Raw genomic sequence first — 42,087 nt, 5'->3', positions numbered from 1 at the left:
GGTCGATGTCGGTGACGATCAGCTTGGCGCCGGCTTCATGCAAACGGCGCGCATAGTCGTAGCCGACGTTGCCCAGGCCTTGCACGGCAACGGTCAGGCCCTGCAGCGAATCGCGGCCCAAGTAGTGCTTGACGGCCGCCTGCGCGCCGACGAAGCAGCCCAGCGCGGTGAACGGCGACGGATCGCCGCTGGCGCCCAGGCCTGCAACATATTTTGTCTTGGTGGCGATATGCGCCATGTCGGCCGGGCTGGTGCCGACGTCTTCCGCCGTGACGTAGCGGCCGCCCAGGCGTTCCAGGGCTTCGCCCATGGCTTCGAACAATGCTGGTGTCTTGGCAGTCTTGGGATTGCCGATGATGACGCTCTTGCCGCCGCCGATAGGCAGGCCGGCAACCGCGTTCTTGTATGTCATGCCGCGCGACAGGCGCAGGACGTCGTTGACGGCCACTGCTTCGCTGGCGTAGTCCCACATGCGGCAACCGCCCATGGCCGGGCCGAGGTTGGTGTTGTGGACTGCGATGATGCCTCTGAGGCCGGATTTTTCTTCGGAAACGAAGACCACTTGTTCGTGGTTGTCGAAATTCAATTCATTGAAAATGAAGGTACTCATGCTTTTGGCTCCGTACGGATAGCATTGGCGCGTCCGGGTAGGGCGGGCTATGGTTTTCCGTTGTTCTTTAGGGTTAAGGTCGGTATTACGGGTGCCTGCGGCAGGTTGGCGCCGGCAGACGGGTAAGGCCGTGATTGTGTCACGCAGGCGTGAGTGTAATTTATCGCTATGTGAAACTCAATTGAGTTCGTTGGACGGGGCTAAGATTGTACTCAAAATATTGCATAAATGATATTTCGATTGTGTAAAAGGTGCAGGATATGGCTGGGCTTCGCCTTGCGTCGTCCTACAAGAGCATTTTGATCAATCAATATTGCAAATTATAGCAATATGCTATAATTCAAACACTTCATGCATATCATCTCCAGGAAGTCGATTGAAGTTTTTTGCTTGAAGCACCCGTCGGCCAGGCCATCCTTGCTGGCGTGGTACAGATTGGTGAGCACATCCGGTTTTGCGAATTTTACGGAAATCAGGCAGGCGTTCAATGCGGCGGACTACGTTTGTCCGTTTACGATATTCGACATCGGCGGCAATAATTTCCGCGTGATCAGTGCGATTCATTACAACCGGCAAAAGTTGTATATCAGGGAAGTGCTTACCCATGCCGAATATGATCGCTGGAACAAGAATTTCAGGAGAAAGAGATTATGAATGCAGTCACCCTCGATGCCTCGGCCATTGCGCCTGTCTGGAAAACATTCCAGGATGCGCTGCCGGTAAGAATCGGCATCATCCGCGACGACGCACAATATGATCAGATGGTCGGTTTCATGAATGGCTTGCTGGATGTGGTGGGGGATGACGAAGAGCACGAGCTCATGGAATTTCTTGATCTGGTCAGTCAGCTGGTCAGCGACTATGAAAGTACGCGCTACGTCATGCCCGGCGCCAAGCCTCATGAGGTGCTGCGTTTCATCATGGAGCAGCATGGCTTGAAGCAGACTGACCTGGCCGCTGAAATCGGCGGCCAGTCCGTGGTCAGCGATATCCTCGGCGGCAAGCGCGAAATCAATGCGCGCCAGGCGCGTGCACTGGCCGCGCGCTTTGGGGTATCCCCCGCGGTTTTCCTATAAGCGCGAATTATTCGTTTTCACCGCGCGCAGCCGCTTCCCGCAGCTTGTCTTTCTTGCTCTTGCGCTTGCCTTTGATGCCACCGTTGGCGGCATCGGCCGGCGCTGGCGGTACCGTCGCCACATCGACCGGTTCAAAACCGGCAATCTGTTCGCGCTCGCATTCTAAATGATGGCGTTTTTCGATCAGGTGAAAGTGCGCCTCGGTATCGGCGCTGACGAAACTGATGGCGATGCCGCTCTTGCCGGCGCGGCCGGTGCGGCCGATGCGGTGGGTGTAGTCCACCGCCGAGCGCGGCAGGTCGTAGTTCAGCACCACCGGCAGCTGCGCGATGTCGATGCCGCGCGCGGCGACGTCGGTGGCGACCAGCACCTGCAGCTTGCTGGCCTTGAAATCGGCCAGCACCTCATCGCGCGCACCCTGGCTGAACTCGCCGTGGAAGGCGGCAGCCTTGATGCCGGCGCGCTGCAGTTTTTCGGCGATATGCTCCGCCGAATATTTGGTGGCGACGAACACCAGCACCCGTCCCCATTGGTTTTCTTTCAGCAGATGCCGCAGCAGCTGCGTGCGGCGGCCGGCGTCGACCATGATTGCGCGCTGTTCGATATCCGGCTGGTTCTGCGCCAGCGCCGGCACCGCAATGCGCACCGGCTGGTGCAGCATGCGGCCGGCCAGCGCATGTACCGCGGGCGGGAAGGTGGCCGAGAAAAACAGGCTTTGGCGCCGCGCCGGCAACAGCGCCAGGATGCGGCTGATTTCGTCGCTGAAGCCCATGTCCAGCAGGCGGTCGGCTTCGTCCAGCACCAGCGACGCCACATCCGACAGTTTCAAGGCGTTATGCTCGATCAGGTCGAGCAGGCGGCCCGGAGTCGCCACCACCAGGTCGGCGCCGCCGCGCAGGTCCATCATCTGCGGATTGATCGAGACGCCGCCGAACAAGGCGGCGATCTTCAGCGCTTGCGGACAGGCTTGCGCCAGCGTGCGGATGGAAGCCGCGGTTTGCTGCGCCAGTTCCCGGGTCGGCACCAGGATCAGCACGCGCAGCTTGCGCGGGGTGCTGGCGCCGTGCTGCAGGAATTGCAGCAGCGGCAGCGCAAACGCGGCGGTCTTGCCGGAACCGGTCTGCGCTGCCGCCAGGACATCGGCGCCGCCCAATATTGCCGGAATGGCGGCGACCTGAACCGGAGTTGGCGTGGCATACCCGCGCTCGGCAACGGCGTGCAGGATGACAGGGGACAGGCCCAGAGAGGAAAATGACATGGCAACGGGCCGTAAAGCGTGTAGGGTCGTCATCTTACCATTTGCGCCAAACGAACAATCCACCGCATTTAATTGGGGTCAGAGTCGAATTATTGCAATTTATTTAACTCTGACCCTAATTAAATTAAGGGGTGGCTGTCGGGTTCAGGGCAGCGGCGCCAGCAACAGCTGCAGATCCTCGCTGCTGAATTTGGTTGCCAGTGCGGTATCGCTGCCCAAAACGCCTTCCGCCAGCGCGCTCTTGCGCGCCTGCAGATCGATGATGCGTTCTTCGATGCTGCCTTCCACCACGATCTTGTACACAAACACGGTCTGTTCCTGACCGATGCGGTGGGCTCGCGCTGTGGCTTGTTCCTGCACTGCAGGATTCCACCAGGGATCCATGTGGATCACGGTATCGGCGGCCGTCAGGTTGAGGCCGACGCCGCCGGCCTTCAGGCTGATCAGCAGCAGCGGTACGGTCTTGCTCTGGAATTCCGCCACCAGCGCGCCGCGCTGCGCCGGCGGCGTCTTGCCGGTCAGGGCCAGCCAGGGCAGTTGCAGCTGATCGAGTTCGACGGCGATCAGGTCCAGCATTTCAGTGAATTGCGAAAACACCAGGATGCGGCGGCCTTCCGCCACCAGCGCCGGCAACATGTCGCGCAGCAGTTCCAGCTTGGCGCGCCCCATGTCCGGCGCATGCTGCATGTGTTTCAACAGGAAGGGATCGCAGCACACCTGCCGCAGCTTGAGCAGCGCATCAAGGATGGTGATCTGGCCGCCGGCAAAGCCCTTGCGCTTGAGCACGCCGCGTATCTGTTCGTCGGCCGCCACGCGCACACTTTCGTAGAGATCGCGCTGCGGTCCCTGCAATTGCACGCGCTTGACGGTTTCGCTGAGCGGCGGCAGTTCGCTCGCGACTTCATCCTTGCGCCGGCGCAGGATGAAGGGCCGCACTCGCTGCGCCAGCAATTGCGCGCGCGCGGTCTGGCCGCCGATTTCGATCGGCTTGCGCCACAGGCGCATGAAACTGCGCATGTCGCCGAGAAAGCCGGGCATCAGGAAATCGAACTGGGTCCACAATTCGCCCAGGTGGTTTTCCAGCGGCGTGCCGGTGATGCACAGGCGGTGCCGCGCACGCAGGCGGCGCACGGCGCCTGCGCTGCGGGCGGTAGCATTCTTGACGGTTTGCGCTTCGTCCAGGATCAGCAGATGGAAGGCTTGCGTTTCCAGCGCCGCGCGGTCGCGCCACAGCAGCGGATAGGTGGTGAGGACCAGATCGTATTCGGCCATGCGGGAAAAATCGCGCTGGCGCTCGGGGCCTTGCAGGGCCAGCACGCGCAAATCGGGTGCCATGCGCCGCGCTTCCGCCTGCCAGTTGAAGATCAGCGAGGTCGGCAGTACCGCCAGCGCCGGCAGGTCGAGACGGCCGGCCTGTTTTTCAATCAGCAGATGGGCCAGCGCCTGCGCGGTTTTTCCCAGTCCCATGTCGTCGGCCAGGATGCCGGCCAGATTCTGCGCGCGCAGGTATTGCAGCCAGGCGACGCCGTGCAGCTGATAGGGACGCAGGGTGACGCCCAGTCCCGCCGGCGCTGCCACCGGCTGCGGCGTGCCGGCGCCGCGCAGCCGCTGCGCCAGCACGCGCAAGCCGGCATCGCCCTGCAGCTGCCAGCCGCCGTGGACGCCGGCGCGCTGTGCCTGCGTGTCGAGCAGGCTCTGGCGCATGGCCTCCAGCCTGTAGGCGTCCCAGGATGAGAGCAGCAGCGGGCCTTCCTTGCGCAGCGGATCGCTCAGCAATTCCAGCATGCTGCCGACGATCGCCTTGAGCGGCGCCGCCAGCGCATCTATCCGTTTGCCGCCGGGTGCGCGCAATGTGATCAGGGCGTGGTCGTCGATCAGGGCCATCTTGGCGGCGTCCAGCCAGCGGCCGTCGCGTTGCAGCAGATGCGCCAGCAGCGGCGCCAGGTCGATCATCTCGCCGTCGATTTCGATGCCCAGGGTCAGCAGCCAGGAACCTTCGCCGGCCGGCAGGCCGAGGGCGGTCACGGTTTGTTCGCGGCCGCGCATGCGGGCGGCGACCTCCTTGCTCAGGATTTCGCCGGTGGCGGGGCTGATCGTGAGATGCCAGGCGTCGACCGGCACGCTCTCGTGGGCAAAGCCGGGCAGCACCACGATGGACCAGCCTTTAGCCTGCAGGTCGGGCAGCTGCTCGGCCCAGAAATCGCCAAAGAAATCTTCCTGCACCAGCGTCCACAGCGAAGCCAGTTGTGTGGCGGCCGCTTGCTCGGCCTGCTCGTTGCGCCACTGCAGGGTGTCGCTTGGCAGCGGATACAAGCCCAGGTCCCAGACCAGATCGAGTGCATCGGCTTCGGCGCCGAGATCGCGCACCAGCAGGCGCTGGCCCTTGTCGTTTTCAACGGTCTGCGACGATGCCGGGCGACGGTTCAGCAGCGTAGTGGGCGCTGCGGTTTCCCAGTAGAAGCCGTCGTCGGTGGCATAGGTCCAGGTGATTTGCGCCACAGTGACATTCGGACCGCGCGGTCCGAACGGGCCGGAAGGGCGCATGCCCAGCAAGCCGTCGCCGCGGCCCAGGGTTTGCAAGCTCAGGCGTGGACGGAAGCGGCCGGCAACGCTCATCGCGCCGCGAAGGATAGCTGCAACCGGCCTAATTCGCCGTACTGGATGGCGATTTCCTGCGCTATCGGCAGGTCGAAACTGCCAGCGTACGAGCCGGTAATCACGGCCTGGCCTGCCAGCAAGCCTTGGCCGCGGCTGCGCAAGAATTCGGCCAGCCAGTACAGCGGCGCGCGCGGATCGACGGCAGGATGGCGGCCTTGCAGCAGCCTGACATCTTCTGCGCCGGCGCGGACGCTGAGCGCCAGTTCGCCGGCATTGCGCGACTGTTCCATATCTGCCCGCGGGCCGAGATACAGCCCCTGGTTGAGCAAGCCGTCCGCCAGGTTTTCAAAAAAATCCGCCTGGGCCGGATCACGGTAGCGGCTGTCTATCAGTTCCAGCGCCAGGTGCGTGCCGGCGATGGCGGCGTCGACCTCGGCTGGCTGGTAGGGAGTGGCGCGCGGCGGCAGGTCGCGCGCGAGGACAAAGGCCAGTTCCGGTTCGACCCGCACCTGGCCCTCGCGCGCCCATGCCAGGCAGGAGCTGCCGCGCTGGACGCTGGCGGTGTAGATAGGCGCCAGCACCGGCCGTCCCTCCGATGGCAAACCGCATTTCCAGGCGGCGACGGCTTCGCCCAGCTGCCGCGTCACGCCTGCCTGTATTGTCAGCGCGGTATCGGCATCCTGCGGCCGCAAGTTCGGCGGCAAGCGCTCGCCAGGCTGGCCGCTGCGGCGGCGTTCGGCCAGGATGGCAGCGGCAAGGGAAGATGGAGACGTCATGGTTTAAGGCCGGACCCAGTAATGATATTGATATTGCGTCGTAAACCCGAGCTTGCGATAGAGCGAGACCGCGGCATGGTTACTCTCATGCACCTGCAGATAGGCGCTGCTTGCGCCTTGCGCCTGGCCCCAGTGCAGCAACGCCGTCAGCAGTCTGGTGGCAGCGCCGCCGCGGCGTGCCGCCGGCGCCACCACGATGTCGAACAGGCCGACCATGCCGTTTTCCGCCACTGCCAGACCGTAGGCGACTGCCTGGCCTGCGACCGTTAATGTGGCGAACGCGGTCGGCATTGTGATCGCGGCGAGAATGCGCTCGTGGGCCGGCCGGGCAAGCGCCGACAAGTCGTTCGCCTGCGCAAATCCCTCACTCCAGTCCGCGCTCGCAGTCGCCTCTATCAGCACGTCATGCGCCGGCCAGTCTCCTGCCGCTAGCGGTGCAGTCATGACCTGGGTCGGATCGATCATCTGATAACCGGCCTGTGCAAGCAGCTGTCCGGCGTCCGCCGGCGCCAGCGGCGTGATGCGGAAGATCGGCGCCAGCTGGTGGCGCGTATAGAAATTTTCGACGACGGCCAGGGTTTCCGCGAACGCCACGCTTGGGCGCAAAGGATTGGCAGAGTTGGCGCGCTTGGTGTAACCCTCAGCCAGGCGCAGCTGCCAGCCGCCGCTGAGGGCCGTTTTGAGCGCCGGCCAGGCATTCAGGGCGCGTTCTTCGAGTGAGCGGACAAGCTCCAGGTCTGGCGGCGAAATAGTCATCTGGCTGGGCGGCGTAAATTGATGGAAAACTATTTTACCTGCCCCGGCCGGCACGGTCGAATCGCCTGCCGCCAGGCCGCGCTTGCCGCGATATGTTGCTGTGGATATTGTTTTTTCGGGCGATTGCAGGTAACTTAGCAATATGCAACAGAGTTGCATATGATATTCGGAATGCGCGCCTACCTGGACGCGCCGTCTGTCCACACAAGGATCTGTACACTATGTTCTTTCTTCGGCAACGCGCCCCTACCCTGGGCGCTTTTATATTGACTCTGATGACCACCGCTTCCACTCTCGCCGCATCCTCTCCGACACCGCCGGTCGCCGCCAAGCAAGCCTGGCAGGAAAGCCGCCATGGCGAAATCGTCACCGACGACTACCACTGGCTGCGTGAAAAGACCAATCCCAAGGTGATCGCCTACCTGAAGGCCGAGAATGCCTATACCCAGGCCATGACCAAGGACCTGGCGCCGCTGGAGAAGACCCTGTACGGCGAAATGAAGGGCCGCATGAAGGAGACTGACCTCTCGGTGCCGACCCGGCGCGGCAAGTTCTACTACTACAGCCGCACCGAGGCCGGCCAGCAGTATCCGATCATTTGCCGCCGCCTGGCCAAGACAGATGCTGATTTTTCCTACGATGCCGAGGCGCCGGAAGAAGTGCTGCTGGATGAAAACCAGCTGGCCAAAGGCAAGAAGTTTTTCCAGGTCGAGAGCTTCGCCATCAGTCTCGACCATCGCTACCTGGCCTACTCGACCGATACCACCGGCTACCGCCAGTACCAGCTGCACGTCAAGGACCTGAGCAGCGGCAAGCTGCTGGCCGATAGCGTCGAACGCGTCACCAGCGTGGCCTGGGCAGCCGACAACCAGACCCTGTTCATGGTGCAGGAAGACGCCACCACCAAGCGCTCCGACCTGCTGCTGCGCCTCAAGCTGGGCAGCAAGCCGGCCGAGGTCTATCGCGAAACCAACGAGCAGTTCAATATCGGCGTCGGCAATACCAGCGACCGCAAGTTCATCGAACTCGAGGCGCAAAGCACCGACACCACCGAAGTCAGCCTGCTGGCGGCAGACCAGCCGCAAGGCAGTTTCCGCTCGGTGCTGGGACGTGAAAGCGGCCATCGCTACCATGTCGATCACCGCGACGGCGAGTTGTTCATCCTGACCAACAAGGACGCCAAGAATTTCCGCCTGGTGACGGCGCCGCTGGCGACGCCCGACCAGGCGCATTGGAAAGAGCTGATCGCGCACGATCCCAATGTCTTGCTGGAAGGTATAGAACTGTTCCGCGATTTCCTGGTGGTCAGCGAGAAATCCGATGCCCAGGAACGTTCACGCATCTATGACTTCGCCAGCCGCAGCTGGAAAACCGTGCAGTTCGATGAGGCGGTGTATACCTCCCATGCGGGCGGCACGCCGGAATTCACCTCCAGCCAGTACCGCCTGATGTACCAGTCGCCGGTGACGCCGCCGACCGTGTTTGACGTCGACATGGCGAGCGGCAAGCGGCAGCTGCTGAAGCAGCAGGAAGTGCCCGGCTACAATCCGGCGTTGTATGAAACCAAGAGGCTGTGGGCCACCGCGCGCGATGGCGTCAAGGTACCGCTCTGGACCGTCGCCAGGAAAGACGTCAAGCTGGACGGCTCGGCGCCCTTGCTGCTGTATGCCTACGGTTCCTACGGCATCCCGGCCGAGGCGACCTTTTCCAACAGCCGCGTGAGCCTGCTGGATCGCGGCGTGGTGTTTGCCGAAGCGCATATCCGCGGCGGCAACGACATGGGCGAGCATTGGCATGACGACGGCATGCTGATGAACAAGAAGAATACCTTCAACGATTTCGTCGACAGCGCCGAATACCTGGTCCAGCAAGGCTGGACCAGCCCGCAGCGCCTGATCATCGAGGGTGGCAGCGCCGGCGGCCTGCTGATGGGCGCGGTCACCAACATGCGTCCGGACCTGTTCCATGCGGTGCATGCGGCAGTGCCTTTCGTCGACGTCATGAACACCATGATGGACGCCAGCCTGCCGCTGACTACCGGCGAGTACCTGGAGTGGGGCAATCCCAACGAGAAAACCGCCTACGACTACATGCGCAGCTACTCGCCCTACGACAATATCGCGCGCAAGGATTATCCGGCGATGCTGGTCACCACCGGCCTCAACGATAGCCAGGTGATGTACTGGGAACCGGCCAAGTACACCGCCAAGCTGCGCGCGCTGAAGACCGATCACAACACCCTGCTGCTGAAAGTGAACATGGGCGCCGGCCACGGCGGCGCCTCGGGACGTTATGACGCCATCAAGGAGAGATCCTTCGAGATGGCGTGGATGTTGTCGCAATGGGGCATCACCCCGTCCGGCAAGAAATAGGCGTTTTTTACAAGAAGAAGCTTCATTTGACTAATTTTCACTAACTCACGCAGGAATTTTCATGTCATTGCATACATTGCTTAAGCGGCCATTCAAACTCCCCTTGCTGCTCGCCGTCGCGGTCCTGGCTGCGCCAGTCGCCGCGCATGCCGTCACTGCCGCGCCGGTGCAGGACGTCAGCGACGTCTTGCACGGCGTCACGGTAAAGGATCCGTACCGCTATTTTGAAAACGTCAAAGATTCCAAGGTCCAGTCCTGGCTGAAAGAGCAGGGCGACAGCGCCCGCAAGGAACTCGACCGCATCGGCCTGCGCAGCCTGCTGGAGCAGCGCATCGCCGAGATTTCGGCGGCCACCGGCGACGATATCCGCGGCATTACGCGCATGGCCGGCGATCACATCTACTATCTGAAGCGCGGCCGCGGCGAAAAGCAGTTCAAGCTGATGACGCGCGACGGCCTGCAGGGTGCGGAGCGGGTGCTGGTCGACCCTGAGCAGGAAGCCAAGCGCACCGGCGTGCCGCATGCGATCAATTACTTCGTGCCGGCCTGGGACGGCAAGCATGTGGCCTACGGCGTCTCCGCCGGCGGCTCGGAAGACGCGTCGCTGTACATTCTCGATGTGGAAACAGGGAAGACGGTGGGCGAGCCGATTCCACGCGTGCACGAAGCCTTGATCGGCTGGCTGCCGGACAGCAAGTCGCTGACCTACAACCAGCTCAAGCCGCTGAAGGCGGGCGACGCCGATTCCGAGACCTATCTCGACAGCAAGGTGATGTGGCTGAAAGTCGGCGATGCGGCAGCGCAAGCCAAGCCGGTGTTCGGTCCGACCGTCACCACCGATCTTGGCCTGGCCCGGCTCGACGTCGGCGCCATCATGTTCAATCCGGGCAGCCGCTGGATGATAGCGCGCACCACCGACACCACCCTGCCTGAGGGCTACCTGTTCGTCGCCGATGTCGCCGACCTCAGCAAGCCGGCGGTAAGCTGGAAGAAAATCTCCAGCTTCGACGACAAGATCACCGACGTCGACTTGAAGGGCAACGATCTTTACCTGCTGACGCACGCCGGCGCGCCGCGCAACCGCGTGCTCAAGCTGGACCTGCGCCACCCCGAGCTGAAACTGGCGCGCGAAGTCGCCGCCGCACCGGCCGATGCCGTGCTGGAAAAATTTTCGCTGACGCGCGACGCTCTGATCGCGGAAATCCGCGAAGGCACCTCGATCGTGCTGCGCCGCTATGCCGCCGGCGACGTCAAGGGCCAGAGCATTCCGGCGCCATTCAAGGGCGCCGCCAGCCTGCAGAACGATCCGGCCCATGCCTACAGCGATGTGCTGTATACCCTGAACGGCTGGACCGAACTGCCGCGCACCTTGCTGTTGAAGGGCAAGGTTTCCAGCGATCCAGGCTTGCGCGTCAATCCGCCCATGCCTAGCCTGCCGCAAGTAGAAGTAGTCGACGTCAAGGTGCCCAGCTACGACGGCACCATGGTGCCGATGACCCTGCTGTACAAGAAAGGGCTGAAGCGCGACGGCAACAATCCGACTCTGCTGGACGGCTATGCCGCCTACGGCTTTTCGCAAACCGCCTACTTCTCGCCGGCCAGCATGGCCTGGATCGAACGCGGCGGCGTGCTGGCGTATGCCAATGTGCGCGGCAGCGGCGTCTATGGAGACGACTGGTACCGGGCCGGCTTCAAAGCCACCAAGCCGAACACCTGGAAGGATGGCGTAGCCTGCGCCAAGTACCTGATCGCCGAAGGCTACGCCACGCCCAAGACACTGGGCGTGATGGGCACCAGCGCCGGCGGCATCTTTGTCGGCCGCACCGTGACCACCGCACCTGAGCTGTTTGCGGCCGCTATTTTCAATGTTGGTATCATGGACACCGTGCGCGCCGAAGACAGCGCCAACGGCATCACCAATATTTCAGAATTCGGCAGTGCCAAGAATCCGCAGGAATTCCCGGCCTTGCTGGAGATGAGCACCTACCATAACATCAAGGACAACACTGCTTATCCTGCTGTCATGCTGGTGCATGGAATGAACGATCCGCGCGTCGATGTCTGGCACAGCGCCAAGACCGCGGCCCGGCTGCAGGCAGCCACCAGCAGCGGCAAGCCGATCCTGCTGCGGCTCGACATGCAGGCCGGCCACGGCATCGGCAGCACGGCCACGCAGCGCTACGCGCTGTCGGCCGACATCTACAGTTTCCTGTTGTGGCAGATGGGAAAGGCGAAACAGAACGATAGCTGATGCAAGCTATCGCTGATGAAGGAAACTTGAGTAGTGGAATGTAAACGTTTCGTGAGCTTCATCTGGCGCTGCCGGCAATATGCTGTTTTTCTGCTGGCGGCGCTGTTGTCTCTACCCGTTCTTGCTACCCCCGAGGAAGCACTGGAGCATTTTTCCACGTTACTGGAGCGCACCGACGCCAGTGGCCAGCTGGCATTCATGGAGCTGCAGCAACTGAATGTGGCGCTGATCCAGCCGGCTTCGATGTATCCCGCCTTTGGCCGCCTGCCGCTGCCAGTCTTGTCCCAGATCTACCGCTTTCGCCGGCAATGCAGCGGCACGCTGGAAGGCGCGTCGGCGGCCACCCGCGAATTCGAACAAGCGCTGTGCGACCGCACGATCCTGCCGCCGGCCTGGTTCGCCAGCCACGCGCCTATCCATCCGCTGGGCGGCAGCTACGCCTGGCATTACCTGACGCGCCATCCGGATGCGTCAGCTGCCTTGCAACCCTACCTGCACGTGCGCGAGCGCCTCGACGCCTTTGCCGGCCTCGGCCGCCTGTCTGACGATAACCTGGATGCGATGGTCGGTGGCCAGCGCTGGCTGCTGCAGCGCAATGTGCTGTGGTGGGAACATGATCAGGTGTGGCGCCGCTACGATGCGAAAATCTGGCAACCGCTGGCGCGCCAGGCCGACCTGCAGTTGCAGCCGGCGGGCGAGCGTTGCGATCTGGCGCTGGGGAATATCTGCGCCAACAGCATTTCCGCGGTCGACAAGTGGTGGACCTGGATCTTGGCGGCGGCCGCCTTGCTGATCGTGATCGCGCCTGGCAACATGTGGTGGCAGCGCCGCCGGCGACGCAAGCGCGAGCAATTCATCCTGCAGATGCTGACCCACGAATTGCGTACGCCGATCGCCAACCTGGGCAATATCGTGGAAGCATTCCGCCATGATTTCGACGCCCTGCCCGAGCGTGCGCAAACCGGTTTCGGCCGCCTTGCCGACGGCGTGCAGCGCATGCGCCAGCTGGCCGACGCCAGCCGCCATTATCTGAATGCCGACGGTGAACACGAGCTGCTGGAGCAAGTCACCACGGTACAGCTGAGCGAATGGCTGCACGCCGTTGCTGAACGCCATCAAGGCTTGCAGTTTTGCCTGCGCCAGGACCGTCAGCTTGCGTTGCCGTTGTACTGGATCGACCTGTGCCTAGACAATGTGCTGAACAATGCCTATCGTTACGGCGTCGCGCCGGTGCGTCTCAGCGTCCGTTGGCGCAGAGGCTGGCTGCGGCTGACGGTGAGCGACGGCGGCGCCCTGGCGGCGTATCGCCTGGCGCACATGCGGCGCACCGATCTGTCCGGCCCCGGCATGGGACTGGGCCTGGTCATCGTGCGCCGGGTGATGAAGCGGCTGAAAGGAAAAATCCGCTTGAGCGGACCCCCGACCACATTTACCTTGGAGCTGCCGTGTGAGTGACAAACCTAACGCATCGATTTTACTGATTGAAGACGATCTGGAACTGGGCGCCGGCTTGCAGCAGTTTCTGCAGCAGGAAGGTTTTGCCTGCATCTGGCAAAGCGCCGCCAGCGCCGTAGCCGCCAGCTGGCGCCAGGCCGACCTGGTGATCCTGGACCGTCAACTGGCCGACGGCGACAGCCTGCGTTTCCTGCCGCAATGGCTGGCGCAGAAAGCGTTGCCGGTGATTGTCCTGACTGCGCGGGTGGCGGTCAGCGATCGGGTGGCGGGTCTGGAAGCCGGCGCCCGCGACTACCTCAGCAAACCGTTTTCCCATGTAGAACTGCTGGCGCGCATCCGGGCCCAGCTGCGGCCGCTGGGCGAAGGCCAGATGGAATCCGGCGCCTTGCAACTGTTTCCGGCGCGCCATGCGGTGCTGTGGCAGCAACAGGAAGTCACTCTCACCAGCACGGAATTCGCGTTGCTGGCGATCCTGCTGCGCATGGCTGGCCGGGTCTTCACCCGCGATGAATTACTGAATCAGGTCTGGGGCTATCAACATTTTCCCTCTACCCGCACGGTCGACACCCATATCCTGCAGTTGCGCCAGAAACTGCCGGGCGTGCCGATCGAAACCGTGCGTGGTGTCGGCTATCGGCTGGGGCTGCCGCAGTGAGGATCACTGGCCGCCTGCTGGCGCACGGTCTGCTGCTATGGTGCTGCGGCAGCGGCGTCGCGCGTGCCGAATTGCCGGATACGCTGCTGGAGCCGGCCTACCATGCGCTGTTCAGCGGCAATGCCGCCGCCACCTGGCAGCAGCTGATCGCAGTCTGGCCAAGACTGGGCAGCGATGCTCAGCGCACGGCCTGGCAGACGGCGCTGAACGCACTGGTCTCGCGCCAATGCGGCAACGATATCCCGCTGGCGGTGCCGGCCTGGCTGGACAGTCCGAAGCTGGAGCTGATCCAGCGCGACATACCGCTCAACCGCATTTACCGTATTTCTTTGAACGGTAAAACCAGCCGCCGCGATTTGCGCGTGTCGCTGCAGATGCCAAATGGCGAAAAACTGTTGTCAGAGGCGCTGGCAAGCTATGAAGCAGGCAACGAGTTCAACCTGGAAAGCCGGGAAATGGGGGAGCCGCTTCGCCCCGGCGTTTATCAGCTGACTTTCCGTTCCGGCGGCGAAACCTGGAGCCAGCCGATTGCCCTGCAAGGCAGCGCCGCGCTGAATTGGATAGGCCGCGAAAGCGGCCAGATCAAGGTGCGGCTGCCGCAGCATACGATTGCCTGCCCCCAGCCCTGGGTGGAGCAAATGCTGCTGCATCGCCCCGATTATTCCATGGTCTGGTGGCATCGCGCCGAAAAGCCAGAGCAGCTGCATTGGCCGGCAAGAAACGATGCCGCCTCTCTGTGGACCGATGTTTCCGTCAATCGCGCCGAAGCGCGCGGTGGCCTCACCATACGGCAGATACATCGGCTTGGCGGCCCCTTGCTGGAGGTGGACAATTGAATCGGCCGCTGGCGCGGCATATGCTGACATTCCTCTGACAATCAAATCTTGTAATGCGGGAATACTGAATTCCTTCGCTTAACCTGATTTGACCGTGATGAAAAATACCTCGATATGTCAGCGCCTGTTATTCGGTGCTGCGTTGGCGCTCGCCGCTTGTGCAGTGCAGGCCGCGAACTTCACCCTGCTGCAGAATGCGCGCTGGCAGGTGGCGCTGGATCCCGCCACGCTGGAACTCCGCGCCACACCGGCCAAAGGTCCGAGCGTGCCACTCTCTAGCGGTGTTGAGCAGCATCGGGTTTCCCACTTGATCAGCACGGCCGATTCGGCCAGCTGGGAATGGGATGACGGCGCTTACCGGATCGCGGCGGAGCTGGACGAGCGCGACCTGAAACTGACCATCCGCGCACGTGCTGCCGGCGAACTGACGCTGCTCAGGCAGCCTGCCGCAGCGATTGGCCGCGGCTTGATCTTGCCGCTGGCGGAAGGCCATTATATTGCGCGCGACAGCAAAGTCTGGCGCGATTTCCTGGTGCGGGAAATGAGCAAGGTCGATACCACGCAAGATCTCGGCCTGCCGCTGTGGGGGCTGGATCACGGTGATTTTTCGCTACACTGGCTGCTTACCAATCCCTACAATAACCGGCTCGATTTCAGCGCCGCCGGAAGCGGGCTGGAACTCAAGCTCAGCCATGAATTCACTTCCCTGGCGCCGGCGACGCCAATGACGCTGACGCTGCACCTGGGCGACGCTGACCTGCTGGCCGGCGCCAAACGGTATCGTGCGTGGCTGATGGCGACCGGGAAATTCGAATCGCTGGCAGGCAAAATCGCAAAAAGCCCGGGCGCCGCGCGCCTGGTCGGCGCGTCCCATGCCTACCTGTGGGGCAGTGGCTTGATCGCCGCCAAGGATATCCGGGACTGGGACAAGTTCCTGGCGGTTTTACAAGGCGACAGCGAGCTCGCACGCAGTCTGCGCAAACAGTTCGACAGTGAAAGCGACAAGGCATTGCGCCAAGCGGCATCAACCCTGGGCGCCTATCAGAAGCTGGTCCTGGTGCGGGCTTTCAACGCCGCGCTCAACGGCGTTGCCCGTGCAGCATGGCAAACCGATGCGCCGGATGTCGAACGCCTGGCCAATCGCTATGGCGAGCTGCGGCTGGAAGTGGCCGGCGTCTTCGCCGCTGCCCTGGAAGCGGATGCAGCAAACTGGGGCGGAGGTGTTTCCATCGCCACCATGGCGCAGCTACGCAAAGCCGGGCTGACGCGCTACTGGATCGGCCTGGGCGAAGGCTGGGAAGGCGGCCTCTGGCATCCGGAGGCGATTGCCGTCGGCATCAAGGCCGGCTATCTGCTGGCGCCCTACGATTCCTATGAAACGGCGCTGGCGCGCGGCGACAACCCGGACTGGGCCACCGCCCACCTGGGAGAAAAAGCCTTTCGCGAGTGCGCTATCGTGCGCAAGGACGGAACGCTGAAATCCGGCTTTAATCAATCGGGCCGCTATACCAATCCCGTCTGCATGCGGCCTTTGCTGGAAGCGCGGGTCAAGGCTGTGCAGGCGAAAGCCGGCTTCAACAGCTGGTTTCTGGACGTGACCGCAGCCGGCATGCTGTTCGATGACTACCGCCAGACGGCGCCGATGACCATGGCAAGGAACGCTCTGGCCAACGCCGCCAGTACACGCTGGATTTCGGAAAGCCGGCAGATGCCCAGCGGTTCCGAAGACGGTAACGGCGTGACCGCGCAAGGCATCTTCTTTGCCCATGGCATGCAGACGCCGGTGATGGCCTGGGGCGACAGGGAGATGTACAAAGACAAGAAGTCTGCCTACTACCTGGGCAATTATTTTCCGCCTGAGGAACCCAGCAATATGTTCAAGGCAGTTCCCTTGAAAGCGCGGTACCGCAGCATCTATTTCGATCCTGCGGCACGCCTGCCTTTGTACCAGGCGGTCTTTCACGACTCAGTCATCACCACCCATCACTGGAGTTTCGATAACCTCAAGCTGAGCAATGTCGGGCGCGAAAACGAGCTGACGCAGCTGCTCTATAACGTGCCGCCGCTGTTTCATCTGAGCGCAGGCACCCTGGCTGCGCGTTTGCCGTACATGCGGCGCCAGGATGAATTCTTCCGTCCCTTGCATGAAAGACTGGCCTACCAGGCCTTGACCGGATTCCGCTGGCTCTCTGCCGATCGGCAGCTGCAGGAAACCCGCTTTGCAGACGGCACCAGGCTGACAGCAAATTTTTCCGGCAAGCCGCAAGTTTTCAACGGCCAGCGCTTTGCGCCGTATAGCGTGACAGCCAAAACACCCGATAGCAAAACGGTGGTTTTCACCAGCATGCTTGAACACTAATAGATCCTCCACCGGGCGTCCTCGAAGGCGCACCGCCGGTGCCCGCTGTATCCGGTCCAAACCTTGGGCCCGCCTATCGCTAACGAAGGGATTGCTTGAGCGTCGTTGAGCGGATAGTGGTTGCATAATTTTGTCATCATTACGTCATGCGCAAGTCATGCCGGTGAAATATTCGAGCACAACAATGTGGACTTTTTAACAATGAAAATATCTTGATGATATCGAGGCATTTTCATATTGGAGGAAGCATGCTTACAGTAAACAGCCGTGGGAAAGCCCTGGTCTCGGCCATATTGGGGGCAGCATTGCTGAGTGGTTGCGGCGGCGAGGAAACCGACGTTGAACCGCCGCCACCCGTGGTCGACTACAGCAAACGCAAAGCGCTGGTGATCGGCGTGGACGGTATGCAATATGAAAAACTGCAGGAAGCCGTTGCCGCCGGACAGGCGCCGAACCTCGCCAAGTTTTACCTCGCCAAGACCTACAGCGGAGGCATTGCCGGCAGCGTCACGGAACAAGCCACTTCCAGCGGCGCGAGCTGGACTACCATCCTGACCGGGGTTTGGGCAAACCGGCACAAGGTCGCCAATAACGACGACAAGCTGCGCAGCCAGGCCGACAGCGTATTCAAACTGATCAAGGATGCCGATGCGCGGCGCCGCACCGCCAGTATCGTCAGCTGGAACACCATCAACAATAATTTTGCCCGCGATATCGACTTGCGGTACATCAGCCATGCCGAGAAATGCAGCGAAGACGATCAATGCGTGGCCGACAAGGTCAGCGGCCTGCTGCGTTTCGGCGATGTCGATTTTGTGTTTGCGCATTTTGACGACGTCGATAACGTCGGTCACTCTGTCGGCTTTACGCCCGCCTACCAGGCTGCGATCCAAAGCGCCGATTCCAGGATCGGGCAAGTGCTGACGGCGCTTGAACTGCGCCGGCAGACGCATCCCGATGAAGACTGGCTCATCATGGTAACGACGGACCATGGCCGCAGTCTGCCGGGCGGCTTCGGCCATGGCGGCCAGACCCTGAGCGAAAAAACCACCTTCATCGCCATCAACAAGGAAGCCAATGCACAGCTCAGTTTACCGTTCAAGGACCCGGCGGACATGGCTTTCGATGGTTTGTACGGCAATGCCACGCAGGCCGATATCGTGCCGACCGTGCTGGCGCATCTTGGCGTCAAGCCGGATGCTGCCAGTTACCGTATCGACGGCGTGCCGTTGCTGGGCGAGCCGAGCGTGCGGCAACTGACAGCCAAGGCCGACGGCGAGGCGCACAGCGTCACGCTGCAATGGCGCAATTCAGGCCAGTCTTCCGGCAAGCCGTTGATGATTTATCGCGACGGCAGGCAGATCGCACAGCTGGACGATGCCGCCATTACTTATGTCGATCAGGGCCTGGCAGTTCCGGATGGCATTTCCGAGCCCAACTACAGCGTCGTGCTTGACCAGGTGCCGGCGGCCTACCTGGCGCGCATCAATGTTGAAAAGCCACTGCAGGATAATCCGTAAAGCGAATCCGCAAAGCGGCTCAGTGCGTCGCGAGCCAGGCCAGCAGGGCTTTGTGGAATTCGGCCGGCTGTTCCATCTGCGGCGCATGGCCGAGGCCGGCGAATTCTACCAGCGTGGCTTGCGGGATCTGCTTGGCGGCTTGCTTGCCCAGTACGTTGTAGTGGCCTATTTTTGCCTTTACCGCCGCCGGCGCGGCATCGCTGCCGATGGCGGTGGTGTCGGCGTCGCCGATCAGCAGCAGGGTGGGCATGCTGAGATCCTTGAATTCATAGACCACCGGCTGGGTAAAGATCATGTCGTAGATCAGCGCCGAGTTCCACGCCACCAGCGCATGGCCCGGACCCTGGTTGAGTCCCGCCAGCATGGTCACCCAGCGTTCGTATTCCGGTTTCCAGCGGCCGACATAATAGGTGCTCTGTTCGTACTTGCGCAGGCCGTCGGCGTTCAGCTTCAATTCGCGCTGGTACCACTGGTCGACCGTGCGGTAAGGCACGCCCAGCGCCTTCCAGTCTTCCAGGCCGATCGGATTGACCATCACCAGCTGCGCCGTCTGCTCCGGATACAGCAGGGCGTAGCGGGTGGCCAGCATACCGCCGGTGGAATGGCCGACGATGGTCGCCTTGCGGATGCCCAGCTGTTCCAGCAAGGCGTGGGTATTGATGGCGAGCTGCTGGAAAGAATACTGGTAATGCTCGGGTTTGCTGGAAGTGCAGAAACCGATCTGGTCCGGCGCCACCACCCGGTAGCCTGCTGTGCTCAGTGCCTTGATGGTCTGTTCCCAGGTAGCGCCGCAAAAATTCTTGCCGTGCATCAGAACCACGGTGCGGCCGTTGGCGGCGCCGGTTGCGGCGACATCCATATACCCCATCTGCAACTGCTTGCCTTGCGATTCGAAGGCGTAATGCTTTAGTTCGTAGGGATAGTCGAAACCCTGCAGCTCCGGGCCATAAGCGGGTGCGGCGGGCGGCGTCTGTGCGACAGCCGCGGATAATGTGGCGCTCAGCAATAAACCGCTGAGCAGGCGAGGCAAGGAATGCGGCATGCGGTAATCCTCCGGGAAAGAAGCGCCTATCTTACCCCCGGATTTCCATCGGTGCCGCGCCGCTCCAGTGTTTGAGTACGCACCGGAACTTTCCTACGATCTTAAAGGTGATGTCGGCAGCCGCTGCGGCCGCCGAGAATGCCGAACCCGCAAGCTGCCTGGACTTTACTGGTAGTTTGAAGCGCTGTGATTACTCCGGTAGTCGCCCGGGGTTTCGCCGGTCCATGCCTTGAAGGCGCGGCGGAAACTTCTGACATCGGTGAAGCCGAGCTGTTCCGCAATTTCACTCTGGGTCAATTGCCGGGTCTCGAGCAGGTTGCGGGCGCGGCGTTCCTGCATCTGTGCGCGTATCTGCTGGAACGACATGCCGCACTGGTCGAGGTGGCGGCGTAATGTCCGTTCCGTCAGGTTGAGGGTGCCGGCGATTTCCGCCATGTTGGGTGGCGAGGCCCAGTTGCGGCGGAACGCGCTTTCGACCGATTCGATCAGGTCCGGCGTGTCGGGGTCGCGCATTGCCATGCGCTGCAAGTGTTCAAGCGCCTGGCGCTGCGCCAGCGGGTTGTGGGTGACCAGTGGGACTTCGAACAGGGAGGCATCGACCACGATGCAATTGCGCGGCGCCGAGAATTGCATGGGGCAATTGAACAGCTGCCGGTAGTGCGCGGCATAGGGCGGCGCCGGATACTGGAATTCCATGCGCAGCAACAGTGTGCGCGTACCCAGCATGGCTTGCCCTATGTTCATGAGATGGGCGGTGACTTCTTCCACCAGGAAAGCGGTGATCGCGTTATCGCCCGGGTTACGGAAGACGGCTGTGCATTCCTGCTCTGTCGCGGTGAAGTCGATGTCGACCATGGTGCCGCCTTCCTTGTGGTACTTCAGGCAATGCGCAATGGCCTCGCCGAATGTGGCGGAAGTCATCATCGCAAAGCCAACCATGCCCAGGGAACTGACGGTCTGCTTGCCGCCGACCAGCAGGCCGAGCGGCAATGCCGGCAAAAGACTGATGGCGTGGGCGATCATGCCGCTGGTCTGGCGGTGCGACAGCCGGAAGGAGGGATCTTCCAGATCGCTCACGGCCAGTCCGAAACGGGCCAGCATGCGGGCCGGCGCTATGCCGTTTTCGGAAAGGACCTGTGTCAGGGCCAGGGCGATGTTTGGAGTTATGGATGCCTTGTCCTCACTCGTTACGCCATTGCCTTTGCTGTAGCGCATGCGCCGACTCCTCGTCTCAATTGCACGGAAATTCTGAGGATGACGTTTTCGGACCGTTCATTTTGGCCGGATATGTTCCCATATTTGCTGTAGCGGTCCTGTCATCACCAGTACTGAGTACATATAATTATTTCGAATATGTTACATCAAAAAAAAGCCCGCATGAGACTGGCCGGAAGCGAAATTGACATATGCGCGGCGAGCGGTTTTGCGATGCCGAAGAAACAATAAATAAGCAATAAATCGATATCCGTTGCCGTTTCCATAAGTGCGGCGACAGGCATCCAGCCGAAAGTAGTTCAGCTGCAATCTCTATACAGGAGCGTGGTTTGGATCAAGCAATTTTGGTGCCTCAAGAACGGCGGACAGACTGGCGCAACTGGTCCGGCTCGGTGCAGTTTTCACCGGCACAGTATTCCGCCCCGGCTTCGATGGAAGAATTGAAAGCGGTAGCGCGCACTACCGTCGCCTCGGGCCAGTCCTTGCGCGTGGTGGGCAGCGGCCATTCCTTCGTGCCGCTGGTAGAGACCGGCGGCACCCTGCTTTCGCTACGCAACATGAGCGGCGTTACTTCGATCGAAGCGGGAGTGGCCGAGGTCTGGGCCGGCACCGATCTTAAAACCCTGGGCGAGCAGCTGAGTGCAAGCGGCTACGCCATGCTGAATCTGGGCGACATCAACAAGCAGTCCTTGGCCGGCGCGGTCGGCACCGGAACCCATGGCACCGGGATCGGGCTCGGATCCATCTCGACGCAAGTGCGGGCAATGACGCTGGTGATGCCGGACGGCGAAGCGGTGGAATGTTCGCCGGCGCAGGAACCTGAGCTGTTCGCCGCGGCGCGGGTGGCGATGGGCAGCCTGGGCATCATGGCGAAAATCAAGATCGACGTCGTGCCTGCCTACCGGCTCGAGTTGGTCAAGCAAACCATGGACCTGGATGCCTGTCTTGACAACACACCTGCGCTGGCGCAAAACAATCGTCATTTCGAATTTTACTGGTTTCCGCACACCCGCAAGACCGTGGCCAAGCTGATGAATCAGACCGACGCGCATGTGTCCAACCAGGGTTTGACCAGCGCGATGGAAATGGCGCTTGAAAACGGCGTCTTCGGCCTGTTGTCGCGCCTGGTCAGGGCCAAGCCGGCGCGTGCGCCGGGGGTTGCACGGCTGATCGGCAAGCTGGTCGGCGACAAGGCGCCGGTAATGGTGGCCGATTGCCATCGCGCTTTTGCCACCGAACGCCTGGTGCGTTTCAATGAGATGGAATACGAGCTGCCTGCCGAACGCGGACCGGAAGCGCTGCGCGAACTGGTCGCCTATATCGAAAAAAACAAGGTGCTGGTACATTTCCCCGTCGAGTACCGCTACGTCAAGGGCGACGACATCTGGCTGTCGCCATTTTATGGCCGCGATTCCGCATCGATTTCGGTGCACCAGTATGTGGGCATGGAGCATGATGCGTATTTCCGCGCGGCCGAAGCCATTTTCCTCAACCATGGCGGCCGTCCGCACTGGGGAAAAATGCACAACCTCGGCGCCAGCCAGCTGGCTGGCCTTTATCCGCGCTGGGAGGATTTCATGGCGCTGCGCCGCAGGATCGATCCTGCCGGCGTCTTCCTCAACCCGCTGCTGAAACGTTATTTTGGAGGCTAGGGAAAATATGGACGGCGTGCAAATTTCACCGTGGCGGCGCTGGGGAGTCCTGGCCATATTTTGCGCCGCGCTGATCATGACCCAGGTGTTCTGGTACGATTTTGCGCCGATACTGACCTTTGTCTCGGACCACTACGGCGTCAGCGAATTGTCCGCCAGCCTGCTGATCCTGGTGTTTCCCGTGATGAGCATCCTGGTGTCGGCGCTGGCCGGCGGCCTGATCGACAGGCGCGGCTACCGTCTCTCCCTGCTGATAGGCACCGGTGTGATGGCTGCCTGCAGCCTGCTGCGCGTGATCGACAATTTCTGGCTGCTGTTGCTGGCGCAAACCGGCATTGCGGCCGCCATTCCATTCATCGTCACGCCGATTACCGTGCTGGCCTCGGACTGGTTCGATGCACGCGACGAAGCCAAGATCACGGGCATCTGCGCGATCGCCATCTTTGCCGGCCTGGCGCTGGCCATGACGGTTTCGCCCGCGCTGTTCGCCGCCTTCCGCCTGGCCGGCTCGATGGCGATCCACGCCGCTGCCGCCTTCCTGCTTTTCCTGCTGACCTGCCTGTTTGTCCGACAACGGCAATACGTCGCACCGGCCGCGCGGACGAAGAATCACGCGGCGCTTAAGGTCAGAGGCAATATTGCATTGCTGGTGATCCTGGTCGCCAGTTTCCTGATCCAAGGCTGCTTCAACGCCGCCACCACCTGGCTGGAGGCGGTCTGGAGCGCACGCGGTTTCGGCATCGACGACGCCGGTTTTGCCATGGCTGCGGTAGTGGCAGGGGGGATCGTCGGCGCCATGGTGATTCCCGCGCTGGCCGCCAGGTCTGCCAGCGTGCTTGGCATGATCACGGCTTGCCTGCTGCCTTCGGTGTTGCTGCTGTATCCCTTGTTCGCTGCCGGCAGCGTCGCCTGGGGCATCGCCTGCGGTGCGCTGCTCGGCTTTTTCTGGCTGCCGCTGCTTCCCTTGTCGCTGACCGTGATCGACGAAGCCGTGCCAAAGGCGCATGCCGGCATGGCGGCCGGACTGTTCTGGACAGTCGGCAATGCCGGCGTGCTGGCAATGACAGTGCTGTTCGAACGCGTCAAGAACATCCTCGGCTGGCAACAGGCGGTGATCATGCTGATCATGTGCATGCTTGCGGTACTGTGCGTGCTGCTGCGTTTTGCTCCGGCGATGCGACGTCATCTGTTCACCGTTTCAAGGGGAGCCTGATGGCAGGATTCATTTGGCCCAAAGACAGCGGTGCGCCGTACGATCCCTATTTTGCAGCGATCAATGCTGAACTGCGCAAGCACGGCCCGGCGCACCCGTGCCTGCTGATCGACCTGGACCGCCTGGACCACAACCTCGCCTTGGTCCGGCACGCGATGGGACCAGGCAGGTCGTTGCGGATCGTCGCCAAATCGCTGCCTTCGCTATCCCTGCTCGACTATGTCATGAAGGCCGCCGGCAGTAATCGCCTGATGGCTTTCCATCAACCCTTCCTGAGCGAAGAGGCAAAGCGTTTCCCGCAGGCGGACATCCTGCTCGGCAAGCCGATGCCGCTGCGCGCCGCCGCCGCATTCTACGATCAGCTGCGCGGCAGCTTCGATCCGGCCAGGCAGTTGCAATGGCTGATCGATACGCCGCAACGCCTGGCCCAGTATCTCGCGCTGGCGCAAGGACGCGGCCTGCGCATGCGCATCAATATCGAACTGGACGTTGGCTTGCACCGCGGCGGCGTGGCGCAGGAGCAGGTGCTGCTGAGCATGCTGGACATGATCGAACGCAATCCGGCGCAGCTGGCGTTCGGCGGCTTCATGGGCTATGAGCCGCACGTGGCCAAGCTGCCGCGCATCTTCGGCACGCCGGCCCAGCTGCACGACAAGGTGATGCAGCGCTACCAGGCGCTCAAGGATATCGCCGCCAGCGCGTATCCCAGCCTGCTGGAGTCGGACCTTACCCTGAATGCCGGCGGCAGCATGTCGTACCGGCTCTACGAAAAGCAATCGTTGATCAACGATGTATCGGTGGGTTCCGCTCTGGTCAAGCCCGCCGATTTCGATCTCGGCCTGCTGGCCGGCCATCAGCCGGCCATGTTCATCGCCACCCCCGTGCTGAAAAAACTGGACGGCACCACGATTCCGGGAAGCGACTGGATCGGCAAGCTCGGCGCCTGGTGGAATCCGAACCGGCGCCGCACCTACTTCCTGTACGGCGGCCATTGGCTGGCGCGCTACGAATCGCCGCGCGGCTTGCTTGAGCACCCGATGATGGGCTACAGCACCAACCAGCAGTTCGTCAACGGCTCGGCGGCGACGGCGCTGGCGCCGGACGATTATGTCTTCCTGCGGCCGACCCAGAGCGAAGCCGTGATGCTGCAGTTCGGCGCCCTGGTCATCCTGCGCCAGGGCAGGATTGTCGATTACTGGCCGGTGCTGGGATCGTCCGATCCGGGGCCGCGTGCGGATAGCGATGCTTCGGTCAAGGCCATCAATGCTGAGATTGCCAGCCATGCTTGAACTACAACCGATTTTCGATGCAATGTACACTGCCAGCCGGCAATTTCCGGCGCCGGACTGGGCGCTCCGGGCAGATCGTCTGCAACGCTTGCGGGCGCTGGTGATGGATAACCGCGACGCATTCGCCAAGGCGATTTCCGCGGATTTCAGCAACCGTCCCAGCCAGGAAACGGAACTGGCCGAGGTGTTTCCCTCAGTCGAGGGTATCGCCCACGCACTGCGCCACGGCAAGCGCTGGATGCGCGTGCACAAGCGCGCCACCGGCTTCTGGTTCAAGCCGGCGTCATCGACCCTGGTGCCGCAGCCGCTGGGCGTGGTGGGCATCGTGGCGCCGTGGAATTATCCGCTGATGCTGGCGGTCGGCCCGTTGACGGCGGCGCTGGCGGCGGGCAATCGCGTCATGCTCAAGCAATCGGAATATACGCCGCGTTTTGCCGACCTGTTCGCACGCCTGATCGCCGCCAGTTTCACGGCCGACGAGATTGCCGTGGTCAACGGCGATGCCGAAGTCGCGCGCGCATTCTCGACCCTGCCGTTCGATCACTTGCTGTTCACCGGCTCCACCGCGGTCGGCCGCCAGGTGATGCGCGCCGCCAGCGAACACCTGACGCCGGTGACGCTGGAACTGGGCGGGAAATCGCCAGCCATCATCGGGCCCGAAGCCGATTTCGACAAGGCGGTGGAACGCATCCTGGTCGGCAAGCTGCTCAACGCTGGGCAAACCTGCATTGCCCCGGATTATGTGCTGCTGCCGCAAGACCAGTTACAGCGTTTCGCCGATACCGCCCGGCGCATCTTTGCAAAGTTGTATCCGGACCTGGCAAGCAATCCGGACTACACCAGTATCGTCAGTCCGCGTCATTTCGAGCGCCTGCAGGCGCTGACCGATGAAGCGGGCCAGCTCGGCGCGCAGGTGCTGCCGCTGTCGGACACGGCACCGGATGCGGCCTCGCGCCGCCTGCCCCCGGTGCTGCTGAGCGGCGTCAACGACGACATGCGCGTCATGCAGGAAGAGATTTTCGGCCCGCTCTTGCCGCTGCTGCCGTATGGCTCGCTCGAGCAGGCCATCGCATATGTGAATGCGCATCCGCGCCCGCTGGCCTTGTATCTGTTCGAGAAGAAGCGCGCAAACATCGACCAGGTGATGCGCGATACCGTGAGCGGCGGCGTTTCCATCAACGACACCTTGCTGCATATTGCGCAGGACGATCTGCCTTTCGGCGGTGTCGGCGCCAGCGGCATGGGGGCCTATCACGGCGAGCACGGTTTCCAGGCGCTGTCGAAGATGAAACCGGTTTTCCGGCAGTCGGCGCTCAATGGCATGTCTTTGTTCAAGCCGCCCTATGGAAAGACCTTCCGGATCATGATGAAATTGCTGCTGCGCTGACCCTGCTGCTGCTTGAAATGCGTTGCGCATGTTGAACAAGAATAGTTGATTATTTTTTCATTTTGTGATTTGACCTGCGAGGAGATATAACAATGAGAGCGCACCCGATCAAACCGAAGGCACCGCTGCTGATGCTGTCCATCGCTTGCCTGCTGGCGCCGCTGGTGTTGGCGCAGCAAGCCTCGAAACTGGGCGCCGAGCTGACTCCGGTAGGCGCCGAAAAGGCTGGTAGCAAGGATGGCGTGATTCCCGCCTGGAGCGGCGGCGATGTCAGTCCGCCAGCCGGCTACAAAGCCGGCCAGCCGCGCCCCGATCCTTACGCCGCCGACAAGGCGCTGTACTCGATCAATGCCGCCAATGTCGATAAATATGCCGCCAAGCTGTCGCCCGGCCAGGTACAGCTGATCAAGAGCATCAAGGGTTATCGCGTGGATGTCTATCCTACGCACCGGTCCTGCGGCTATCCGGAGGTGGTCTACCAGCGCAGCAAGGAAAATGTCGGCTTCGCCAAGCTGGCCGCCAACGGCTACGAACTGGCGGAAGCCAAGACCGCCGGCTACCCTTTTCCGATGCCGGCCAGCGGCGTCGAAGCCATGTGGAATTTCAAGATGCGCTACCAGGGCGAGGGCCTGACCTGGGCCTACTCCACGGTGGTGCCGCCGAAAGGCGGCAGCGACATCGGCCAGGCGCTGGTGCAGGAAGACTACATCATGTTCCCGCTGTCAGAAGCGAAGAACAACAACATCGCCGGCGCCAAGGGCGTCGAGTCGCTCTACCTGAGTCCGTACATTGCACCAGCCCAGTTCGCCGGCGACGTCACCCTGTCGCACGCCTACATCGGCAAGCCGAACGATATCTGGCTGTACTTCGCCAGCCAGCGCCGGGTGCGGCGGGCGCCGACCTATGCCTACGATGCGCCCATCCTCAACGATGAAAACCTGGAGACCATCGACCAGTACACCATGTACAACGGCCCGCTTGACCGCTACGACTACAAGCTGGTCGGCAAGAAGGAAATGATCGTTCCTTACAACTGGAACAAGCTCAATTCGGTGCAAGCCAAGATCGGCGACGTGGTGCAGCCGACCTTCCTCAACCGCGACATGGCGCGCTACGAAACCCATCGCGTGTGGGAGATCGAAGCTACCGTCAAGCAGGGTGCGCGCCATACCTTTCCCAAGCGGACGTTTTACCTGGATGAAGATTCCTGGCAGATCCTGGTGCAGGACCTGTACGACGGCCAGGGCAAGGTCCAGCGCGTGATGGAAAGCGGCGTGGTGATGGCGACCGAACTGCCGGCCTGCGTGCAGGAAGCCTATGCCAGCCACGACCTGGCCATGGGACGCTACATCGCCGAACGGATCCCGGCCGGGCAAAAGCAATCGGACTGGCTGGCCGGGCGCGACGGCAGAGTCAAGGAATCCATGTTCGAGCCAGACGGCCTGCGCCGGTTCGCCACGCGCTGATTACCGTCCGCATGGCAGCGGCCGCATGGCTGGCCATTGCCGATAATAAATCGCGCAGTTGATTCACTTCTCGGGGAGGGGCAGGAATGAAGAAGATGGTGAACAAGAGGGGCAGGGGCCGGCTATCCAGTTTCAGGCCGGGCGTGGCGGTGGCGTTGGTATGGGGCAGTTCGACGGTGTTCAGCCACTCGGCCATGGCCGAGCAGTTCGATCTCGGCAACGGCTTGAGCGGCAGTTTCGATTCCTCGGTGTCGTTCGGCGTCGGCGTCCGCACTTCCAGCCCCAACTGCACGTTCATCGGCCAGGACAACGGCGGCTGCGCCGGCAGCGGCCAGGTCGACATCGCGCGCCGCGATCCGGTCAATTTCAACCAGTCCTACGACCTGACCCGGCTCAACCAGGACAACGGCAACCTCAACTACAAGAGCGGGCAGGTATTCTCTGCCGCGGTGCGCGGCGTGCACGACCTGTACCTGAAGGCGCCGGACGGCTGGAGCGGCCTGATGCGCGCGGCCTGGTCCTACGATTTCGCAGCCGACCACACCAGCTACGCCGACCTGCAGCCCGATGCGCGCAGCCATGCGGTGCACGACATCCGTTTGCTGGATGCTTACGTCAACAAGGAATTCGAGATCGACCAGCATCCGGTGCGGTTGCGGGTCGGCAACCAGGTGATCAGTTGGGGCGAGGACATCTTCATCCCGGGCGGCATCAATTCCATCAACTCGATCGACGTCAGGCGCGCCCACAGCCCCGGCGTCCAGCTCAAGGAAATCTTCCGGCCGGCGCCTATCCTGTCGCTCAACGCTGAAGTGGCGAAAGGGCTGAGCGTGGAGGGCTACTACCAGACCCGCTGGAACGGCTATGAATTCGATCCGGTCGGCACCTTCTTTTCCACCAGCGATGTGGTTGGCAGCGGTTCCAGCGGCGCCTTCCTGCCGACGTCGCTGGTCAACACGGCCACCGGCCCGCTCGGCCTGCCGCCGTCGCCGCCGGGCACGGTAGGCGATACCGGCACCCGCATCGTCGGCATCAATCCCAGCACCGGCCTGCCGTTCAACCGCCAGCTGACGGCGGGTGAACTGGCCGATCCCAACCTCAATCCCTTGTATGGTCCGTTGCTTCATACCGGCAGCGTGATTCCGCGCGGGCCCGATCACAATCCGAGGAACAGCGGCCAGTTCGGCCTGTCCACGCGCTATACCTTTCCGGACAGCGGTGATGAACTGGCTTTTTACTACGTGCGTTATCACGACAAGATCCCGTTCGCCAGCATCCGCGTCAACCAGGGCAGCACGGCCAATCCCTTCGGCTGGCAGGATATCTTTCTGGACTATGCCGAAGACCGCAACCTGTTTGGGGTCTCCTACAACACCCGCGCCGGCGACTGGGCGTTCGGCACGGAACTGTCGTTCCGGCCGAAGGAAAGCATCCCCATCGATCCGACCATCGTCGCCAATCCGGCCAATCCGTATTACTGCAACGCCGACCTCAATCCGGCCAACTATCGCCCCACCGGTTACGTCTGCCGTGGCGCCGTCGACCAGAAGAAATACCAGTTCCACCTGACGGCCTTGAACATCTTCACGCCGGGCGGCAGTTTCGGCGGCCTGCTGCGAGCGCTGGGCGCGACCGAGGGCTCGTTCACTTCAGAGGTGGCGGCGGCCTACTACCCTGACCTGGACCTGAACCAGGGGATTCCGTATTCGGTGACCTCCGATTATCGGGTGCCGACCAAGCTGTCCAGCGGCCTGGTGGCGCAGATCGGCGTCAATTATCCGGCGGCTTTCGGCGGCCAGGCATCCTACGCACCGGATCTGTCGCTGTCGTATGGCATGTCCGGCGTCTCTGCCAGCGCCTTGCCCGGCTTCGTGCAGGGCGCCGGTGCGGTGGTAGCCGGGCTGACCATCGATTTCAAGACCAAGCCGGCCACCAAGATGCGGGTCGACTACACCCACAACTATGGCGGCGGCCAGTCCAACCTGATGCTCGACCGCGACTTCGCCACCTTCAGTTTCACGACTTCGTTCTGACCAGGGATTGGAAGCAAGCATGAGTGGTTCAACGCAACATGTTCCGCAAGGCAGCCGGCTGCTGCGCCTGGTGGCCCGGCTGGAATCTGTCTTGTTCAGGCGGCGCCTGGCGGTGCTGCTGGCCTTTGCCGCTTTCACCGCATGCATGGCGGTGCTGGCGCTGGGTTTGCGCATGTCGGCCGGGTTTGAAAAGACCCTGCCGCAGCAGCATGAGTACATCAAGACCTTCAACCAGTATCGCGAGGCGCTGTTCGGCGCCAACCGCCTGATCGTGGTGGTGCATGCGCGCCGCGGCAGCATCTGGAACCCGCCGGTGCTGCGCCAGCTGCTGGGCGTGACCGAGGCCGTGAATTATCTGCAGGGCGTGGATCGCAGCAGCGTCACGTCGCTCTGGACTCCCAATGTGTTTTTCACCGAGATCACGGAAGAAGGCTTCAAGGCGCTGCCGATCACCGGCGGCGACATCATTCCGGACAAGCTCAGTCCGCAGGTGATCGCCGACATCCGCGAGCGCGTCGCCGCCGGCGGCTATCTCGGCAACCTGGTCTCGCGCGATCAGACCAGCGCCATGGTGCTGGCTGAACTGCAGGACAGCGATCCGCAGACCGGCCAGCCGCTGGATTACCGCAGCTTCAACCAGCTGCTGGAAAACAAGGTGCGCAAGCAGTTTGAAAACGCCGATGTCGAAATCCAGATCATCGGCTTCGCCAAGGCCATCGGCGATATCGGCGAGGAAGCCAGCAAGGTCATGCTGTTCTTCGGTGTCGCCTTGCTGCTGACGGCTTTGTCGGTGTACTGGTATTGCCGCTCGCTGCGCCTGACCCTGCTGCCGCTGGCTTGCTCGCTCAGTTCGCTGGTGTGGCAGTTCGGCAGCTTGCGGCTGCTCGGCTTCGGCCTCGATCCCCTGGCGATCCTGGTGCCATTCCTGGTATTCGCCATCGGCGTCTCGCACGGCGTGCAGCAGATCAATTTCATCGTCCGTGAAATCGCCGACGGCAGGAATACCGAACAGGCTGCGCGGCACAGCTTTACCGGCCTGTTGATACCGGGCACGCTGGCGCTGGTGACGGCCTTCATCAGTTTCATCACGCTGACCCTGATCCCGATCCCGATGATCCGCGAACTGGCGATTGCGGCATCGATAGGGGTGGGCTACAAGATAGTGACCAATCTGGTGATGCTGCCGCTGGCTGCCTCGTATTTCAGCTTCTCCCGCGAATATGCGCAGCGCGCCATCGGCCGCCGTGAGCAGCACAGCCGCTGGCTTAGCTGGCTGGCGCTGGTGGCGCGGCCGCGCAACGCCTGGATCGTGGTGGCGCTGGGAAGCGCCTTGTTTGGCGTCGCGGTCTGGCAAAGCCAGGGCCGCCACGTCGGCAGCCTGCAAGCCGGCGCCGCCGAGCTGCGGCCGGAGGCGCGCTTCAACCGCGATGCGGCCGACATCACCGCACGCTTCGATGTCGGCCTGGACTGGCTGACGGTAGTGTTTGAAGTGGCGCCGGCCGGCCAGCTGGATGCCTGCGCGCGGCCCGACGCGCAGCTGTTCATGGATGATTTCGCGCAGCAGATGAGCGGCGTGCCGGGCGTATTGTCGGTGCGCTCGGTGGCCGATGTACTGAAGGGAGTGAATGCCGGTCTCAACGAAGGCAATCCGAAAATGAACGCCATCACGCGCGATGCTCGCGGCCTCGGCTCGCAGTTCGGCAGCGCCAACAACCAGTTGCACGGTTTTTCCTCGTCCGATTGCCGGGCCCAGGGTGTCAACCTGTACCTGAGCGATCACAAGGCCACCACCATCAAAGGCGTGGTGGCGGCGGTCGAGGCGTTCCGCCGCAGCAACCAGCTGAGCGGCGTGAAAATCCGCCTGGCCAGCGGCAACGCCGGCGTTCAGGCTGCCACCAACGAAGTGCTGGAGCGCAGCGAACTGCCGATGATGCTGTATGTCTACGGCGCCATCCTGCTGCTGGTGCTGCTGGCCTACCGCGACTGGCGCGCCATGCTGGCTTGCTGCCTGCCGCTGACGGTCGCTACCTGGCTGGGTTATTGGTTCATGAAGGACCTCAACATCGGCCTGACGGTAGCGACCCTGCCGGTGATGGTGCTGGCTACCGGCATTGGCGTCGACTACGCTTTTTATATCTACAACCGCCTGCAGCTGCATCTGGGCGCCGGCCTCGACATCAGCGGCGCGCTCGAACGCACCTTGCACGAAACCGGCGTGGCGACGGTGTTTACTGCGCTGACCTTGTCGATCGGCGTGGCGACCTGGTCATTCTCGCCGTTGCAGTTCCAGGCCGACATGGGCAAGCTGCTGACCTTCATGTTCCTGGTCAACATGGTGATGGCGGTGACCTTGCTGCCGGCGTTTGCGGTAGTGCTGGAGAGCCTGTTCCCGCGACGCACCGGCACACTGCGCACGCCATCTTTTGCTGCTCATTGAGGATATCCATGTTTCCAGCATCGACTGCTTCCTATGAAAAGACAGCACGCTTCGGCCGCCTTGCGGCGCTCGGGTTTTTGACGCTGGCGCTGTTCAGCCAGGGCGCCCGCGCCGCCGGCCAGGCTGCCTCCGACTGGCCCACCGGCAGGCCCGCGCAGATCCGTCCGCAAGCCAGCAGTAGTCCGCTGCTGGCTGCCGCCACCGCCGGCGAAGGAGCGGGCAGCAGGATCGTGGCGGTCGGCGACCACGGCGTCATCCTGCTGTCCGACGATGGCCGCACCTACCGCCAGGCGCGCAGCGTGCCGACCCGCACCATGCTGACCTCGGTATTCTTCATCGACCGCAACAGCGGCTGGGCTGCCGGTCATGACGGCGTGGTCCTGAAAACCAGCGACGGCGGCGAAACCTGGAAACTGCTGCGGCAGCAGTACGGCCAGGAGCAGCCGATCCTGTCGATCTGGTTCGGCGACGCCAGCAATGGCCTGGCGGTGGGTTTGTTCGGCATGGCCTTGAGCACTGCGGATGGTGGCCAGACCTGGAACGAGCTGAAGCTGAGCAGCGGCGATGCTGCCGACCGTCACTTGTACCGGATTCTGGCGACGCCTAGCGGTGCTTTGCTGATTATGGCCGAGGCCGGCACGGTGTTCCGCTCGGAAGACGGCGGCAAGCGCTGGGACGTGATTGACACTGGCGAGAAAGGCTCGCTGTGGAGCGCCGTGGCATTTTCCGACAATGGCGTGAACACCATCGTGGCGGTAGGCATGCGCGGCCATATCACCCGCAGCAGCGACGACGGCAAGACCTGGCAGGCGGTTGTTTCCGGCACCACGCAGTCGTTGACTGACGTCGCCCAGCTATCCGGACAGCAGCTGATGGCCGCCGGCATGGGCGGCACGCTATTGTTCAGCAGCGACGGCGGCCGCCATTTCAGCGCGCGCCGGGGCGCCGGCGACGCCCCCCTTACGGCGCTGCTCAAGGCGCCGGCAGCCGGGCCGGTGCAACTGGCGCTGTTTTCCATGGCCGGCGTCATGGCGCCGCTGGCCATGCCCTAGCGCCGCCATCCATCAATCTGATTACCTGGGAGGTAATCGACCGTGCTTCCTGGCAGGCGGAGAATGTTTCTGTCGACAACGACAACGCATTTTCCCTAAACCAGCAAACCTTGAAGGAGCACGATCATGACTGACATCAACCACACTGCAACTATTACCGACCAAGCCAATGCCATCGCCAGCCGCTACATCGCCGCCTGGGACGAAACCGACGCCGTACGCCGCCGCGCCCTGATCGCTAACGTATTTACGCCCGATGCAAGCTATCTCGATCCGATGGCGCGCAGCAGCGGCCACGATGGCCTGGACGCCATGATAGGCGCGGTGCAACAGCAGTTCGCCGGCTTGCGTTTCCGCCTGCACGGCAAACAGGACGGCCACAACGATGTGGTGCGCTTTTCCTGGGCCCTGGGCGCTGACGGCGCTGAGCCGGTCGCCTATGGCACTGACGTCGCAGTAGTGGCGGCCGATGGACGCATCCGCAGCGTCACCGGCTTCCTGGATGCGATGACAGTGCCGGCATAGCTGCATATAGCGCGTTACACTGCGCATAATTCTTCGGAGGCAGCTCATGGGTGCATCACAAATGGTCGCGGAGCCGGACCGCAGCGCCGGCGCAAAACAAGGTGTAGAAGCGGGCGCCCGGCACCGCTACTTCAACGACTTCGCCGCGGCCTTGCGCTACTGGCGCGACAAGCGTGGCTACAGCCAGCTGCGCTTGTCGGCCGAAAGCCATATCTCGCAGCGTCACATCAGCTTCCTGGAGAGCGGCCGTGCGCAGCCGAGCCGGGAGCTGATCCTGAAGCTGGGCACGGCGCTCGACATCCCGCTGCGCCAGCGTAACGTGATGCTGCTGGCGGCGGGTTTCGCGCCGGCCTACCAGGAGCGCAAATTGTCCGATCCGGAACTGGCTGCAGTCAAGCAGGCGCTGGACTTCATGCTGGCCCAGCAGGCGCCGTATCCGGCGCTGGTGGTGGACCGGCTGTGGAACCTGGTGATGAGCAACGGCCCGGCCGCCATGATGATGCGCTGGCTGCTGGACATGCCGGAAACGCAGCCGCTGCCGCGCGAAGGCGTCAACATCCTCAAGCTGATGCTGGATCCGCAGGCGATCCGCAAGCATCTGCTCAACTGGCAGGAAGTCAGCGCGGACCTGCTGCACTGGATTCAGCGCGAAGCCATGAGCGACGGTCCCGGCAGCGAAGCCACAGCGCTGCTGGAGCAGCTGGTAGCGCTACCCGGTATCAGGGCGGCGACGCAGACGCCCAATCTCGATACGCGGGTGCTGCCGTTCCTGCCGCTGAAGATCCGCAAGGACGGCGTCGAGTTGAACCTGTTCACCACTATCGCCACCATGGGCACGCCGCATGACGTCACCGTGCACGAGCTGCGGATCGAATCGTTTTTCCCAGCCGATGAAGCCACTGCAGCATGGTTCAAGGAGCGCGCCTAGGCGGCGCGGCGCAGAAAGGGCGCTGCGCTTACAATGGGGATGCTTGCGGGCAACTAGAGGTGACCCGCGCCAACCCTATTGTGGAGAAAACAACATGTTGAAAAAAGTACTGAGCATTGCGCTGCTGGCCGGATGCGCGCCCTTTCTTGCTGCTTGCGTCAGCACTCCGGCGCAGGCGCCGATCGCGGTGCCGGACAACTTGCAGGTCGCTGCCAACCAGGTCCTGACACTGGAGGCAAAGGCCACCGGCGTGCAAATCTATCAATGCGCAGCGACGCCGGCCGACGCTGCAAAATTCGAATGGCATTTCGTGGCGCCGCAGGCCGAGTTGTATGACCCGCAGGGCAACAAGATCGGTAAACACTACGCAGGCCCGACCTGGGAATCGAATGACGGCAGCAAGGTGGTCGGCGCGCTCCAGGCGCAAAGCAAGGCGCCCGATGCGGATGCCATCGCATGGCTGCTGCTGAGCGCCAAATCGACTTCGGGAATCGGCGCCTTCGGCCTGACGCAAAGCATCCAGCGTTTGCAGACCCTGGGCGGCGCCGCACCGGCCGACGGCTGCGACCAGGCGCGGCTGGGCCAGCAGACGCGCGTGCCTTACCAGGCGGTCTATCGATTTTTTGCGGCCAAATCGTAAGGCGTGGCAGCGCAGCTGGCGGCAGCAATTGGCGGTTTGACCATATGCGAAAATCATGTATCCGATTTGTAACAGCCGCCGCAAGCGCATGAAGTGCTGATATATTGACGCGAGGAAATTAACGTCCTCAAGCAGTTTTCAGCCTGCCGCCGGTGATGCCGGCGGCAGCCGTTCGCGACTTATCGGAGTGTTCTGTATGCGTGGTGTGATCAAGCACGGTTTGACCTTTTTATGTATCCTGACACCACTAGCCGCCAACGCCGGCGACACCCTCAGCAAGATCCGCGACAGCCAGACCATCACCTTCGCCTACCGCGAAACGGCGCCGTTTTCCTATACTGATGAAAACAAGCAGATCGTCGGTTATTCGATCGACATGTGCCTGAAAATCGCCGACGCCGTCAAGCGCGAACTGAAGCTGCCGAACCTCAAGGTGGCGTATCTGCCGGTCGATTCGACCACCCGCTTTTCCAGCATCATCGACGGCAAGGCCGACATGGAATGCGGTTCCACCACCAATAACGCCGAACGCCGCACCCGCGTCGGCTTCACCGTGCCGAACTTCTTTTCCAGCGTGCGCATGATCGTCAAGAAGGGCAGCGACATCAAGAACTGGTCTGACTTGCGCGGCAAGACCATCGTCATCACCAAGAGCACTACCACCATCGACCTGGTCAACGACCGCAGCAATGTGCGCTCGCTCAACATCAAGGTGCTGGAAGCCAAGGACGATGCCGAATCGTTCAGCTTCGTCGAGCAGGGCAAGGCCGATGCCTACGCCATGGACGATGTGCTGCTGTACAGTCTGCGCGCCACCGCCAAGACACCATCCGACTTCACCGTGCTGGGCGATCCGCTCTCGATCGAGCAATATTCCCTGATGTTCCGCAAGGACGATCCTGCCTTCAAGCAGCTGGTCGACAAGGAGATGGTGCGGATGATTAACGAGGGCGATTTCCAGAAGATCTACAGCTTCTGGTTTACCCAGCCGCACGGATCGAAGAAGATCAACATGGGCATGCCGATGGGTTATCTGCTGCGCGACTCCCTGCTTTATCCTTCTGACAAGACGGCGCAGTAAGCGCCGGCTGAAGCGGCCGGATGCCTTGCGCATCCGGCTTGCTGCAATCGCTGGGATCAGTTCTGCGGCGCCGGCGGCGTCGGCAGGTTCATCAGCCTGATCATCATCTTTTCAAACGCCGGCACATTGACTTCGCGCACCACGGTGCTGACCTGTGCGATCAGGCCGGGCGGCGCGTAGGCTGCCGGCCAGGACAGGGTATTGCCGTAGCCGGCGCCGAAGTCGGTATCGATGCTGACATACAACTGGTCGGATTTGCTGATCAGCGCCGGCTCCAGCCACACTGCGGTAGCCAGTTCATCCCATAGCGGGAAACCGGTTTCCGTGACCTTCTTGACCATCTGCGCCAGCGGCGTGCCGGACCTGGTCATGTCGTTCAGCAGCCTGGCGCTGAGCTCGGTCGCGGTCGACGGATCGGCCGGCACCATGACGATATGTTTCCATGGCGCGCGCAAGACAATCTTGGCGGCTTCGGGATCCCAGCGGAAATTGAATTCCAGGCGCGGCGTGTTGCTGTACTCGCGCGCAAACTGTTCGGCCGATTTGGACGGCAGCATCTGGTGCGGGTTCAGACTGCCGCCCATGTAGACGATTTCCTTGGCGGTGGCGGCGAAACTCGGGTCGAGGCTGATCGCCAGCGCCACATTGGTCATCGGCCCGGTCGCCAGGATGGTCACTTCGCCTGGGAATTCATGGACTTTTCTGATCATGAAATTGGCGGCGATTTCGTTGGCCGGCCTGGTATGCGGCATGCCTTCCGGCAGCTGCGGAACGAAGTCGTGCGCATGGTAATTGGGCTGGCTCTGGATGGTGCCGTCCGGCCATTTCTCATCCATCCAGGCGCCCTTGTAGACCAGCTTGCCGTACAGCGCTTCCCAGCGGCGCGTGGTTTCCTGGGTATTCAGCAACGGAAACGTGGAGCCCGGAATCACCGGGATATCGCTGCGGCCGATCACTTCCAGCGTGCGCAGCGCATGCGCGATATTTTCATCGCGCCAGGTCGAGCCGCTGACGATGGTAATCCCCAGCACTTCCACATCCGGCGACTGGATCGCCATCAGCTGCGCCGCACGCGGGCCGCCGATATCGTCGTCGATGATGACCTTACGCTTGCCTTCGGCCTGCGCCGTCACGGCAATGCCCAGCATGAACAGGGCCGACAGCAGCTGGCGCTGCATGAACTTCGCTTTCATAATTCGCCTTGAAATAAAAATCAGAACAAGAACAGCCGGCAGGGTGGGCACCGATGCTCACCCTGCTTTCCCATGCTTAGAAGTTGGAGCGGAACTGCACGCCAAACACGCGCGGCTCGTTGATGAAGGCGGTCAGGTTGTTGAAGTCGATGCCGCCCACGGCCACCGTCTTGTTGGTGATGTTGCGGGCGAAGCCGGCGATTTCATATTTGTCGCCGGCCCATTTGTAACCTACGCGCAAACCGCCTTCCAGCAAAGGCTTGCCGGTGAATTCGGTGGAGTTGTACAGGAAGAAGTTGATCTTGCTGCGGTAAGCCCAGTCGGTATAGAAGTACAGCTCGTCGTTGTTGCCGAGCGGGATGCCGTAGCGCGCCGTGACGTTGGCAATCCACTTCGGCGCCTGCGGCAAGGGATTGCCGTCGATCGAATACAGGCCCGGCCGCACCTGGGTATTGAGCATGGTGCAAGCGGCGCAGCCGGCCACCAGCAGGTTGGGATCGCGGATCTGGGTGAAGTTGTAGCTGCCGCCGAAAGTCATGCGCAGGCGCTCGCTCAGGTTGGCTTCCAGGTCCAGCTCGGCGCCATGGCCGACGCTCTTGGCGGCATTCACCAGCATGATCGAATTGGAAGCGCCGCCGACCGCGGTCAGCTGCTGGTTCTTGACGTCGAAGGTGTAGACGCTGAAGTTGGCGCGTGCGCGGCGGTTGAACAGGTCGGCCTTGATCCCGGCTTCGTACGAGGTGATGGTCTCGGCATTGGCCACCGTGATCGGCACCGAGGACGAAGGAGCGGCAATGCTCGGCGCGCGGAAGCCGGTAGCGACCCGCGCATAGGTCGTGATGTCGTTGTTGAGCGCATAGTTGGCGCTCAGGTCCCAGCTGACGTTCGACTTGCTTTCGCTGATCGAACCCGGCCCGGTGAAGCTGACGTTGTTGGCGACTTCGTTGGAGAAATCCTTCTTGTCCTCGGTGTAGCGCAGGCCGCCGCGCAGCTTGAAGCGGTCGTTGACGTCATAGGTGAGCGAGCCGAACGCGGCATAGGCGGTATTTTTCTGGCGGTTCTGCAGATAGCTGGTTTGCAGCTGGGTAGTGCTGTCGAAGTTGGAACTGTTGCCGGCCACGTTTTCGTAGAAATAGTACAAGCCGGTCTGCCAGTTGAGCGGGCCGTCGTTTTTCGACTCGACCCGGAACTCCTGCGAGAACTGCTTGTGATCGGCGATGCCGCCGCCGGTCTGCACCTGGAATGGGATGAAGCCTGGTCCGGTCGGCGTGCCGCCGTCGATGTCGCCGCGGCTGAAGTAGCTGGAGATGGTTTCATAGCCGGTGATCGAATACAGCTTCACATTATCCAGGTTCCACGACAGGCGCGCGCTGCCGCCGGCGGTATGCAGCGATTGCGTATTCATCGCATTGGTGGTGACAGTGCCTGGATCGAAGCCGGCGACGAAGCCGTCGCTGCCTTTTTGCAGGATGTTGGCGCGGAACAGCTGGGCATTGCCTTCCGAGGCGCGCGAGTGAATGTTGAAGAGCGCATTGAAAGTGCCATCCGGCTTGTACAGGAATTGCAGCCGTCCGGCGCGTTCGTTGTAGCCGCCCATGCTGCCGGTCGGGCCGCCGCCGTTGTTGGTGATCCAGTCGTCGCGGTGCTCCACCAGCGTGGAGAAGCGCATCGCCCACTGGTCGCTGAGCGGAACGTTGACCGCGGCTTCGACATTGGCGGTGTTGTAGGTGCCGTCGGAGACGCTGTAGTAACCCGAGACCTTGTCCAGGCTAGGCTTGGCCGAATCGAACTTGACCACGCCGGCCGGCGTATTGCGGCCGAACAGCGTGCCTTGCGGCCCGCGCAGCACTTCTACCCCGGCCAGGTCGAACATCGGGAAACCCTTGAGCGCGGCGTTTTCCTGCACCACATCGTCAAACACCAGCGATACCGGCTGCGAGGCGAAGGCCGAGAAATCGGTATTGCCGTAGCCGCGGATATAGAAGCGCGGGAAAGTGCGGCCGTTAGAGGATTCGATATTCAGGCTGGGCACCTTGGCCGCCAGCACGCGGATGTCCTGGCCGCCGGAGTTGAGCACATCGAGCGTCTCGCCCTTGAGCAGGGTCACTGAGATCGGCACGTCCTTGATCTTTTCGACCTTGCGCTGTGCGGTCACGGTCATGGTTTCCAGCTGCAATGAAGAACCGTCTTGCGCCGCCGGACTGGCCGCTGCTGGCGCTGCGGCGCCGGCGGTTTGCGCCAGCGCCGCGCCAAACGGCAAGGCGGCTCCCAATGTCAGCACCATCTTCCCTGCGCAACGCATGTGGGCGCGTGCCCTCGCTTTTTTTCCCATTTTCCATCCCTCAGTGATCGACGTTGATAAAACCGGATTTGCTTGTTTTAGTTATGCCTGCTGCGTGCTGGCCCGGGCCGCAGACTTGCACGGCGCCCGACCGCAACGGAGTCACTCAACGCAAAGACCGTGCCAGAATTTTTCCCGGCAGGAAGAATGGAAAAAACGATATTACGTTTTGTAGCGAAATATATTGTATACATACGGAAAAGCGAAATTCGAACGTCGACAACTTGCTGGAGTGATAAGTCAGGCTGTCGTGCGAGCTGCCGCGCCCGGCAAATAATAACGCCTTCTATTGGGGAGGGCCGCGCCAAAACAGGGCTGGCCGGAGTGTTGCAAGAACCGGATTAGTGCGCGCCGGCGCGCCAAAATGGCGACATTTTGAAATAACTTGTATACACTTTATGACAGCTGGCGCAGGCGTGAATGTGTCCTAAGATAGCCCTGCAAAGCCGGCTGTCTCAGGCCAGATCGAGGATTTCAGCCAGGTTGACTTCGTGTTCGTGGTCGCTCAGACGCAAGGCGTTTTCGATGTCGAGCAGATGCTGGTCCATCATGCGGATCGCCTGCTTGACGTCGCCGGCGGCGATGGCGTCGATCAGGTGTTCGTGTTCGTGGTTGGGGCAGGCAGTCTTGTTGGGCGCCTGGTACAGGGCGATGATCAGGGAGCAGCGCGAGACCAGTTCGCGCAGGAAGCGGGTCAGTACCGGATTGCCGGCTGTCTCGGATAACAGGATGTGGAATTCGCCGCCGAGGCGTATCCACCTGGCGTGGTCGCCGCTATGAAAGGACGCATGTTCTTCTTTGACGATTTGGCGCAGCCGGGCGATCTGGGCGCGCGTTGCATGCTGCGCCGCCAGCGGCACGATGATGGCTTCGATGGCGCGCCGCGCGGCGAAGATCTCGCGCGTTTCCTGCGGCGTCGGCTGGGCGATGATGGCGCCGCGGTTCGGTCGCAGTTCCAGGATATGGTCGTGCGCCAGGCGCTGGATGGCTTTGCGCACGATGGTGCGGCTGACCGCGAACAGTTCGCACAGGCTGGCTTCGGTCAGCTTGGTGCCCGGCGGCAGGCGCTGGCTCATGACCGCCTTCAGCACCGAATCGTAGATTTTCTGATCGACCACGCCGCTGCCCCGCGTTGACGCGGGCCTGCTTGCAGTGTCACTGGACTTTTTTTTCATGCGCTCTGTTTTCGTTTTGGGATTGCCAGCCTGCAGCCATGCTACCGCAAATCGGCGCCGCCAGGCATGGGCGCGGCAGCAGGTCGGTATAGGCAGGCTTAGGCAGGAATCGCGCCAGATGCCTGGTTTTCTGGCTGCCGTGGTCTGGCATGCAGTTTGCTTTTGCAGTAGCTTCATGCCGGTAAAAGATTGCGCTGCAATCTGCCGGTAAGCAGCTGAGTGAGGTAGCATGACGCTTGCGTCGCGGTTCGCCGAAGGTTCGTCGACTACGGCAAGCGCAATCGTGCTGGATTCATTTTGCAACGGTCTTTCATTGACACAGGCAGAAGAAGTGACTTCAACCATACCGCGTCTGCAGATTGCCCATATCCGCAAAGCCTATCCGGGTGTGCTGGCCAACGACGATATCAATCTCGCGGTCGCGCCCGGCGAAATCCACGCCGTGCTGGGCGAGAATGGCGCCGGCAAGTCTACCCTGATGAAAATCATTTTCGGCACGGTCAAGCCGGACGCCGGAGAGATCTTCTGGAACGGCGAGCTGGCCCACATCGCCAGTCCGCATGTCGCCCGCCAGCTCGGCATCGCCATGGTGTTCCAGCACTTCTCCTTGTTCGATACCCTGACCGTCGCGGAAAATATCGCACTTGGCCTGGCTTCCGATGTCAGCATGGCCGAGCTGGTGACGCAGATCCGCCAGACCGGCGAAAAGTACGGCCTGGAGCTGGAGCCGCACCGTCACGTGCATACGCTGTCGGTCGGCGAACGCCAGCGCGTCGAAATCGTCCGCGCCTTGCTGACCAATCCGCAGCTGCTGATCCTGGACGAGCCGACTTCGGTGCTGACGCCGCAGGCGGTCGACAAATTGTTCGTCACTTTGCGCAAGCTGGCCGCCGAAG

The 42,087-nt window shown here is 62.0% G+C and carries 32 protein-coding genes; 22 read left to right on the top strand and 10 right to left on the bottom strand.

Annotated elements, in window-relative coordinates:
* Positions 1-610: Glu/Leu/Phe/Val dehydrogenase dimerization domain-containing protein (locus tag VNZ65_RS25230; protein ID WP_325674043.1), on the bottom strand; the 610-nt coding region annotated here is incomplete at its 3' end.
* A 351-nt stretch (positions 611-961) separates the two neighbouring features.
* On the opposite strand from VNZ65_RS25230, the gene VNZ65_RS25410 reads away from it, so the two are divergent.
* Entirely contained in the window at positions 962-1,264 is a 303-nt protein-coding gene (locus VNZ65_RS25410) for a type II toxin-antitoxin system HigB family toxin (RefSeq protein WP_414649217.1), read from the top strand.
* Positions 1,261-1,686 carry a helix-turn-helix domain-containing protein gene (locus VNZ65_RS25220; protein WP_325674039.1) on the top strand — a complete coding sequence of 142 codons (426 nt, stop codon included), beginning with the start codon at positions 1,261-1,263 and terminating at the stop codon, positions 1,684-1,686. The genes VNZ65_RS25410 and VNZ65_RS25220 overlap by 4 nt, the downstream gene beginning before the upstream one ends.
* A gap of 7 nt (positions 1,687-1,693) precedes the next feature.
* Here VNZ65_RS25220 and VNZ65_RS25215 read toward each other — a convergent pair whose 3' ends face one another.
* The 4 genes from VNZ65_RS25215 to VNZ65_RS25200 all read right to left on the bottom strand — a co-directional run bounded on the left by VNZ65_RS25215 (position 1,694) and on the right by VNZ65_RS25200 (position 7,074).
* The gene (locus VNZ65_RS25215) at positions 1,694-2,944 is read right to left on the bottom strand and encodes a DEAD/DEAH box helicase (RefSeq protein ID WP_325674037.1); all 1,251 of its coding nucleotides are present in this window, start codon (positions 2,942-2,944) and stop codon (positions 1,694-1,696) included.
* A 144-nt stretch (positions 2,945-3,088) separates the two neighbouring features.
* Positions 3,089-5,560, bottom strand: a complete 2,472-nt coding sequence (locus VNZ65_RS25210; RefSeq protein WP_325674035.1) for a DEAD/DEAH box helicase — start codon at positions 5,558-5,560, stop codon at positions 3,089-3,091.
* Positions 5,557-6,318, bottom strand: a complete 762-nt coding sequence (locus VNZ65_RS25205; protein WP_325674033.1) for a 2-keto-4-pentenoate hydratase — start codon at positions 6,316-6,318, stop codon at positions 5,557-5,559. The genes VNZ65_RS25210 and VNZ65_RS25205 overlap by 4 nt, the downstream gene beginning before the upstream one ends.
* 3 nt (positions 6,319-6,321) lie before the next feature.
* The gene (locus tag VNZ65_RS25200) at positions 6,322-7,074 is read right to left on the bottom strand and encodes a GNAT family N-acetyltransferase (RefSeq protein ID WP_325674031.1); all 753 of its coding nucleotides are present in this window, start codon (positions 7,072-7,074) and stop codon (positions 6,322-6,324) included.
* Between the two features lie 275 nt (positions 7,075-7,349).
* Here VNZ65_RS25200 and VNZ65_RS25195 point away from each other — a divergent pair, with 275 nt between their 5' ends.
* The 7 genes from VNZ65_RS25195 to VNZ65_RS25165 all read left to right on the top strand — a co-directional run bounded on the left by VNZ65_RS25195 (position 7,350) and on the right by VNZ65_RS25165 (position 18,522).
* Positions 7,350-9,446, top strand: coding sequence for a S9 family peptidase (locus VNZ65_RS25195; RefSeq protein WP_325674029.1), 2,097 nt, complete (start codon positions 7,350-7,352; stop codon positions 9,444-9,446).
* 61 nt (positions 9,447-9,507) lie between these two features.
* Positions 9,508-11,697 carry a prolyl oligopeptidase family serine peptidase gene (locus tag VNZ65_RS25190; protein ID WP_325674027.1) on the top strand — a complete coding sequence of 730 codons (2,190 nt, stop codon included), beginning with the start codon at positions 9,508-9,510 and terminating at the stop codon, positions 11,695-11,697.
* A gap of 33 nt (positions 11,698-11,730) precedes the next feature.
* Positions 11,731-13,152 carry a DUF3404 domain-containing protein gene (locus tag VNZ65_RS25185; RefSeq protein ID WP_325674025.1) on the top strand — a complete coding sequence of 474 codons (1,422 nt, stop codon included), beginning with the start codon at positions 11,731-11,733 and terminating at the stop codon, positions 13,150-13,152.
* Positions 13,145-13,807 carry a response regulator transcription factor gene (locus VNZ65_RS25180; protein ID WP_325674023.1) on the top strand — a complete coding sequence of 221 codons (663 nt, stop codon included), beginning with the start codon at positions 13,145-13,147 and terminating at the stop codon, positions 13,805-13,807. The genes VNZ65_RS25185 and VNZ65_RS25180 overlap by 8 nt, the downstream gene beginning before the upstream one ends.
* Positions 13,804-14,643: a DUF2861 family protein gene (locus VNZ65_RS25175; protein WP_325674021.1), complete on the top strand. Its 840-nt coding sequence runs from the start codon at positions 13,804-13,806 to the stop codon at positions 14,641-14,643. The genes VNZ65_RS25180 and VNZ65_RS25175 overlap by 4 nt, the downstream gene beginning before the upstream one ends.
* 97 nt (positions 14,644-14,740) lie before the next feature.
* A complete protein-coding gene (locus VNZ65_RS25170; protein ID WP_325674045.1) occupies positions 14,741-17,002 on the top strand; it encodes a glycoside hydrolase in 2,262 nt (753 codons plus the stop codon).
* Between the two features lie 248 nt (positions 17,003-17,250).
* Positions 17,251-18,522 (top strand): alkaline phosphatase family protein, encoded by a 1,272-nt coding sequence (locus tag VNZ65_RS25165; RefSeq protein WP_325674020.1) that lies wholly within the window; start codon positions 17,251-17,253, stop codon positions 18,520-18,522.
* A gap of 19 nt (positions 18,523-18,541) precedes the next feature.
* Here the strand turns inward: VNZ65_RS25165 and VNZ65_RS25160 are convergent, their stop codons facing one another.
* Entirely contained in the window at positions 18,542-19,564 is a 1,023-nt protein-coding gene (locus VNZ65_RS25160; RefSeq protein ID WP_325674018.1) for an alpha/beta hydrolase, read from the bottom strand.
* Between the two features lie 165 nt (positions 19,565-19,729).
* The gene (locus VNZ65_RS25155; protein WP_325674016.1) at positions 19,730-20,779 is read right to left on the bottom strand and encodes an AraC family transcriptional regulator; all 1,050 of its coding nucleotides are present in this window, start codon (positions 20,777-20,779) and stop codon (positions 19,730-19,732) included.
* Positions 20,780-21,108: 329 nt separating this feature from the next.
* On the opposite strand from VNZ65_RS25155, the gene VNZ65_RS25150 reads away from it, so the two are divergent.
* The 12 genes from VNZ65_RS25150 to VNZ65_RS25095 all read left to right on the top strand — a co-directional run bounded on the left by VNZ65_RS25150 (position 21,109) and on the right by VNZ65_RS25095 (position 36,482).
* The gene (locus VNZ65_RS25150; protein ID WP_325674014.1) at positions 21,109-22,431 is read left to right on the top strand and encodes a D-arabinono-1,4-lactone oxidase; all 1,323 of its coding nucleotides are present in this window, start codon (positions 21,109-21,111) and stop codon (positions 22,429-22,431) included.
* A gap of 7 nt (positions 22,432-22,438) precedes the next feature.
* Entirely contained in the window at positions 22,439-23,644 is a 1,206-nt protein-coding gene (locus VNZ65_RS25145; protein ID WP_325674013.1) for a CynX/NimT family MFS transporter, read from the top strand.
* Positions 23,644-24,933 carry a DSD1 family PLP-dependent enzyme gene (locus VNZ65_RS25140; protein WP_325674011.1) on the top strand — a complete coding sequence of 430 codons (1,290 nt, stop codon included), beginning with the start codon at positions 23,644-23,646 and terminating at the stop codon, positions 24,931-24,933. The genes VNZ65_RS25145 and VNZ65_RS25140 overlap by 1 nt, the downstream gene beginning before the upstream one ends.
* Positions 24,908-26,320, top strand: a complete 1,413-nt coding sequence (locus VNZ65_RS25135) for a coniferyl aldehyde dehydrogenase (protein ID WP_414649216.1) — start codon at positions 24,908-24,910, stop codon at positions 26,318-26,320. Before VNZ65_RS25140 ends, VNZ65_RS25135 begins: the two co-directional genes overlap by 26 nt.
* A 92-nt stretch (positions 26,321-26,412) precedes the next feature.
* On the top strand, positions 26,413-27,786 hold the full coding sequence (locus VNZ65_RS25130) for a DUF1329 domain-containing protein (RefSeq protein ID WP_325674007.1): 1,374 nt from the start codon (positions 26,413-26,415) through the stop codon (positions 27,784-27,786).
* A 95-nt stretch (positions 27,787-27,881) separates the two neighbouring features.
* A complete protein-coding gene (locus VNZ65_RS25125; protein WP_325674005.1) occupies positions 27,882-29,819 on the top strand; it encodes a DUF1302 domain-containing protein in 1,938 nt (645 codons plus the stop codon).
* Between the two features lie 19 nt (positions 29,820-29,838).
* Positions 29,839-32,256, top strand: a complete 2,418-nt coding sequence (locus VNZ65_RS25120; protein WP_325674003.1) for an efflux RND transporter permease subunit — start codon at positions 29,839-29,841, stop codon at positions 32,254-32,256.
* Positions 32,257-32,264: 8 nt separating this feature from the next.
* Positions 32,265-33,308 (top strand): WD40/YVTN/BNR-like repeat-containing protein, encoded by a 1,044-nt coding sequence (locus VNZ65_RS25115; RefSeq protein WP_325674001.1) that lies wholly within the window; start codon positions 32,265-32,267, stop codon positions 33,306-33,308.
* A 126-nt stretch (positions 33,309-33,434) separates the two neighbouring features.
* A complete protein-coding gene (locus VNZ65_RS25110; protein WP_325673999.1) occupies positions 33,435-33,833 on the top strand; it encodes a nuclear transport factor 2 family protein in 399 nt (132 codons plus the stop codon).
* Between the two features lie 46 nt (positions 33,834-33,879).
* Complete coding sequence (locus VNZ65_RS25105; RefSeq protein WP_325673997.1) at positions 33,880-34,761, top strand: helix-turn-helix domain-containing protein; 882 nt, start codon at positions 33,880-33,882, stop codon at positions 34,759-34,761.
* Between the two features lie 94 nt (positions 34,762-34,855).
* Positions 34,856-35,401, top strand: a complete 546-nt coding sequence (locus VNZ65_RS25100) for a DUF3455 domain-containing protein (RefSeq protein WP_325673995.1) — start codon at positions 34,856-34,858, stop codon at positions 35,399-35,401.
* A gap of 196 nt (positions 35,402-35,597) precedes the next feature.
* Entirely contained in the window at positions 35,598-36,482 is an 885-nt protein-coding gene (locus VNZ65_RS25095) for an amino acid ABC transporter substrate-binding protein (RefSeq protein WP_325673993.1), read from the top strand.
* A gap of 56 nt (positions 36,483-36,538) precedes the next feature.
* On the opposite strand, the gene VNZ65_RS25090 is transcribed toward VNZ65_RS25095, so the two are convergent.
* The 3 genes from VNZ65_RS25090 to VNZ65_RS25080 all read right to left on the bottom strand — a co-directional run bounded on the left by VNZ65_RS25090 (position 36,539) and on the right by VNZ65_RS25080 (position 41,134).
* On the bottom strand, positions 36,539-37,675 hold the full coding sequence (locus VNZ65_RS25090; RefSeq protein WP_325673991.1) for a nucleoside hydrolase: 1,137 nt from the start codon (positions 37,673-37,675) through the stop codon (positions 36,539-36,541).
* A gap of 76 nt (positions 37,676-37,751) precedes the next feature.
* Positions 37,752-40,007, bottom strand: coding sequence for a TonB-dependent receptor (locus VNZ65_RS25085; RefSeq protein ID WP_325673989.1), 2,256 nt, complete (start codon positions 40,005-40,007; stop codon positions 37,752-37,754).
* A 464-nt stretch (positions 40,008-40,471) separates the two neighbouring features.
* Positions 40,472-41,134, bottom strand: a complete 663-nt coding sequence (locus VNZ65_RS25080) for a GntR family transcriptional regulator (protein WP_325673987.1) — start codon at positions 41,132-41,134, stop codon at positions 40,472-40,474.
* A 445-nt stretch (positions 41,135-41,579) separates the two neighbouring features.
* Between VNZ65_RS25080 and VNZ65_RS25075 the strand changes: the two genes are divergently transcribed.
* Positions 41,580-42,087, top strand: a 508-nt coding sequence (locus VNZ65_RS25075; protein ID WP_414649218.1) for an ATP-binding cassette domain-containing protein, incomplete at its 3' end; no start/stop codon positions are given.

Origin of the sequence: Collimonas sp. (assembly GCF_035566555.1) — a bacterium.
GTDB lineage: Bacteria > Pseudomonadota > Gammaproteobacteria > Burkholderiales > Burkholderiaceae_D > Collimonas.
Note: the sequence above shows the minus strand (reverse complement) of the source record. Positions and strands in the feature narration are given on the sequence as shown.

Coding starts and splice junctions, on each gene's coding strand:
- VNZ65_RS25205 (WP_325674033.1), bottom strand. CDS start 6,318: ATGACGTCTCCATCTTCCCTTGCCGCTGCCATCCTGGCCGAACGCCGC.
- VNZ65_RS25190 (WP_325674027.1), top strand. CDS start 9,508: ATGTCATTGCATACATTGCTTAAGCGGCCATTCAAACTCCCCTTGCTG.
- VNZ65_RS25215 (WP_325674037.1), bottom strand. CDS start 2,944: ATGTCATTTTCCTCTCTGGGCCTGTCCCCTGTCATCCTGCACGCCGTT.
- VNZ65_RS25095 (WP_325673993.1), top strand. CDS start 35,598: ATGCGTGGTGTGATCAAGCACGGTTTGACCTTTTTATGTATCCTGACA.
- VNZ65_RS25410 (WP_414649217.1), top strand. CDS start 962: ATGCATATCATCTCCAGGAAGTCGATTGAAGTTTTTTGCTTGAAGCAC.
- VNZ65_RS25145 (WP_325674013.1), top strand. CDS start 22,439: ATGGACGGCGTGCAAATTTCACCGTGGCGGCGCTGGGGAGTCCTGGCC.
- VNZ65_RS25140 (WP_325674011.1), top strand. CDS start 23,644: ATGGCAGGATTCATTTGGCCCAAAGACAGCGGTGCGCCGTACGATCCC.
- VNZ65_RS25135 (WP_414649216.1), top strand. CDS start 24,908: ATGCTGAGATTGCCAGCCATGCTTGAACTACAACCGATTTTCGATGCA.
- VNZ65_RS25160 (WP_325674018.1), bottom strand. CDS start 19,564: ATGCCGCATTCCTTGCCTCGCCTGCTCAGCGGTTTATTGCTGAGCGCC.
- VNZ65_RS25170 (WP_325674045.1), top strand. CDS start 14,741: ATGAAAAATACCTCGATATGTCAGCGCCTGTTATTCGGTGCTGCGTTG.
- VNZ65_RS25105 (WP_325673997.1), top strand. CDS start 33,880: ATGGGTGCATCACAAATGGTCGCGGAGCCGGACCGCAGCGCCGGCGCA.
- VNZ65_RS25155 (WP_325674016.1), bottom strand. CDS start 20,779: ATGCGCTACAGCAAAGGCAATGGCGTAACGAGTGAGGACAAGGCATCC.
- VNZ65_RS25125 (WP_325674005.1), top strand. CDS start 27,882: ATGGTGAACAAGAGGGGCAGGGGCCGGCTATCCAGTTTCAGGCCGGGC.
- VNZ65_RS25220 (WP_325674039.1), top strand. CDS start 1,261: ATGAATGCAGTCACCCTCGATGCCTCGGCCATTGCGCCTGTCTGGAAA.
- VNZ65_RS25085 (WP_325673989.1), bottom strand. CDS start 40,007: ATGGGAAAAAAAGCGAGGGCACGCGCCCACATGCGTTGCGCAGGGAAG.
- VNZ65_RS25195 (WP_325674029.1), top strand. CDS start 7,350: ATGACCACCGCTTCCACTCTCGCCGCATCCTCTCCGACACCGCCGGTC.
- VNZ65_RS25115 (WP_325674001.1), top strand. CDS start 32,265: ATGTTTCCAGCATCGACTGCTTCCTATGAAAAGACAGCACGCTTCGGC.
- VNZ65_RS25130 (WP_325674007.1), top strand. CDS start 26,413: ATGAGAGCGCACCCGATCAAACCGAAGGCACCGCTGCTGATGCTGTCC.
- VNZ65_RS25110 (WP_325673999.1), top strand. CDS start 33,435: ATGACTGACATCAACCACACTGCAACTATTACCGACCAAGCCAATGCC.
- VNZ65_RS25100 (WP_325673995.1), top strand. CDS start 34,856: ATGTTGAAAAAAGTACTGAGCATTGCGCTGCTGGCCGGATGCGCGCCC.
- VNZ65_RS25090 (WP_325673991.1), bottom strand. CDS start 37,675: ATGAAAGCGAAGTTCATGCAGCGCCAGCTGCTGTCGGCCCTGTTCATG.
- VNZ65_RS25200 (WP_325674031.1), bottom strand. CDS start 7,074: ATGACTATTTCGCCGCCAGACCTGGAGCTTGTCCGCTCACTCGAAGAA.
- VNZ65_RS25165 (WP_325674020.1), top strand. CDS start 17,251: ATGCTTACAGTAAACAGCCGTGGGAAAGCCCTGGTCTCGGCCATATTG.
- VNZ65_RS25210 (WP_325674035.1), bottom strand. CDS start 5,560: ATGAGCGTTGCCGGCCGCTTCCGTCCACGCCTGAGCTTGCAAACCCTG.
- VNZ65_RS25120 (WP_325674003.1), top strand. CDS start 29,839: ATGAGTGGTTCAACGCAACATGTTCCGCAAGGCAGCCGGCTGCTGCGC.